Here is a 57671-nt window from a genome sequence, read left to right on the forward strand (position 1 = left end):
AGCTCGGGGAGCTTGTCGGCCAGGGCGTTGATGACCTGCCCCGACGCGGCACGGGTGGACACGTCCTTGCCCGCCTCGAACACCGGGAGCGCATCGGCGAGATCGGCGGGGAGCTCGCGGGCGTTGATGCGGTCCCACAGCGCCTTGCGCTCGGGGTGCGCGCCGGCCCACGCGTCGAACTTCTCCTGCCACGCCGCCCGCGCTTGCGCGCCACGGTCGGCGAGTGAACGAGTGTGTTCGAGGACGTCGTCGGGCACCACGAAGGTGTCCTCCGGGTCCCACCCGAGCACCTCCTTCGTCGCCTTCAACTCGTCCTCACCGAGCTTGGAGCCGTGGATCTTGCCGGTGTTCTGCTTGCCCGGCGAGGGCCACCCGATGATCGTCTTCAGCACGATGATCGACGGCTTCGACGTCTCGGCCTTCGCCGCCTCGAGGGCCGCGTGAAGCTCGGCGACGTCTTCGACGTACTCGCCCGTCTTCTTCCAATCCACCGTCTGCACATGCCACCCGTACGCGGCGTAGCGGGCGGCGACGTCCTCGGTGAACGCGACGTCGGTGTCGTCCTCGATCGAGATCTGATTCGCGTCGTAGATGACCACGAGATTGCCGAGCTCCTGATGCCCGGCCAACGAAGACGCCTCGCTGGTGATGCCCTCCTGGATGTCCCCATCCGACGCGATCACATAGATGGTGTGATCGAACGGCGACTCACCCGGCGCAGCCTCCGGGTCGAACAGACCCCGCTCATACCGGGCCGCGTACGCGAACCCGACCGACGACGCCAGACCCTGACCCAGCGGCCCGGTCGTGATCTCCACACCATCGGTGTGACCGAACTCCGGGTGACCCGGGGTCTTCGACCCCCACGTCCGCAGCTCCTTCAGATCCTGCAGCTCCAACCCGAACCCACCCAGATACAGCTGGATGTACTGCGTCAACGACGAATGCCCCGCCGAAAGGATGAAACGATCACGACCCGGCCAGTGCACGTCCGCGGGGTCGTGGTTCATCACCCGCTGATACAGCAGGTACGCCGCCGGAGCGAGACTCATCGCCGTTCCCGGGTGACCATTGCCGACCTTCTCGACAGCATCCGCCGCCAACACGCGCACGGTGTCCACCGCGCGCCGATCGATCTCTTCCCAACGCAGTTCCGACACGGCGTCTCCTTTGATCGCTGCGAGGTCGCATCCGCTCACCTCGACACAAATGTTATAAACAGATGTTGCTTGTCACGTGAAAGCGTGTCAAGATCACACTTAACATCACACGGAGGAAGACCTCCGGCCCCATTCGAATGGGGAGAGCGCCGAGGCTCGGGAGCGTACCCGCGTCTTCGGTGACGACGAGTACGGGAGCAAAGATGCGCGCGATTGTCTTCACAGACGAAGGGGCCCTCGCCCTCGAGAACCGAGACCGGCCCGAGCCCGGTTACAAAGAGATCCTCATCCAGACGGCGGCCGTGGGGATCTGCGGGACGGACACTCATGTGTTCGACGGGGAGTTCGAGGGGACGATCTTCCCCCTCGTGCCCGGACACGAAGCGACCGGCACCATCGTCGCGCTCGGCGACGGCGTCAACTCCGGCGTCTTCGACTTCGCCGTCGGCGACCACGTGGCGGTGAACCCCAGCACCACGTGCGGCGAGTGCGAGTACTGTCTGAACGGCCATCAGAACCTCTGCCGGTTCTGGAACGGACTCGGCGTGGTGGCTTCGGACGGTGCATCCCAGGAGTACTTCACTGCGCCGGCGAGCAACGTCTACAAGCTCAAGCCCGAAACCGACCTCTATGAAGCCGCGCTCATCGAGCCCCTGGCGTGCGCCATCCGCGGCTGGGACGTGCTGCCCCGGCGACTCGGCGACCACGTGCTCGTCTACGGCGCCGGCACGATGGGATTGCTCATGGCGCAGCTGGCGACGAAGGCGGGCGCCGCCACCGTCACGATCATCGATCTGAATTCGGAGAGGCTCAAGACGGCGCAGGAGTGCGGCATCGCCCTCCGCTACACCTCGGCAGACGACGCCGACCGCGAGAAGTGGGACGTCGTGATCGACTGCACGGGAAACATCCGCGCGATCGAAGACGCGCTCACGCGCGTCAAGCCCGCAGGCTTCTTTCAGGACTTCGGTGTCGCACCGGCCGACAAGACCGCGCAGTTCTCTCCTTTCCGCGTCTATCGGGATGAGATCTCGATCGTCGGGACGATGGCGGTGCTGAACTCCTTCGGCCGCGCGGTCGAACTGTTCGAGGCCGGGGCGATCAACGCGACCGCGATGATCAGTCATTCCTTCACCCTCGACGACTACTCCCAGGCGCTGGAGATGTTCCGCAAGGGCGAAGGGCGCAAGCTCCAGATCCGTCCCAACGACACCGAGTCGCGGGTGCTCCTGTGAGCGACACGACCGCACGCGCGAAGGCAGGCCGCAGCGGCTCGTCGCGGAAAGCGATGTGGATCTGGATCGCTGTCGGGGTCCTCGTGGTCGTCGGCATGGCGCTCGGAACGCGGGTCGTCGCGGCGGATGATCCGCTGGCGCAGGGTGCCGTGGAATTCGACGCGGAGACCTTCGGCGCGGAGACCTTCCCGACCGTCCAGTCCGATATCGTCGCGCAGGCCGTGGAGGCACAGGAACTCGCCGAAGCTATCGCCGCCGACCCGGAGGCCGCCGCGGCGGAATACGCCGTCGAGAGTTCGGGGGGACCCGTCTTCAGCGTGACCTTCACCGGAGTCGTCGGAGAAGGGCAGTCCGGAATCTATGAGGTCGACGTCGAAGGAGTGCCGGACGATCTTCTGATCCGCCTACAGACCGGTCCGGCGATCAACGGCACCGAGCTGCGCGATGCGACCGGGGAGATCACGTTCGGGCAGTTCACCAACCAGATCGACTATCAGAATGCCGGGTCCGCGCTCAATGAGGAGATGAAGGCCGCCGTGCTGGCCGATATCGACTCGGAGGCGCTGACCGGCGAGACGATCACGGTCACCGGAGCGTTCACGCTCATCAACCCCGAGTCGTGGTTGGTGACCCCGGTGGAGGTGTCGGTGTCATGAGCCGTGAGGCCGACTACGACCACGTCGTGCTGGAAGCACGCGACATCGTCAAGACGTACGGCGGAACCCGCGCCCTCAAGGGGGTCAATTTCGAGATCCGGCGGGGGACCGTCACGACCCTCTTCGGAGAGAACGGCGCCGGCAAGTCCACCCTCATGAAGATCCTCTCCGGCGTGGAGCAGCCGACGTCGGGACAGATCGTCCTGGACGGGAAGCCGGTGACGTTCGCCTCCACCAACGAGGCCCGCGACCGGGGCATCTCGATCATCCATCAGGAGCTCAGCCTCGCGCCGAATCTCTCCGTGCGGGACAACATCTTCATGGGGAGGGAGATCCGCGGTCCTCTGGGCGTCGACTACGCCGAGGAGACGCGTCAGACGCAGGCGCTGCTCGATGAGATGCAGCTGCCGATCGCACCGGACACGCTCGTGCACGATCTGCGGGTCGGTCAACAGCAGATCGTCGAGATCGCCCGCGCCCTGTCGGTGAACTCCCGCATCCTGATCATGGACGAGCCGACGTCGGCTCTCGCCGCGGCAGAGGTGGAGGTGCTCTTCGGCATCATCCGCGATCTCCTCGCCCGCGGAGTCGCGATCGTGTACATCTCGCACCATCTCGAAGAAGCGCTCGAGGTCACCGACCACGCGGTGGTGCTCCGAGACGGCACGATGACGGCGCGCGACGAGCGAGCCAACATCGACCTCGAGTGGATCGTGCGGAACATGGTCGGCGAGAACTTCGATCTCGGGTCGCCACCGACCGGATACGAGTTCGGCAAGGCGATCCTGCAGGTCAGAGACCTCACCGTCGTCGACCCGGAGAACCCCGAGCGCGCGATCGTGAATCGGTTGAGTCTCGACGTGCGCAAGGGTGAGATCGTCTGCATCTACGGGCTGATGGGCGCCGGACGCACCGAGCTGCTCGAGGCGATCGCCGGAAAGGAAGAGGTCGCGGAGGGTGACGTTCTGCTGGACGGCGCGTCGCTGGCGCCACTGTCGATCGCCGAGCGCATCGACGCCGGCGTCGGGCTGGTCCCGGAGGACCGGCAGCGCGACGGCCTCGTCCAGACCTTCGATGTGGGGACGAATCTCACGCTGGCGAGTCTGACGCGGAGCCTCTCGCGCGGCATGCTCTCCCGTCGGCGCGAGAAGGAGCGGGCGCGGGATCTCATCCAGACCGTGACGGTCAAGACCTCCGGCCCGGATCAGCTGATCGGAGCGCTGTCCGGAGGCAACCAGCAGAAGGTCGTGATCGGCAAGATCATCGCCACCGAGCCTCGCGTCATGCTCCTCGACGAGCCCAGCCGAGGAATCGACGTCGGTGCGAAAGGCGAGGTCTTCCGACTCCTCGCCGATCGCGCACGAGACGGCCTCGCCGTCATCTACTCCACTTCAGAGGTGGGCGAGTGCCTCAGCATCGCCCACCGGATCATCGTGATGCGCCGCGGCCGGATCTCGGCAGAGTTCGGTCCCGACGCCACCAAGGACATGATCATGGCCGCCTCCGGCGAGTCCGTGGCCGCATAGAGAGTCCAGAACGGATCGGACAATGACGACGACAACCACCACCACCATCCTCGCCAAGCGCAAGGAATTCTCGCTGGCGAAGCTGCTCCTGGAGGGGCGGGCGTTCCTCGCTCTCATCCTCATCATCGTGGTGTTCTCCCTCCTCTCTCCCAACTACCTCACGGTGGAGAACCTGCTGATCATGGCGTCGCACGTCGCCATCTACGCACTGCTGGGCATGGGGATGCTCATGGTGATCCTCAACGGGGGCATCGACCTCTCGGTCGGGTCGACCCTCGGCTTCTCGGCCGTGATCGGAGGCTTCCTCCTGCAAGGGGTGCCGATCAACATCTTCGGCGTGATCCTCTTTCCGAGCGTTCCGGTGGTCGTCCTCCTGTCCGTCGGTGTCGGCGCGCTGGTCGGGCTCGTCAACGGCATCCTCGTCGCGCGATTCAAGGTGGCTCCGTTCGTGGCGACGCTCGGGATGCTCTACGTCGTGCGCGGACTCGCCCTCCTCATGACCAACGGACTGACGATCAACGACCTGGACGGCGATCCGGCTCTCGGGAACACCGGTTTCGCGTGGCTCGGATTCAACCGCATTCTGGGGATCCCGATCGGCGTCATCATCATGGGCATCGTCGCGATCGTGCTGGGCTACGTTCTCGGCCGCACGCGATTCGGCCGGTGGCTCTACGCCTCCGGGGGAAACGAGCGGGCAGCCGAGCTGTCCGGTGTCCCGGTCCGTCGTGTGAAGGTCTCGGTCTACGTGATCTCCGGCATGTGCGCCGCGGTCGCGGGCCTCATCCTGGCGTCGACGCTGACGAGCGCGAGCCCGACCGCGGGAAACACCTACGAGCTCACGGCGATCGCTGCCGTGGTGATCGGCGGCGCCGCCCTCTCCGGCGGCCGCGGCAACATCCGGGGAACGCTGCTCGGAGCCTTCGTGATCGGCTTCCTCGCCGACGGGCTCGTGATCGTGGGGGTCTCCGCCTACTGGCAGATGGTCTTCATGGGAGCGGTCATCGTCGTGGCGGTCCTGCTGAACACCCTGCAGTACGGTCGCCGGCGCCGCCCGGCCGCACCCTCGAACCCGGCGTCGCCCCCGTCCCCGACGGGTCCGTCGGCGCCGTCCTCGTCGGGAGAGGCCCAGCCGGCCACCGCCGGACGCTCCTCCTGACCGCACCATCCCGGCATCGAGCACGCTGTCGGGTCACCAAGAAAGGACGATCCATGTTTCGCAAGAAGGTCATCGCCGCCCTCGCTGCGGGTGCACTCGCGCTGGGCGTGAGCGCATGCTCTTCCGGAGAACCGGCCGATTCATCGGGCGCGGCGGAGGAGGGTGAGGCCGGTGGTCTCATCACGATCATCGTGAACGATCCCGCCAACCCCTACTGGAAGACCGAGGGCGACGTTGCGCAGGCGACCGCGGAAGAGCTCGGATACGAAGCGACGGTCGGAGCCCACAACGGCGACACCAACACGGAGAACTCGCTGATCGACACGGCGATCTCGAACCAGTCCGCCGCAATCATCCTCGACCCGGCGAACGCCGACGGCTCCGTCGCCGCCGTGCAGAAGGCCACGGATGCCGGCATCCCGGTGTTCCTGGTCAACGCGGAGATCAACGAGTCGGGAATCGCGCTGGCCCAGCTCGTCTCCAACAACTCGCAGGGTGCCGCCATCGGAGCTCAGGAGTGGGTTGCGCAGATGGAGGAGGCGGGCAACTACGTGGAGCTGTTCGGCGCACCGTCGGACAACAACGCGCAGACGCGATCGAATGGGTTCTCGACCGTCATCACGCAATACCCCGATCTCGTCGAGGTCGGTGAAGAGGTCGCCAACTGGGACCGCACCGAGGGACGGAACAAGATGCAGGCCCTCATGCAGGCCAACTCCGACATCAACGGCGTGATCTCCGGAAACGACGAGATGGCTCTGGGCGCGATCGCTGCGCTTCAGGAGGCGGGCCAGCTCGACGGCGTGGTCGTCGGCGGCTTCGACGGTTCTCCCGACGCCGTCGCCGCGGTCGAGGCCGGAGAGATGGCCTACACCGTCCTGCAGCCGGTGGCTGTCTTCTCCGAGGAGGCAGTGCGGCTCGCGGACGAGTACATCCGCACCGGTGAGGCCCCCGAGACCGAGAAGCAGTCCTTCGACTGCATCCTCATCACCGCCGACAACGTCGCGAACATGACGGGGCCCTTCACCTACTCCGGCTGAGCCGGATCCGGACCGGTCGCGCGCTCCCGCGCGGCCCGTGGGGGCGGTGCCCGCCGGCATCCGCCCCCACACCACGAACGAAAGACATCATGAGCTACGTCCTCAACACTTCCGAAGGCTTCGCCGACGAATCCGCCGCGGGCTTCGTCTCCGTGCATCGATCACTGGTGCGACGGGTTCCGGGCGGCGTCGCACGCCGCACCCGGACGCCTGCCGGAAACGTCGCCGTCGTCATCGGCGGCGGCTCCGGTCACTACCCCGCCTTCGCGGGCCTCGTCGGCGAGGGTCTTGCTCACGCAGCTGCCATGGGGAATGTCTTCGCCTCGCCGAGCACCCAGCAGATCTGCTCCGTCGCCCGGTCGGTCGCCACGGATGCCGGTGTGCTGCTGTCATACGGCAACTACGCCGGAGACGTGCTGAACTTCGACCTCGCGCAGCAGCGACTGATCGACGAGGGAATCCCCTGCCGCACCGTGAGGGTGACCGATGACGTCTGCAGCGCGCCTTCCAGCGAGGCGCACAAGAGGCGCGGGATCGCCGGCGACCTGGCGGTGTTCCGGGCAGCCGGCTGGGCGTCGGCGCAGGGGTTCGATCTCGACACGGTCGCCGGCATCGCCGCGCGTGCCAATGCGCGCACTCGTTCTCTCGGCGTCGCCTTCTCGGGCTGTACCTTGCCGGGAGCCGACGCTCCGCTCTTCACGGTGCCAGAGGGCCAGATGGCCGTGGGTATGGGCATCCACGGGGAACCGGGACTCGAGGTGCGACCGCTCGGAACGGCAGATGAGATCGCGCGACTCCTCGTCGAGGGTCTGCTCGCCGATGCGCCGGACGATCACGGCACGCGCGTCGCCGTCATCGTCAACGGCCTCGGCTCCGTGAAGGCGGAGGAGCTGTTCGTCGTGTACGGCGCGGTGGAGCGGCTCCTGGACGAGGCGGGGCTCATCGTCATCGAGCCGGAGGTGGGCGAGTACGCCACGAGCTTCGAGATGGCGGGGGTCTCCCTCACCCTGACGTGGCTCGACGAGGAACTCGAAGCGGCATGGCGCTCGCCCGCCTACACGCCCGCGTACCGCAAGGGTGCCGTCGAGACGTCCGGCACCGAGGCCGTCCTCGAGAATGACGCGGCGATCGAGCAGTCGATCGCCGCGGGAACCGCTGAATCCGCTGAGGCGGGTGTACGGGTGGTCGCCGCGATCGCCGCCATCAAGGCGGTCATCGACCGTGAGGCGGACGAGCTGGGGCGTCTGGACGCCGTTGCCGGCGACGGTGACCATGGCATCGGAATGCAGCGCGGAGTGCGCGCGGCCGATGAAGCAGCGCGGGCGGCGTCGGAGAGCAGTGCCGGCGCGGGGGCGGTGCTGATCGCCGCGGGTGACGCGTGGGCCGACAAGGCCGGCGGCACATCCGGTGCCCTCTGGGGGGCGGCTCTCCGAGCGCTGGGGGCCACCATCGGCGATGTGTCCGCCCCGGCCGCCACCACCGTGGCAGCAGGTATCGAGGCTGCCCGCAAGGCGGTACAGGACTACGGGGGAGCCGAAGAGGGAGACAAGACCCTCGTCGATGCGCTGGTGCCGTTCGCGCACGAGCTGGCGGAGCAGACGGCGGAAGGTGCTGATCTGTTGACCGCATGGCGCCGCGCCGCGGGGGCCGCGACGGACGCCGCTCACCGCACGGCCGACCTGATTCCGCGCGTGGGGCGCGCGCGCCCGCACACGGAGAAGAGCCTCGGCACGCCCGACCCCGGCGCGATTTCGCTCGCCCTGGCCGTCACCGCCGTCGCCGACACGCTCGGCGATCACTGAGACCCGTCGAAAGGAATCCCATGCCTGAGAAGTGGCGCATCGTCGTCGGCTGTGACGACGCCGGATACGAGTACAAGGAGCAGCTGAAGGCCGACCTCGAGGCGGACCCGCGCGTCGCGTCCGTCGTCGACGTCGGTGTCGATGCCGACGGACACACGGCGTACCCGAAGGTCGCGGTCGCCGCCGCCGAGCGCATCCGTGACGGCGCAGCCGATCGCGCGCTCCTCGTGTGCGGCACCGGCCTCGGTGTGGCCATCGCTGCGAACAAGGTCGACGGCGTCCGTGCCGTCACCGCGCATGACGGCTTCAGCGTCGAGCGGGCCGTGCTCAGCAACAACGCCCAGGTGCTGGCCTTCGGCCAGCGCGTCATCGGCCTCGAGCTTGCTCGACGACTCGCACGCGAGTGGCTCGGCTACGTCTTCGACGAGACATCGCCGTCTGCTGCGAAGGTGGCCGCGATCAACGCCTACGAGCAGACGGGTACCTGTGGATGAGCCCGGCGCCGCAGCCTCCGCGCGACCCGTTCCGCGTGTTCTGGGGGTGAGCCTCAAGTCGTATCTGGGGGTGGAGCAATCGCGGCGGTGGGCGGCCGAGATCGCGCGGATCGCGCGCACGCATGCCGCCGTGCGATGCGGTGCCGTGGAGGTGTTCGTGCTCCCCTCACTCCCGGCGTTCCCGGGCGTGAGAGATGCACTGGTCAGGACGAAGGTGCGCGTCGGTGCACAGGACTTGCACACCGACGACCGTGGGGCGCACACCGGTGCCGTGAGCGGTGCAGATCTGCACGAGATCGGGTGCCGTCTCGTCGAGATCGGGCATGCCGAGCGTCGCACCGTCTTCGGCGAGGGCCCGGATGTCGCGCGCGCGAAGATGCGGGCCGCCGTGCGGAATCAGCTCACGCCGGTTCTGTGCATCGGCGAGCCCGAACGATCCGATCCCGCCGCGGCGGCTTCGCGCTGTCTCGAGCAGGTCCGGTCCATCCTGGCGGGTGTCGGCGAGATGACGGAGCTGCTCGTGGCCTACGAGCCCGAATGGGCGATCGGCCGACCGACACCCGCGCCGCCGGCCTACGTCCGTGAGGTCGCCGCGTTCCTGCGCGCCGGCATCACTCGAACCGGCGGAGGGACGCGACTGATCTACGGCGGAAGCGCCCAGCGAGGAACCCTCACCGAACTCTCCGGAGCGGTCGACGGGCTCTTCCTCGGTCGTTTCGCACACGACCCGGCGTCGTTCGCGGGCATCCTCGATGAGGCCGCCGCGCTATCGTGAGCTTGCAGGAGGAACGATGACCACCCCCGAGGGAGCTGCGGAGCCGAGCTCGCGGCAGGACCGCCAGGCTGCGCGTCAGAAGGCGATCACCGAGGCGGTCATGGCGGCGGGCGTCATACGTATCGAGCAGCTCGCGGAGCAGTTCGGCATCAGCGTCATGACCGTCCACCGAGATCTCGACGAGCTGGCGAGTCTGGGACTACTTCGGAAGAGCCGCGGAGTGGCGACGGCGATGGCCACGCCACTGGTCGAGTCGAGCGCCGTCTATCGCTCCAATCGCCAATCCGAGGAGAAGGAGGCGATCGCTCTCGCGGCGATGGACTTCATCGACCCCGGACAGGCGATCATGCTCGATGACAGCACGACCGTCATGCACATGGTCCCCCACCTGGTCGCGAAGAGGCCGCTGACGGTCATCACGAACACGCTCACCATCATGGAAGAGCTCCGAGGTGCCAACGACATAACGATGCTGGGGCTCGGCGGGCAGTACTACAACTGGTGCAGCGCCTTCATGGGGCGGATGACGACGTCGGCGATCGAGGCGATGCGCGCAGACGTCTTCCTCATGTCCACCGCCGCGGTCTCGGATGACATCGCCTTCCACCAGTCACTTGAGACTGTCGATGTGAAGGGGGCGATGTTCGAGGTCGCCAGTCGCCGCATCCTTCTCGTCGACCACACGAAGTTCGAGAAGCGCGCCCTCCACGCACTCTTCCCTCTGCGTCGGTTCGATGCGGTCATCGTCGACGCCGCAATGCCGAAGTCGGAGGTCGATCGGCTCCGCGACTCCGGGGTGAACATCGTGGTCGCGCGTCGCCAGCGCTGACGTCGTCGTCGGCGTCGTCGGAGATTCGCGCCGATGTCGGAGGATCCGGGCTGCATCCTCCGACATCGGGCCGATTCTCCGACATCCGGGGGCGGATGCCGGCGCGGCGCGGCGAGTCGGGTCAGGCCTGGGGGGTGAAGCGGCGCGGGGAGAAGGCGGATGCGACGACGGTGCGCAGCTGTTCCAGCGACGCGTCCGCGCCGAACCAGCCCTGGGCGCGGGCCTGAACCAGGACGTTGCCGATGGCCGTTGCTTCGACGGGACCCGCGAGCACCGGCATCCCCGCACGGTCGGCGGTGCGCTGGCAGAGGAGACGGTTGAGCGAACCGCCGCCGACGATGTGGATGGTCTCGACGTCGCGTCCGGCGAGGCGGGCGGCGTCGCGCACCGCACCGGCGAAGGCGTCGGCGAGGCTCTCGACGATCGCGCGGGCGAACGCCGCGCGCGTGGCGGGAACCGGACGGTCATGCTCGCGATACCAGTCCGCGATGCGCGCGGGCAGATCGCCCGGCGCCATGAACCGCGGGTCGTTCGCGTCGAAGAGGGCGACGGATGACGCCGGCACCTCGCCGGCGTCGGCCAGCAGCGTCGGCAGGTCGATGGGCTCACCAGACTGGCGCTCCCACTGGCGCACGGACTCGCTCAGCAGCCACAGCCCCATGACGTTGTGGAGGAACCGGACGCGGCCGTCGACCCCGCCCTCGTTCGTGAAGTTCGCCTCACGCGCGGAATCGGAGGTGACGGCGCTTTCGAGTTCCAGGCCGACGAGCCCCCATGTGCCGCACGAGATGTACGCCGCGGTCGACGGATCGGTCATCGGAACGGCCACGACCGCCGACGCGGTGTCGTGCGACCCGACGGCGACGACGTCGAGCTCGGCACCGATCTCGGACGCCATCGCGGGGCGCAGGCGCCCGAGGGATGCGCCCGGGTCGACGAGGGCGCCGAAGAGGGCCCGGTCGAATCCCAGGGTGTCCATCAGGTCGGTGTCCCACGCTCCGTCGGCGACGCTGAGGAGGCCGGTGGTCGACGCGTTCGTGCGCTCGGCGGCGCGCACGCCGGTGAGCTGGAAGGCGAGCGCATCCGGCACCAGCAGGAGCGCATCCGCACCGCTCAGCGCGTCGCCCTCGGCGGCGAGCTGGTAGAGCGTGTTGAACGGCAGGAACTGCAGGCCGTTGCGCCGGTAGAGATCCGCGAACGGCACCTTCCCGTGCACCGACTCGACACCGCTCTCGGTGCGCTCGTCGCGGTAGTGGAACGGCTCGCCCAGCATCCGGTCGCCGCGGAACAGGGCGTAATCGACCGCCCACGAGTCGATGCCGACGCTTGCGATGCCGGGTTCGGTGCGCATCGCGTCGGCCAGCCCCCGCAGGGCGTGGCTATGCAGCGCCGTGAGATCCCAGTGCAGCCCGGATGCGAGACGGACGCCGCCGTTCGGGAAGCGCGCGACCTGCTCGAGCGCGAGGGTGCCTGCGGAGGCGTCCACGCGCCCGATCATGACGCGTCCGCTGGTGGCTCCGAGGTCGACCGCGGCGACCGCGCCGCCGGTCACGCGGCGGCTCCGTGGCGGCGGGCGGGATGCGTTTCGTCTCGGCGCTGCGCTGCTCGCTCAACGACCGGCAAGGCCTGGACCTGGTCTCGGTCGTTGAGCGAGCGGAGCGAGACGAAACGCGCCGGGGTCGACGCGGACGGTCATCGCAGGAACGCGGCGGCGACGCCGGAGTCGACCGGGATGTGCAGGCCCGTCGTGCGGGAGAGCTCGGGCCCGGTGAGCACGTAGACCGCGTCGGCGACGTTCTCGGGCACGACCTCGCGCTTGAGGATCGTGCGGTTGGCGTAGAACTGGCCGAGGTCCTCTTCGGCGACGCCGTAGGTGGCGGCACGGTTCGCGCCCCACCCGGAGGCGAAGATGCCCGATCCGCGGACGACGCCGTCGGGGTTGATCCCGTTCACGCGCACGCCGTGCTCGCCGAGCTCGACCGCGAGAAGTCGCACCTGGTGCGCCTGGTCGGCCTTGGTCGCGGAGTAGGCGATGTTGTTCGGGCCGGCGAACACGGAGTTCTTCGACGAGATGTAGATGATGTCGCCGCCGAGCTTCTGGGCGATGAGGATGCGCGCCGCGGCCTTCGACACCAGGAAGGAGCCCTTGGCCATGACATCGTGCTGCAGGTCCCAGTCCTTCTCGGTGGTCTCCAGCAGCGGCTTCGACAGCGACAGTCCGGCGTTGTTGACCACGAGGTCGACGCCGCCGAAGGCGAGCACCGCCTCGTCGAACGCGGCCTGGATCGCGTCGGCCTCGGCGACGTTGGCGGCCACGCCGATCGCGACGTCGGTGCTGCCGAGCTCCGCGGCGGCGGCCTGCGCCTTCTCGAGGTCGAGATCCGCGACGATCACGCACGCGCCCTCGGCAGCCAGACGGGTCGCGATGGCCTTGCCGATGCCGGATGCGGCGCCGGTGACGAACGCGACGCGGCCCTGGTGGCTCTTGGGCTTCGGCATGCGCTGCAGCTTGGCCTCTTCGAGGGCCCAGTACTCGATGCGGAACTTCTCCGCATCCGAGATCGGGGAGTAGGTCGACAGGGCCTCGGCGCCACGCATCACGTTGATGGCGTTGATGTAGAACTCGCCCGCGACGCGCGCGGTCTGCTTGTTCGCGCCGAACGAGAACATCCCGACGCCCGGGACGAGCACGATGAGCGGGTCGGCGCCGCGGATCGCGGGGGACTCGGCGTCGGCGTGGGCCTCGTAGTAGGCGGTGTAGTCGGCGCGGTACGCCTCGTGCAGCTCGCCCAGGCGCGCGATGGCATCGTCGACGGATGCGTCGGCAGGCAGGTCGAGGATCATCGGCTTGACCTTGGTGCGCAGGAAGTGGTCGGGGCAGCTCGTGCCGAGCTCGGCGAGGGCGGGTGCCTTCTCGGACGCGAGGAACTCCAGCACGACGTCGGCGTCGGTGAAATGCCCGACCATCGGCTTGTCGTGCGAGGCGATGCCGCGGATGGTCGGAGCCAGCGCGGCGGCCTTCGCGCGTCGCTCGGCCTCGGGCAGGGCGCCGAAGCCGGCGCGCTCGGCGCCGAAGGGCGCATCCGCACCGTGCTCGGCGATGTAGGCCGCGGCGGTGTCGATGATCCACAGCGAGTTCTTCTCGGACTCCTCGGAGGTGTCGCCCCACGCGGTGATGCCGTGGCCGCCGAGGATGCAGCCGACCGCCTGCGGGTTCTTCGCCTTGATCTCCGCGATGTCCAGCCCCAGCTGGAAGCCGGGGCGACGCCACGGTACCCACACGACCTTGTCGCCGAAGATGGTCGCCGTCAGCTGCTCGCCGTCGGCGGCGGTGGCGATCGCGATGCCCGAATCCGGGTGCAGGTGGTCGACGTGGGCGGCGTCGACCAGGCCGTGCATCGCCGTGTCGATCGAGGGAGCAGCGCCGCCCTTGCCGAACAGGCAGTGGTCGAAGGCCGCGACCATCTCATCCTCGCGCTCGAGGCCGGGGTAGACGTTCACGAGCGAGCGCATGCGGTCCAGGCGCAGCACCGCGAGACCCTTCTCCTGCAGCGTGCCGAGGTCGCCGCCGGACCCCTTCACCCACAGCAGCTCGACCGGCTCACCGGTGACCGGGTCGATCTCGGTGCCCTTTGCCGAGGTGTTCCCCCCGGCGTAGTTCGTGTTCTTCGGGTCGGCGCCCAAGCGGTTGGAACGGGCGATCAGGTCGGCCGCGGCGGGATTCGTCATGACGTTTCCTTCGTAGGGATCGTTCGGCTGCGGTTCCGCAGTCGTGAAGTGCGGGTTACGGGGTCGTCGCATCCGCAGAAAGCGACTGCGGAGCGCTGGTCGTGGGAGTCGTGCGGGTGGGGCGGGGATCGGGATCGGGATCGTGCGAGGCAAGGGCCAGGATGCGCGCGGCGAAGCGCTCGATCGACGGTTGCGCGGCTCCCTCTTCCGGGCGGTTGAGGTGCCCGTGCTGGGTGCCCGGCTCGGTGGAGCAGGCGACGTCGACGCGGGCGGCTCGCAGGGTCTGGGCGAACGCCTCGCCCGAGACGCGCAGTTCGTCGACCTCGTCGTTGATCATGATCGTGGGCGGGAAGCCGGCGAGCTCCGCTGCCGACGCCAGGCCGGGCGCGGCGTAGACATCGGCGGTCGACACCGGTGCGCCGAGGTAGTTCTCGTACATCGCGCTCACGACGTCGGGTCCGAATCTGTCGGCGTCGGGCTCGGCGTCGAGAGCTGCGCGCAACGCGTCGTCGGGCGCGGGTTGCACGGGGTGCAGCGTCGGATAGGCGAGCACAAGGAGCGGGGGTGTCTCGCCGCCGGCGTGCAGGGTCTTGAGGGTGGCCCCGGTGGCGAGATTCGCGCCCGCGCTCGCGCCGCCGAGCGCCCACGGGCCGGTCGTCAGATCGGATGCGGCCGCCCACGCGTACGCGAAGGCGACCTCCTCGCGCGCGACCGGGTACCGGAACGGCGGCGCCAGCCGATAGTCCACCGACACGACCGCGATGCCGAGCTCGGCGAACGCGCGCGCGACCCCGTCGGCCTCGGGCATGTCGAGGTCGCCGTGGGCGAACCCACCGCCGTGCGCCCACACCAGGCCGGCGGCTGCCGGTGCGGCGGGGACGTAGGTGCGCACGCGCAGCGGGCCGTGGGGCCCGTCGAGCACGCGGTCGGCGACGGTGGTCATCGGATCAGGCGCCCCAGCCGGCCTGCGTGCCGCCGACGCGCTCGGCGACGATCTTCTGCTGATACCCCGAGGCGGCATAGGCGGCCATCGGGTCGGCCGGCAGTCCCCGCGACTCGCGCCACTGCGCGAGCGCCGGGCGCACATCCGTGTAGAACGCGTCCATGAATACAGCGTTGGCGGCGAGCACATCGTTGGCAGCCTGGGCGGCGTCGAGGGCCTCCCGGTCGACGAGGAGTGCCCGCGCGGTCATCTCCTGCACGTTGAGAACCGAACGGATCTGGCCGGGGATCTTGTCCTCGATGTTGTGGCACTGGTCGAGCATGAAGGCCACGTCGGGGTTGTTCAGCCCCCCGCCGCGGATGACCTCGAACAGGATGCGGAACAGCTGGAACGGGTCGGCCGCGCCCACGATCAGGTCGTCGTCGGCATAGAAGCGGGAGTTGAAGTCGAACGAGCCGAGCTTGCCGAGGCGCAGCAGCTGCATGACGATGAACTCGATGTTGGTGCCGGGCGCGTGATGGCCGGTGTCGAGGCACACCATCGCCTTGTCGCCGAGCGTGGCGACCTGGGCGTAGGAGGTCCCCCAGTCCGGAACGTCCGTGTGGTAGAACGACGGCTCGAAGAACTTGTACTCCAGCACCAGGCGCTGGTCGTCGCCGAGGCGCGCGTAGATCTTCTGCAGCGAGTCGTTCAGGCGGTCCTGCCGGGCGCGCATGTCCATCTGGCCGGGGTAGTTCGAGCCCTCGGCGAGCCAGATCTTGAGGTCACGCGACCCGGTCGCATCCATGATGTCGATGCACTCGAGGTGGTGGTCGATGGCCTTCTGGCGGATGCGGTCGTCGTGGTGGGTGAGGGCGCCGAACTTGTAGTCCTCGTCCTGGAACGTGTTGGAGTTGACCGTGCCGAGTGTGACACCCAGGTCTTCGGCGTAGGAGCGCAGCTCGGCGTAGTCGTCGACGGTGTCCCACGGGATGTGGAGGGCCACCGACGGCGCCAGCGCGGTGTGCTTGTTGACCTGCGCGGCGTCGGCGATCTTCTCGCGCGGGTCGCGCGGGGTCCCTTCGGTGGTCCACACGCGGAAGCGCGTGCCGGAGTTGCCGAATGCCCAGCTGGGCAGCTCGATGCCCTGGCCTTCGAGCTGGGTGAGGATGTCGTCGGACAGCGTCGTCATGATGCGGTGCCTTCTTCGGTCGGAGCCGTGCCGGTGGCAGCGAGCTGGTCGTGCAGGTTGAAGATCTCGGTGAGGGGCGTGGCGGCCTGGTCGGGGCGACCGGCGAGGTCGACGAAGAACCGGGACATCTCGGCCTCCCATCGCGCGGCGACTTCGCTGCCGGCGAGGTAGGCCTGCGCCGCGTCGTCGTCGTCGGTCTCGTAGTAGCCCACGAGGCGGCCGCCCTCGGCGAGGAAGAGGGAGTAGTTGCGGCGCCCGGCGGCGGCGATCTCGGCGAGCATCTCGGGCCAGACCGGGGTGTGGCGGGCGATGTACTCGTCGAGGAGCTCGGGCTTGATCTGCAGTTCGAAGCAGACCCGCGTCGGGGTGTGGCTCGTCATCGAGTAGCGCTCCTCAGGCGTCGGTGAATCGATTCAACGATAAGCCAGTGCCGCGTGATGCGCAAGTCCGCCGGAGGGTAGGCGTTGCGGGGCGGAGGCATGTCCCACTTTTGGTCGGTATGGCGGCTCTTAGGGGCAGAAAGTGGGACATGGCGGAGGGCAGGTGGGCAAGTGGATGCCGAGAGGCGGGCGATGGATGCCTCTCCCGCGGCATGTCCCACTTGTTGACGCCATGGCGGCTGTTGAGGACAGAAAGTGGGACATGCTGCGGAGGCGGATGCTGCGGGGCGGCATCATGTCCCACTTTCGGTTGGTATGGCCACTCTTGAGGACAGAAAGTGGGACATGCTGCGGAGGGTGGGAGCTGGGCGGGGCGGCGGTGGTGGAAGCGCTGCGGCTCAGCGGGTGGCCTCTTCGAGGAGCTCCAGGATGTGGCGGTAGCCGACGCCGGTGGCGCGGGTCATGCCGAGCTCGCACGTGCGGTTGCAGGAGGCGTGGGCGTCGCCGGCCAGGGCGGCGACCTCGGCCGCCTCGGCGGCGGTGGCCGATGCGGTCAGTTCGGGATGCAGCATGCCGCGGTCGCCGGCGAACGCACAGCATCCCCACGCGTCCGGGGTGACGACCTCGTCGGCCACGCGCTCGGCGATCCGACCGAGTGCGTCGTTCAGTCCCATCTGGGTGGAAGAGCAGGTCGGATGCAGCACCAGGCGTGACGCGACGTGCGACGCCGCAGGCAGGCGCGGCAGCACCTCGCGGTCGACGAAGGCGACCGCATCCTCCACCGTGGCGTCGAGGCCGGCGCCCGTGAGCAGGTGCGCGAAGCCCTCGGTGCAGCTGGACGCGTCGCTGACGATCGGCAGTCCGGCCGCAACGGCGGTGCGCACGGCGTCGACGACCCGCCTCTGCATCACGTCGCGCCCGCGCGGGAATCCCTTCGACGTCCATGGCGTGCTGCAGCACAGCGCCTCGATGCCGTCGGGAACGGTCGCGGCGATCCCCGCGCGGGTGAGCAATGCGGTGAACGCGGCGCTCGCACCCGCACCGCCGCCCTCGGCGCCGAACATGCTGCCCACGCACGCCGGCAGGTACACCGCGACCGGCTCGGCGCCGGCCGCTCCGACGTGGCGCCCGAGTATCCGCCGCGCGCGGCCGCCCGCGGGAAGCTCGGCCGAGTAGCGCGGCACCGTGTCGGATCCGGCGACGGCGCGCGCGGCATCCGTCACCGCCGTCACCGCACCGGCGGGTGCGGCGTCGGCCAGCGTCAGCGCGCCGGAGCCCACGCGCGTGACCGCTCCCCAGCTGCGCGCGGCGGCGGTCCATCCGGTCTCGAGAATCCGGCTGCGGTTCTCGGTGCGAAGGCGCTTGACGAGGGAGCCGGTGTCGATGAGCACGGGGCACGCCCTCGCGCACATGCCGTCGGCGGCACACGTCTGCAGGCCCTCGTAGGCGTAGTCGCGTTCCAGCTCGCGGCGCAGGTCGTGATCGCCGGATGCCCTCGCCCGCTCCATCGCGCGGCGCGTGACGATGCGCTGGCGCGGCGTGAGCGTGAGGTCCTTCGACGGGCACACCGGCTCGCAGTAGCCGCACTCGACGCACCGGTCGGCCTCGGCCTCGATCGACGGCGTGAGCTTGATATGGCGCACGTGGGCGTCGGGGTCGTCGTCGATGATCACGCCGGGGTTGAGGATGCCGGCCGGATCGCACAGGCGCTTGAGCTCGCGCATGACGTCGTAGAGCTCGTCGCCGTACTGCCGTCGCACGTACGGGGCCATCGCGCGTCCGGTGCCGTGTTCGGCCTTGAGGTTGCCGCCGGCGGCCAGCACCAGGTCGACCATGTCGTCGGTGAACCCGGTGAGGCGGTCGAGCTGCTCGTCGGTCTCGAACCGGTCGGTGAGCATGAAGTGGATGTTGCCGTCCTTCGCGTGTCCGAAGATCACGCTGTCGCGATAGGCGTAGCGGGAGAACAGCTCCTGCAGTGAAGCGCACGTCTCGGCGAGGGTGGGGACGGGGACGACGACGTCTTCGAGGAGTGCCGTCGTGCCGCTTGCGCGAGCGCCGGCGACCGACGCGTAGAGGCCCTTGCGGAGCTTCCAGGCGCGGGCCCGGATGGCCGCGTCGGTCGAAAGAGGCGCCGGTGCGCGCAGCGGCTCGGCGCCGAGCGCGCGGTCGCCGACTGCGACGAGGCGGGCGAGGGCGTCGGCCTCGAACGCCTGGTACTCCACGAGCAGGGCGGCGTGGCGGTGCACGTCGAACCCGACGATCTGCGGTGGCGCGTCGGCGAGAGCCTGACCGACGCGCAGCGAGGTCGCATCCATCAACTCGACGGTGGCGGCGCCGGTGTCCACGAGAGCCGGGAGGGCGCGGGTCGCGGCGTCGAGGTCGTCGAAGACGGCGAGGGCGGTGGCGGTGTGAGGCCGGATCGGCACCGTGCGGAAGGTGGCCTCCGCGACGAACGCGAGGGTGCCCTCGCTGCCGATCACGAGGTGCGCGAGCAGGTCGGCGGGGCGATCGTGGTCGAGGAAGGCGTTGACGCCGTAGCCGATGGTGTTCTTCATCGCGAACTGGCGGCGGATGAGCTCCACCGTCGCGGGGTTCTCGGCGACTCGTCGCCTCAGCCGCAGCAGCCCGTCGACGAGGCCGGGTTCGGCGCGCTGCAGCGCCTCGTCGGCGTCGGGTGCGCCCGAATCGACCCGTGTGCCCGAGGGGAGCACGAACACCATCGACTCGAGGGTGCGGTAGGTGTTCTCGGTCGTGCCGCAGGCCATGCCGCTGGAGTTGTTGTTGACGACCCCGCCGATCGTGCAGGCGGCCTCGCTGGCGGGATCGGGACCGAGCCGGTATCCGTGGCGCGCGAGGCGGGCGTTGACCTGACGCACGGTGGCGCCCGGCTGCACGCGCACGCGCCGGCCGTCGTCGAGCACGTCGATGCGGCGGAATCCGCGGCGCACGTCGACGAGCAGTCCGTCACCGGCGCTCTGTCCCGACAGGCTCGTGCCGCCCGATCGGAAGGTGACGGGGCGGCGCAGCGTCGACGCGGTTCGCAGCAGCCGAGCGACCTCGGTCGCGTCCGCCGCGGTCACCACCGCCTCCGGGGTGAGCAGATAGTGGGATGCGTCGCTCGCCTGGGCGACGCGGTCGATGGCTCGCGTGCTGAGGCGTGCGGGATCGTCGAGTTCCGCGGCGAGGCGGGAGAGGCCGGTGTCGGCGGAGGTTGCGGCCGTCATCGACTGCCGGCCTCGGACTCGCCCAGCCGGCGCACCTCGTCGAAGAGGTCGACGCCGCCGACCTGGCCTCCCTTCAGCAGGAGTTCCACGCCGTCGACGGCGGGTTCGTCGGCGTGGGCGCGCAGCAGCACGATGTTGCCGACCGGGTTCGCCGCGATCGACAGCGACCGCACGCCCAGCAGCGTCGTGATGCGACTGGAGGTGTCGCCACCGCACACGATCACCCGAGACGCGGCGCCCGCGTCGAGCACAGCCGCCACGATGTGGGCGCCGGCACGGGCGAGCGCGTGCAGCGGGTCGGCGTCGTCGAGGCGGAGGTGGTCGGACCGGAAGGCGACGCTGCGTCCGGCGCCGAGCGCGGTGATCGTGCGCGCGATCGCGGCGTCGCGGTCGGCGGCATCCAGCGGCAGGGTCTCGACGAGCCAGCCGGCGTCGGCGGCGGCATCCATCTGGCGACGGGTCTGGGTCGACCAGCTGCCCGAGACGGCGAGCACCGGCCCGCGTGCCGGGGTGGCGGCCGGCGGCGGCGACTCCCGACCCGGGCGTGCCGTGGCGACGGCGAGACTCAGCCCGCCTGACCCGACGGCGAACACCGGCGTCTCGAGCGCCGCGATGGCGCGGCCGACGAGGGCGAGGTGGGCGGCGTCGGCGGCGTCGAGCACCGTCGCCGCGGCGGGGGAGTCCACGAGGGCGGCCATCACCGCCGCCGACGAGGTGTAGCGGGTGAACGGGATCCCGTCGATCGGGAGGGTCGTCTGTCGCGACAGGTGGCGGGCGAGATCGGATTCGGTCATGGGCGTGGACGGGTGCGTCGACATCGTCGGCTGCCGGTCGAGGCGATGCACGACGCCGTCTTCGGCCGCGAAGTGGTGCCCGAAGACGGTGTAGCGTCCGAAGTCCGGCTGGGCGAACAGCAGCGGGACGGGGCCTTCGCCGACGACATCGCGGGCGATCTCGATCACGCGTCCGATGCTTCCGACGTCGGGGGAGGAGTCGGCGGTCGAGCAGGCCTTGTACTGCACGAGAGGCGGATGCAGCGCCGCAAGGGCCGTCAGCGCCGGGCGCACTTCGGCGTCGAGCGCCTCGCGCGGCAGAGACCGGGCGATTCCGGCGATGCCCACCACGTCGACGGTCGCGGCCGCCTCACGCAGCGCGTCGTCGTCGGGAAGGCCGACGAACAGCCGTCCGCTCCAGCCGGCGCGCGCGAACTGGAGGAGGGCGTCGACGCTGCCGGTGAAGTCGTCGCCGTAGAACCCGGCGCGCGGCGCGGCGCCGGCAGCCTCAGACACGAGCGGCCCCGAACGCCTCCGTCGCGCGGCGCAAGGCGGCGGAGCGCTCGAGGGCCGTCTCGACGCTCTCGCCCGCTGCCGCCGACGCCCACGCCTCGCGCATGCTCGCCACGCCGGCGCGCGCGCCGTCGGGGTGCCCGTGGATGCCGCCGCCGGCGAGCACGAGCAGATCGGTGGTCCCCGTCTCGGCATAGGTGGCGTGCGCGAGGCCGCCCCACTGCCCCGAGGAGAGCACGGGCACGGTGGATTCGAGGCCGAGGAGGGGCTCCCGGACGGCGGCGATCGCATCGAGCACCTGCGCGTCGGTCTCGTAGAACTTGTTGGAGATGCCGTTGGTGTGCAGGTGGTCCGCGCCCGAGAGGCGTGCGATCTTCTGCCACGCGCGGAAGCCGATGCCCAGCTGTTCGGATCGGCTGATCGACCCGAACATGGCGCGGTGCCCGTGGATGGGCAGCTGCGAGCGGCGGCGGATGTATTCGAGGCCGGGCAGACCGACGAGGTTCACGCACACCATGATGCAGGTGCCGCCGGCGGCGAGCACGAGATCGTGGTTGGCTTCGAGCCGGTCGATGTCGTCGGTGATGTTGAACGCGTACATCGGCTTGACGCCGGTGCGATCGGCGTGGCGTTCGAGCACCGGCATCACCGCCGCGACCCGCTCCCGCAGCGGGGCCTGGGGGCCGTTGCCCTGCAGCTCGTCATCCTTGATGAAGTCGACGCCGGCCGCGGCGAGATCGCCCACGAGGTCGGCGAGGTCGGCCGGGGAGAGCCCGATGCTGGGCTTGACGATCGTGCCGATCATGGCGCCGTCGGGGCGGGACATCAGCAGCAACATCAACAGCGATGAGAACCTCGTCGGTGCCGAGAACATCGGCTTCATGCCGTTCCCGGCCGTCGAGGGAGGCGCCGGCGACATCGACCAGTACCCCGCGAACGCCGGTGCGGCGATGGCGATCAACCCCAAGACCTACGGACCCGACACCGAGGCGTGGTTCTCGTGCATCGCGGAGAACTACGGCGCGCAGGCGCTCGGCGAAGCGGGCATCCTGTCCGGCTTCCAAGTCAACGAAGAGGTCACCGGCGTGCCGGAGACGACCGCAGACATCCAGGAGCGGATGGCGAGCATCGACGAGACCGTGCTGTGGTTCGAAGCGCTGCTCGACAGCGAATCGAACTCGCTCGCCTCGACGAACGTGTCACTGTTGACAAACGGCGACATGAGCGCCGAGGAGTACATGTCGCAGCTCCAGGCGAGCGTCGACTCCAGCCGTTGATTCCAGAACGTCCGGCCCCGCCGCGGGTGGGGCCGGACGTTCTCCGTTGTGGAGAGGACACGCGATGTCGCGCGTATTCGGGGACAAGAAAGCGATCTTGATCCTCCTCCTTCCCACGCTGGCGGTATACGTCCTGCTGAAGGTCGTGCCGGTGGCGTGGTCGCTCGGTCTGTCGCTCTTCCAGGGCAACACGCTGCGGGGCTTCGAGTTCGTCGGCTTCGAGAACTTCGTCACCTTCTTCAACGACCCGCCCGCGCTGCAGTCGGTGTGGGTCACCGTCAGCTTCGCGGTCGTGATGACGGCCCTGCAGGTCGCTGTCGGATACCTCCTCGCCCTGCTCTACGTCTTCGTGCTCCGCAAGGGGTCGGCATTCGTCCGTACCGCGGTCTTCTTCCCGATGGTGCTGCCCACCGTCGCGGTTGCTCTCCTGTTCCGCAGCTTCTTCGCTGTCGGGCAGAATCAGGGGCCGGTCAACGACCTGATCAACTTCTTCGGCGGAGAGAGCGTCGAGTTCCTCGCCTCGACCGCCGGCACGATGTTCATCGCCTTCCTCATGACCCTGTGGAGCTCGATGGGGTTCTACGCGGTCCTGCTGTACACGGGGCTGCTCGACATTCCCGACGAGGTGATCGAATCGGCGCGCATCGACGGTGCGAACGGGTTTCGCCTGGTGCGACACATCATCATCCCGTTGTCGCTGCCGATCCTGCTCTCGTCGATCATCTTCAGCCTGAACTCCACGCTCAAGGTCTTCGACAGCCTGCTGGCCCTCAACAACGGCGGCCCCGGAACCACCACCTCGCCGCTGACGCTGTACATGTACCGCACCGCCTTCGAATACGCGGAGTACGGATACGGCAGCACGATCGCCGTGATCCTCACCCTGCTCTGCCTGATGTTCACGCTCGCCGTCTTCCGGTCCTCGAGCAAGCGTGTGGAGGACTGACATGACTCAGACCCAGGTCATCACCCAGGCGCGGCCCTTCTCGCGCAAGACGCCCCGCCAGCCCGTCCAGCGATCGGCCCGTCGCGCGCTGCGGCGCCTGCCGATCTGGCTCCTCGTGGCCTTCGTGCTCGTCGTGGTCCTCTACCCGCAGTTCTGGATGATCATGGGGTCGTTCAAGACGCAGACGGAGTTCTTCGCCAACCCGACGTGGGCGCTGCCGGAGCAGTTCAATCTCGACAACTACGTCTACGCGTTCACGCGTGGTGACGTGGCGCTGAACTACCGCAACAGCCTGCTCGTGACGCTGCCGTCCGTCGCGCTGATCGTCTTCCTCGGGGTTGCAGCCGGCTACGCGCTCGAGATCATGATCTGGAAGGGGCGGCGGACGACGCTCCTGCTGGTGATGGCCGGAATCATGGTCCCCGGCCAGATGATCCTCGTGCCGCTGTTCACCGTGTACTTCCGCATCGGGATCACCGACACGCTGTGGCCGATGATCCTCACCTACACGGCCATGGGCATCCCCCTGACCACGTTCCTCATGGCGGCGTACTTCCGGTCGCTCCCGCGGGAGATCTTCGAGGCCGCGACGATGGACGGATGCAGCCCGCTGCGCTCGTTCTTCGTGATCGCGATGCCGCTGATGAAGAACGCCATGCTCACCATCGCGCTCGTGCAGTTCTTCAGCGTCTTCAACGACCTGCTGATCGCCCTGACCTTCACGACGCGACCCGAACTGGCGACGATCCAGGTCGGCCTGCTGAGCCTGTCGGACGAGTTCGGATCGACCGCCTACGGCCCGCTCTTCGCCGCGATCAGCATCAACATCATCGTGCTGCTGATCGTGTTCATCTTCCTCAACAAGAAGATCATGGCGGGCCTCGCCGCGGGATCGGTGAAGGGCTGAGCTCACTCGTCCAAGAGGGCGCGGGCGGTGTTCTCATCGGTGATGAGAGTCGTCACCCAGCCGCCCGCGAGCGCGCCCCGGATCGGCTGCAGCTTGCGAGGGCCTCCGGCGACGCCGATGCGTCGAGGGATGCGCAGGAAGTCGGCGGTGGCGATGGAGATCGTGCGGTCGTCGACCTCGCCCGTGACGGCCGAGCCGTCCTCGCGGAAGACGCGGTGACAGATGTCTCCGACGGCGCCGTCGGCCAGGAGCGCATCGAGGTCGGGGCGGGAGAAGGCGTTCCCGCTCTCCTCGAGGAGGTCCGACGGCAAGACGTTGCCGATCCCGACCACGGCGGCGGTGAGATGGCGCCACCGCTCGGTGACCCCGGCCAGCCCGGGATCGCCGAGCAGGCTGTCTCGCGTCGACCGGTCCGCCACGATCCCCGGCGCCTGTACGTAATAGGGCAGTCCCCCGAGCATGCGCGCGAAGTCGCCGGCGAGGCGCTGCGACTTCGTCTGCACCTCGGGTGAACCGATCCCGCCGAGGAGCTGGACGATCTCGGATGCGGCGGGCGTGCCCGTCGGGCGCATGCGATCCGCGGTTGCGAGGAGCGTCTGGCTCCACGAGGAGATGCCGACGCGTTCCGCCCCTGAGAAGGCCCCCTCGAGGTAGGCTGCGGCCGCACTGCCGATGGCGCCGAGCACGTCGGCGTCCTCGCCGTCTCCGTTGAGGTCGACGACGACGGCTTCGCTCAAGCCGAAACGGCTCTCGACGCGCTCCTCGAGCTCGGTGTGCAGGCCGGGAGCGATCGTGACGATCGTGCGCACGATGCCGAGGTTCTCCGCGCGCTTGAGCAGTCGCGATACCTTGGCCTGCGACAGGCCGAGGTTCTCGGCGATCTCGGCTTGGCGGATTCCGCGCTCGTGGTACATGACGGCGACCTTCGTCAGCTGGCGCAGCTGCGCGTCCATCGGCTGACCGTAGCGAGTGGGCATCCTGTACCTCCGTCGAGGTGCAATTCTATTCGCGCCTGAATGCACTGTCCATCGTGGCGAGACGGCCGATAGACTTGTGACGTTTCAACTCGACGAGGAGGCGCCGGATGATCGTGGGAGTGACCGGAAGCAACGGCAAGCTCGGGCGTGCGACCGTCGCGCGACTGCGTGACGAAGGACACGAGGTGATCGGCTTCGATCTCGGGGGTGCGCCGGGGCCGGGGTTCACGCGCGTCGACTTCACCGACTACGGGCAGACGCTGGACGCCTTCCTCGGGGTCACGGCACGACACGACGGTCTCGACGCGATCGTGCACCTGGCTGCCCTGCCGGTCAACGGACTCGTTCCGGACGCGGCGACCTTCGACAACAACATGGCCGTCACCTTCCACGTGCTCTTCGCCGCGCACCGGGCCGGTATCCGCGCGATCGTCACCGCGTCCAGCATCACCGCGATGGGGTTCCCGTTCGATGTCGCGCCGGAGGCGCTGCCGGTGGACGAGGCGGTGAGTCGCGCGAACAACACCTACGGACTCGGGAAGGTCGCGGAAGAGGCGATCGCCGCACAACTGGTCGGGTGGGCCCAGGGAACGTCGATCACGGCACTGCGATTCACCAATGTCGTCGCCGAGGACGAGTACGAGACCTTCGCGCGCGCGGCAGATCCGCTCTATCGTCGCGACCTGCTGGGGTCCTGGGTGGATGCGCGCGACGGCGCGGCGGCGGTCTCCCTCGCTCTCGCCGACGCGCCGCCGGGATTCGAGGTCTACAATGTGGCGGCCGAGACCTCCGGGTGCGCCACGCCTTCGCGGGAGCTGGCCGCGTCATGGTTCCCGGGAACGCCGATCGCCGAGGACCTCGGCGAGTTCGAGTCGCTCATGTCCACGCGCAAGATCCGTGACCGCCTGGGGTTCGCCGCGCAGTTCGACTGGCGCTGATCGACTACTGTCGTGGCACGTCCGCCTGGCGGAGGGGAGCGAATGTCCAGACCCGGAATCCGCGAGGTCGCGTCGGTGGCCGAGGTGGCCATCGGCACCGTCTCGAACTTTCTCAACCACCCCGAGCGCGTATCCGAGGCGAAGTCCCGGCGGATACGGGAGGCGATCGACACGCTGGGCTTCGTGCCCAGCAGCGCCGGACGGCAGCTGCGAATGGGGGTCAGCACCCTCCTCGGCTATCTGGTGCCCGACGTGAGCAACCCCCACTTCGCCGAGATCGCCGAGTCGATCGAGCGTCGGGCGGATGAGCGCGGACTGTCGGTGCTCATCGCGAACTCGCACCGCAGCCGCGAGCGGGAGGATGCCTATCTTCGGCTCTTCGAGCAGCATCAGGTGCGCGGCATCATCGCCGCGTCGCACGAGTCCCTCGACGCGCGGCTCGCGGCCGTCCGCGAGCGCGGCACCGCGTCGGTCATCGTCGGGCAGCGGGCGATGGATGCGCCGCAGCCTTCCGTCTCCGTCGACGACGTCGCCGGTGGTCGTCTCGCGGTCGAGCACCTCGTCGATCGCGGACGCGGTCGCATCGCCTTCGTCGGCGGCCCGCTCAGCGTGGTACAGGTCGAGGAGCGCCTCGCGGGAGGATCGGCGGCGGCTCGGGCGCACGGTGTGGCGTGGGAGGTCATCGAGGTGGCCGAGCGCACGCTCGCCGTCGGGCGCACGGTCGGCGAGGCGCTCGTCGCCCGTGCCCCACAGGCGCGCCCGGACGCGGTCTTCGGTGCGAACGATCTCCTCGCCCTCGGTGTCCTCCAAGCCCTCGTCGCGGCGGGGATCACGGTTCCCGACGAGATCGCCGTCGTCGGTTTCGACGACACGGAGTTCGCGGCGGCATCCGTCATCCCCCTGACGAGCGTCAGCACGCGTCACGCGGGCTTCGGTGAGGCCGTCGTCGATGTGCTCTTCGACACGATCTCGGGACGACAGCCCGCCGAGCCGCACCGGGTCTTCGCGCCGGAGCTCATCGTCCGTGCCAGTACGGGCGGCGGGGGAGTGGCATGAGCCGGGGTGTCAGCATCAAAGAGGTGGCGCAGGCGGCGGGTGTCTCCGTGGGTACCGTCTCGAACGTCCTGAACCGGCCGGAGAAGGTCGCCGATGCCACCGTCCAACGCGTACAGGCCGCGATCCGCAGCCTCGGATTCGTGAGGAACGACGCTGCCCGCCAGCTGCGCGCGGGAAGCAGCCGCAGCATCGGCCTGATCGTGCTCGATGCGGCCAACCCGTTCTTCGCCGACGTCGCGCGCGGAGCCGAGGCGCGCGCCGCCGATGCCGGACTGGTGGTGCTGCTGGGAAACAGCGACGAGGCGACGGCGCGCGAAGCTGCCTACCTCGACCTGTTCCTCCAACAGCGCGTCAGCGGAGTGCTCGTCACCCCGGCCGATGACGATCTGGAGGGGCTGGTGCGACTCCGCGACGCCGGCATCCCGGTCGTGCTCGTGGATCACGAGGCTGCGGACTCCCACCTTCCCTCCGTGTCGGTCGACGACGTCGAGGGCGGATACCTCGCGGTCGCGCACCTGCTCTCGCTCGGCCGTCGACGGATCGCCTTCGTCGGAGGCTCCCCGGGCATCCGGCAGGTGCGGGATCGCCTGGCGGGCGCGCGACGGGCGGTCGCCGACGTTCCCGATGCCCGCCTGGAGGTCATCGAAGAACCGGCCTTGACCGTGCTCCATGGCCGCGCCGCCGGGCAGCGGCTCATCGCACGAGATCGCGGCGATCGCCCCGACGCGGTGTTCGCCGCCAACGATCTGCTCGCCGTCGGCCTCCTGCAGGCCTTCGCCCTGATCGCAGACATCCCGGTGCCGGACGACATCGCGCTGATCGGATACGACGACATCGACTTCGCGTCGGCGACCGTCGTGCCGCTCAGTTCGATCAGGCAGCCGGCGACGAGGATCGGCCAGTCGGCTGTGGACCTGCTGATGCAGGAGATCCGCGAGCCCGACGGCACCCACGAGCGCTCCATCCGCTTCCGTCCCGAACTCGTCGTGCGCGACTCCACCCGCCGATGACGACCGCCGACCGCCTGCACGCCTTCGCCCATGGGCCGCTGCTCGGCGCCGCCTACTACAACGAGTACCTGCCGGACCCCTCTCGACTGCGCGAGGACATGCGCCTGATGGTCGAGGCCGGCATCGGGTTGATCCGCGTCGGCGAGTCGGTGTGGTCCACGTGGGAACCGCGCGACGGCGAATTCGACCTCGACTGGCTCGCACCCGTGCTCGACGAGGCTCATGGCAGCGGCATCCGCGTGATCCTGGGGACGCCCACCTACGCGGTGCCGCCCTGGCTGAGCCGGCGGCATCCCGAACTCGCGGTCGTCCGGACGGACGGCAGGCGCGGGTGGACGTCAGGAGGTCGACTACTCCTCGCCGGTCTTCCGGTTCTACGCGGAGCGGGTCATCCGTGCGGTACTCGGGCGCTACGGGGAGCATCCGGCGGTCATCGGGGTGCAGCTGGACAACGAGGCAGGACTGCACCTCATCCACAACGACCATCTCCTCGCGCGCTTCCGGCGGCAGCTCGAGGATCGCTACGGCGATGTCGAGACGCTCAATCGCCGGTGGGGGCTCACCTACTGGTCGCATCGGATCGGCCGGTGGGACGAGCTGTGGGATCCGTCAGGGAACACGACCCCCGCCTACGACCTCGCTTGGCGTCGCTTCCAGGCCGAGGTGACGGCGGAGTACATCGCATGGCAGGCGGACCTGGCCCGCGAACTGGTCGGCGAAGAGGTCTTCCTGACCACCTGCATCGCCTACGGTCGTCCGGCGATGGACGACGTCGCGGTCGGGCGCCACCTCGACATCGCCAGCGGCAACGCCTACTACCTCGCGCAGGACGCCCTCGACGCGCGGGCCGACGGTGATGGCGGCGGGTGGGCCGCGAACGCGGTCGCCGACGTCGTGCTCATGGCCGACCGGATGCGCGCGACGAAGGATGCGCCGTATCTCGTGACCGAGACCGGGGCCGCCTCGATCGGACCCGCCTGGATGACGCGGCCGCCCTACGACGGGCAGCTCGCGCAGGCGGCGTGGCTGCTGGTGGCCCGCGGCGCGCGGCTGGTGTCGTACTGGCACTGGCACACGCTGCACTCCGGTCACGAGGTGCACTGGGGTGGCATCCTCGGTCACGATCTCGAGCCGGGACGGATCTACGGCGAGGTCGCCGCGATCGGAGCGTCGTTCGCGAAGGCATCCGATGCGCTGGCGGAGGCGGTTCCGGATGCCGATGTCGGTCTCGTGTACGCGCACGACAGCGAATGGATGATGGCCTTCGAGCCGCCCCTGCCCGCGGCGGAGGGAGGCGACCGCGGATCGTACGCGCGGATCGTGAGCGCCTTCGGCCGTGGCGCGCTCGACGCCGGTCGCCAGGTGGGCTTCCTCAACGAGCGATGCCTGCCCGACGCACGCGAGCTCCTCGCGCGCTATCCGACGGTCATCGTGCCGGGGCTCGTCGCGGCGGCGGATTGCACTCTGCGCACCTTGGCCGACTACGCCGAACTCGGCGGGAACCTCATCATCGGGCCCCGCACCGGCTTCGGGGATGACGAGGGGAGGGTGCGCTTCGAGCGTGCGCCCGCCGTTCTCGGCGCGCTCGCCGGTGTGCACTACCAGGAGTTCTCCGCGCTCGCCGAGCCGGTGTCAGTCGAGATGGACGGCGTCGAAGGGGAGGCGCTCGGATGGATGGATGCCCTCATCTCCGATCATGCCGAGGTGATCGCGCGCTATCGGCATCCGCACTTCGGCCGCTGGCCGGCCGTCACCCGGAGTCGCGTCGGCAACGGTTCCGTCACCGTCGTCGGCACGATCCTCGACCGCGACACCATGCGTCGCGTGATCGCCGCTGCGGCCGGTCGATCGCCGATCGATTCTCTTCTCGACCAGACGCCGCGCGAAGTCACCGCGCACTCTCTCACCACTCCGCACGGCCGGGTGTGGGTCGTTCACAACTGGTCTCCCGAGGTCGTCGCGGTGACCCCGGTGCGCGCCGTGTCGTCGGTGATCGATGAGGCGAGCCTCCCCGCGGGGGTGACGGTGTCTCTCCACCCGTGGGATGTGAGGGTCTGGCGAGATGAGGGATCGGGCGCGGATCTGAGTAACCGGTCAACCGGTGGTACTGTCGGAGGCGTTGACGCACGACGAGAGGCCGACGATGACCTGCATTCCCGCCGCTGATCGGATCACGCCGCCCGCCGCGCCGACCTGGCGACTGGGCGAGGCGCCGTGGCAGGCGCTGCCGCCGGCCGCGGGTCCGCACGCACGGGTGATCATCGACAACGACTTCTCCGGCGACCCGGACGATCTGTACCAGCTCGTGCATCATCTCCTCTCGCCCGGTGTCGACATCCGCGCCGTCGTCGCGTCACGCCTGCGCGACGGCGACCCGTTCGACCCCTCCGGTCGGGCGGCCGAGAACGCCGAGACGATCGTGCGCGACGTGTTCGGACGCATGGGGCTCCTCTCGACCGACGTGATCCACCGCGGATCGAACGAGGCGCTCGCCGACACCGCCACCCCTCGACCGTCGGCGGCTGTCGACGCGATCATCGCGGAGGCGATGCGCGACGTCGCCTCGCCCCTGTATTACGTCGCCGGCGGCGGCCTCACCGACCTCGCATCGGCGCTGCTGACCGAGCCGGCGATCGCGCAGCGCATGACCCTCATCTGGATCGGCGGAGAGGAGCACGAGGGACTCGCCGTGCCGCCGCCGAACGCGATGGAGACCGAGTACAACCTCCTCATCGACGTCGTCGCCGGTCAGGTCGTGTTCGGTCACTCCGCGATTCCGATCTGGCAGGTTCCGCGCGACGTCTACCGGCAGTGCCTCGTCTCCGACGCGGAGCTGCGGCGACGAGTGGCCACGGCGGGCCCGCTCGGGCGATATCTCTATGACGAGATCGCGGCGATCGTCGAGATGGCGGGATCGTTCCTCGGTGGGGCATCCGAGACCTACGCCCTCGGCGACTCGCCCCTCGTGCTGCTCACCGCGCTGCAGTCCCTGTTCGAACCCGATCCGTCATCGAGCCGGTACGTCAACAGGCCGACTCCGGCTCTCGATGACAGCGGCTCATATGTGCCGATCGCCGGCGCGCGGCCGATGCGGGTGTACACGCACGTCGACACGCGCCTGATGTTCGAGGACATGTTCCTCAAGCTCGCCGAGTTCGCCGAATGGCGCGGAGCCGCGCAGGACGCCGCATGAGCGGTCGGGTGCGCACGATCGTCACCGCCGATCCCGAGCTCGATGACCTCAATTCCCTCCTGCGCCTGCTGCTGTACACGAACGAGGTCGACCTGCAGGGACTCGTCTACGCGAGCAGCCGCTTCCACTGGCGCGGCGACGGTGCGGGCACGACCTTCTTCCTCCCCGACCGCGAGTACGACTCTCCGCAGACCTCGTGGCGGTGGGCGCCCGGCGAGCGATTCATCCATGACGCCGTCGAGGCCTACGCCGAGGCGTACCCGAATCTCGCCGTCCACGACGACCGATACCCGTCGCCCGACGTGCTCCGGGGACTCATCCGGTTCGGCAACGTCGACTTCGAGGGCGACATGTCGTCGGACACCCCCGGGTCCGACCTGATCGCCGATGCGCTGCTCGACGACGACCCGCGCCCGGTGCACATCCAGCTCTGGGCGGGGCCGGCCACGCTCGCCCGCGCACTCCGCTCGATCGAGGAGCGGTACGCCGAGACCCCCGCGTGGCCGCAAGTGCGCGCATCCGTCTCCCGCCGCGCGATCGTCACGAAGTTCGCATCGCAGGATGCCACCTACGACGACTACATCCTCCCCGTCTGGCCCGACATCCGCGTGACCGAGGCCGCTGCGATGGCGTGGGGATACCTGATCCGCGAGACCATCCGCGACGAGGACCGCCCCCTGCTGGCGGCGGAATGGATGCGCGAGAACGTCACGAGCGCCGGCACGCTCGGCGCGCTCTACCGGGTGTGGGGCGACGGACGCCAGATGGTGCCCGGCGACCCGACCGACTACTTCCACCTCTCGGGGCGCTCGGCCGAGGAACTCCGCGCCGACGGCTACCGGGTGTGGATGCCGCCGCAGCCCGCCGGGGAGTGGATCTCCGAGGGCGACACGACCACGATGCTGAACCTGCTCGTGCCGGGACTGCGGGCGGGGGAGCACCCCTCCTACGGCGGGTGGGGCGGGCGGGCGGAGCGCACCGACATCGGACCCGACACGTGGGCAACGGTCGACGCGCGCATCTTCGGAGGTGGCGATGAGGCCGACGAGCACTCGGTCACGCGATGGTTCGCCGACGCGCAGGCGGACTTCGCCGCACGCCTGCGCTGGTCGATCACGCCGGATGTCGCCGCCGCCAACCACCACCCGCGCCTCGAGCTCGACGGCGACGCCGACCGGAGTGTCGCGCCGGGGGAGAGCGTCGCGCTCGTCGCCCGAGCGCTCGACCCCGACGGAGACCGCGTCGACGTGCGCTGGTGGATCTTCGACGACGCCGGCACGTGCCGGGGCGCCGAGCTCGAGGCCGTGGATTCACCCGAGGGCGAGGCACGCGCGCACATGCTCATTCCGGCCGATGCCGAGCCCGGCACCACGGTGCACGTGATCGCCGAGGCCCGCGACCGGCATCCGACCCACCCCCTCGCGAGCTGGCAGCGCGTCATCCTCACCGTCCGCTGACTGCGCACCTCGGGAGGAGATCCCGTGCGGAGAGGACGCGCGAGCGGCGTGTTCATCCTCCCGAGGCGGGATCTCCTCTCGAAGCGTCGGGTGAGTGCGTGCTGAGCCGTCCGGTGCCCAGCCGGCGGGCGCCGAGCCGTGCGTGGGTCAGGCGGTGGCGGCGCGGATCGCGGCGTCCACCTCGGCGAGCACCGGCGGCGGGGTGAACATCAGGGCCGTCGACAGGGCCCGGCGCGAGCCCCACACCGTGCCCGTGCGCACCGCATCCACCCGCTCCGGCGCATGCTCGGCCAGGGTGTGGAGCAGGGCGCGGTAGGCGCGCGGGTCGTCGATCACGTCGGCGAGCATCGCGTCGAGTCCGGGCAGGGGCGGATGCTGCCGCGGCTTCGCGGCGGCCGTGCGCCACGTGTGCGCACCCGAGTCCACCTCGTGCACGTCGCCGTCGCCCAGGTCGACCTCGGCGACGGTGTTCGCGGGGACCACGGCCGTCACCACGACCTCATCGCCCTCGCGCCGCCACGCCACCGCGGCCTCGCCGTAGGGCGTGAGGTGTCGGGTCGACGCGTGCTCGAGCGCCGGAAGCGGTCGCGGTGCGATACGCAGCCGGGCGTACCCCGGTGCGGCCGGAGCGAGCCCGGCCACCGAGCGGTGCAGCCAGTCGGCCACCGCACCCAGCGCGTAGTGGTTGAACGAGGTCATCTCCCCGGGGTTGATCGACCCGTCGGGCAGCATGGAATCCCAGCGCTCCCACACCGTGGTGGCGCCCATGGTCACGGGGTAGAGCCACGACGGGCACTCCGTCTGCAGCAGCAGGCGCTCGGCCACCTCGAGATGGCCCGCCTCCGTGAGCGCGTCGGCCACGAGCGGCGTGCCGACGAAGCCGGTGCCGATGCGGTATCCGCCCTCGCGCACCAAGTCCGCCAGTCGCGCCGCGAGCGCCGCGCGCACGGGCGGGTCGGTGACCAGGTCGAAGCCGAGCGCGAGCGCGTAGGCGGTGGGAGCGTCGTTCATCATGCGCCCGGCGGGCGTGACGAACTCGGCGGCGAAGGCGGCGCGGCTGCGCTCAGCCAGATCGCCGTAGCGGCGGGCGTCCTCGTCGTGTCCGAGCAGCTCGGCCGCATCGGCGGTCAGCCGCAGCGACCGTGCGAGGTAGGCCGACGCGACGACATCCCCCGACACCTTGGCCGCTCCGGGTTTGTCCGGCGGAGCCGAGGGGTCGAGCCAGTCGCCGAGCTGCATGCGGCCGGTCCAGAGGCCGGAGCCGTCGGTGTCGTCGAGCACGGCCTCGACCCACGCGCGCATCGACGCGTACTGCGCTTGCACCACCCCGACATCGCCGAAGCGCTCGTGCATCACCGCGGGGACGACGGTCGCGGCATCGCCCCACGCCGCGGTCGGACCGCCGGAGCCGAACCCGGGGAGTGCGGCGGGAACGACCAGCGGCACGGAGCCGTCCGGAGTGTGCGCCTGTTCGTGGGCGAGGTCGCGCAGCCACGACGTGAGGAACCCGTCGCAGTCGTAGAGATAGCTCGCCGTCGGCGCGAACACCTGGATGTCGCCGGTCCACCCGAGGCGTTCGTCGCGCTGCGGGCAATCCGTCGGGATCGACAGGAAGTTGCCGCGCATGCCCCACACGACGTTCTCGTGCAGGCGGTCGAGCTCGGCGTGCGACGAGTCGAACCAACCGGTGCGGCGCATGTCGGTGTGCAGCACGACCGCCTCGACATCGTCGGGAGAGAGGTCGCCGCCGGTGATCTCCGCGTAGCGGAAGCCGTAGAAGCTGAACCGCGACTCCAGCACCACGTCGTCACCCGACAGGTCGAAGGTCGCCGTCGCGGCGGCGTTGCGCAGCGGCCGGATGCCGAGCTCGCCGTTCTCGAGCACCTCGGCGTGACGCACGACGAGCCGGGTGCCGCGCTCGCCGCCCGCGCGGATGCGCAGCCGGCCGACGAGATTCTGGCCGAAATCGAGGATGCGTCCACCCGACGGCGACGCGATGACATCCGCCACCGGCAGGGTCTGCACGCGGCGCACCGGCGGCGCGATGCGCGCTTCGGGGAGGGGCACGCTCTCGTACCCGGCGTTCGCGGCGGCACCCACGCGCACCGGCGTCCAGTCGGTTGCGGTCCGCCGGAGATCCTGGTGCTCGCCGGCGTAGATGCCGCTGTCGACGATGGGCCCGTCGCCCGACGCCTCCCACGATGCGTCGGTCGCGGCGACCGTGCGCACCGTGCCGTCGTCGGCGGTGACCCGCAGCTGCGCGAGGAACGAGGGCTGCGAGCCGTAGAGCCGGTCGGTGAAGGTGAAGAAGCCGTACTTCTCGGTGTACCAGGCGCCGGCCACCGTGGCGCCGAGCTCGTTCTCGCCGGGCTGCACGAGTGCGGTGACGTCGACCGTCTCATGCACGAGCCGGTCGCGGTACGCGGTCCATCCCGGCGCGAGGACATCGTCGGAAACGGGTGTGCCGTTCACGTGCGGCTCCGCGACACCGAGCGCCGTCCACAGCAGCTCTGCGCGCGCCACGTCCTCGCCGAGGACGAAGCGCGTGCGCGTCTGGAAGGGCTGTGCCGCGCGGGAGGGGGATGCGAGCCCGACCGGCTCGGCGATCCACTCGCCCTCGGCGAGGAACCCCGCCGTGACGGCGATCGCCCGGCTCCAGGCCGTCGACGCTCCCGCCGTCGAGCGCACGCGCACCGAGACGTCACGGCGCTCACCGGCTGCCAGCGGCGCGAACGGCCAGGCGACGAGAACGCTGTCGGCCGTGTCGAGGGTCACGGTGTCGATGCCGTCGCTCACGTCGGCCGAGCGCTGTCGCCAGCCGTCTGGAGCGTCGGAGACCTGCCACGTCAGGCGTGGGGTGGCGGTCGCGACGACGTCAGAGTCGTCGCGCAGCTCGGCACGGAGGTGAACGGTCGCGTCTGTCATTCGTCGTGTCCTTCCGCGGTCCAGGATGTCAGTGCGACCTCTCCGGACACGGCGTAGACGCCGATGACTCGACCGGTGAAGGACTCGGTGACCTCACTGGAGAGGAACCGGCCGTCGATGCGCGCGAGATCGATGCGGGTCCCGTCGACGGTCGCAGCCAGGTGGAACTCATCGCTCGTGGTCACCATGGCGGCACCGGCCTGTGGCGGTCGGGACCCGAGGTGGAGGTCGATGACGTCCGCCGCCGCGGCCGCCGACCACTCCTGCAGCAGCCCGCCGATGTGGGCGCGCGCGGTGACCGATTCCCCGTCGGCCTCGATCTCGATGAAGAATCGCTCGTCGTATCGCACGGCGAGACCACCGGTGCCGTCGGAGACGTCGAGGCGAACCGTCACCTCGTTCGTGAGGTGCTCCTGACGGCGCCCGACGAACACCGGCTGGGAATCGGCGAGGGTCGAGCCGTCGGCGGTCAACACGAGACGGTTCCCGTCCCGATGCGACACGTCTTCGGGGAGCCGGCGCACGGCCATCCATTCCGCGTCCAGCGGAGCGGAGAAGTCGATGTCGACGCGCGTGCCGGGGCGCGGGTTCAGCTCGACGGGAGCGATGCTCGGCCACCCGTCCTGCCACGTGACCGGGGTCACGAAGGTCTCACGGCCCAGCGCCGAGAAGGCTCGGGTTCCGCTGCGCGGGCGCACGCCGAGCAGCACGCACAGCCACTGTCCGTCGGGGCCGACGACGAGATCGCCGTGGCCGGTGTTCTGGATGGGCCGCGGCGTCGACCGTGCCGAGACGAGGGGATTGCGCGGAGCGCCCTCGAAGGGTCCTTCCGGGCTGTCGCCGCGAGCGATGCTGATGCCATGCCCGCGCTCCGTGCCGCCCTCGGCGATCATCAGGTACCAGGAGCCGTCGATCTCGTAGAGGTGAGGAGCCTCGGGGAACATCAGCCCGGTGCCCGACCACAGCGACCGCGGCGCCTCGAGGGCGGTGTGGGTGTCGAGGTCGACGCGCACCTGCTGGATCCCCAGGTGAGTCGGTGCATTCGGGTTCAGGTCGCCCGAGAGGAGCAGGCCGGAGAAGGTGATGTAGCAGGTGCCGTCGGCGTCCCACGCGATGTCGGGGTCGATGCCGAACACGCTCTCCGAGCCGTCGGCCATCACGATCAGATCGCCGTCCGACCACGGCCCCGCCGCGTCTTCGGCGGTGAAGTGCAGCATCCCACGGCCCATCGCGTCGGTGATCACGAGGTGGAACCGGCCGTCGTGGTGGCGGATCGTGGGGGCCCACGCGCCGCCGCCGGTCGGGACCGACTCGACGCCGAGCTGACCCGCACGGGTGGCGACGTGGCCGATCAGCTCCCACGTCACGAAGTCCCTCGAGCGGTGGATGGGGATGCCCGGCAGGTATTCGAACGTGCTGGTCGCGATGTAGTACCACCCGTCGACCGCGACGACACTCGGATCGGGGTGGAACCCGTTGATCAGGGGGTTGTGAAGCGTTGTCATGCGTTGATGTTCCAATCCAGCTCGAGGTTCAACGCCGCAACGGACGCGCCGATCCGCAGGGTGTACGTGCCGGGCTCGACCTGCCAGCCGGCGCCGTTCCAGTGAGCGAAGCGACGGGTGGGCAGTGCGATCCGGGCGGTCACCGTCTCGCCGGCCGCAGCGCGCACGACGCCGTACCCGACCAGCCAGCGCACCGGGCGCTCGACCGACGAGTCGGCGCGCTCGGCGTAGACCTGCACGACCTGCTTGCCGGCGCGGGCGCCGGTGTTCGCGATGGTGACCTCGAGCGCGTCGCCGTCGCGCTGCGCCGCGCCCCACGACCACGTCGTGTAGCCCAGGCCGTGTCCGAACGGGAACGCCGGAGCGGCCGCATCCTTCAGCCACGCCCGGTAGCCGATGTGGATGCCCTCCTCGTAGCGCAGGGTGCCGCCGGTCGGAGTGACCGCCGTGACGGGGACGTCCGCCAGGGCGGCGGGCCAGCTGGTGGGGAGCCGTCCGCCGGGCTCGGCGGTGCCGGTGAGCACGTCGGCCACCGCGGTTCCGAACTCCTGGCCGCCGAAGTAGCCCTGCACGATCGCGGCGACATCGGAGGCCCACGGCAGCTCGACCGGCGAACCGGCGTTGACGACGACGACGGTCGGCGTGCCCGTGGCGGCGACCGCGCGCACCAGGTCGTCCTGACGGCCGGGGAGGGCCAGGTCGGTGCGGTCGTAGCCTTCGGATTCCACCTTCGAGTTCGTGCCGACGACGACCACGGCGATCTCCGCGTCGGTCGCGGAGGCGACGGCGCGGGCGATGAGCGCGTCAGGGTCGGTGCGCTCCGGAGCGATCCCGAGCGTCGCCGACAGCGCGCCGCTGAGCGCGCTCTCGCTCTCGTTCACGCGCAATTCCAGCCGGATGCGGCGCGCGACGCCCGCCTGCACGGCGACCGTCGCCGTCAGGGACGGCGGGTTGAGGAACGCCGCGCCGAGGTCGGTGCCTTCGATCGCGGGCTCCTCGTCGAGGACCGTCTCGCCGTCGACCTGCAGCACGCCGGGGTTGGCGCCGGCGAAGCCGAGCTCGACGTCGCCGGTCTCAGCCGCGACGAAATCCGTCTCGAGCACGACGCGACGGCTCGCAGCGATCGGCGCATCGCCGCCGAACCACACCAGAGCGGTCGAGCGACGGTCCTCGGAGAACAGCTCCGCGCCGTCGGCATCGAAGAAGCTCACCCGCACGCCGGGGTCGCCGGTGACGGGGTTGCTGATCTGCTCGAGCGGGAACTCCGCCACACCCTCCTGCACGACGGCGCCGATCTCGTACGAGACCTCGGTGGTCGCGAAGGCGGTGCGGATGCCGTCGAGCGGCGTGACGATCTGCTCGGGCAGAACGGTCGCGCTGCCCCCGCCCTGCGTGCGGGCTTCGAGAGCGTTGTGACCGATGACGGCGATGCGGGACAGTGACGGGGGCAGCGGGAGGACCCCGTCGTTCGCCAGCAGCACGGTTCCCTCGACGGCGGCCTCGCGCGCGAACGCGCGGGCGTTTACCGGATTCGGCGTGACAGCGGCATCCGCCCCGAGCGCCCCGACGCGCTCGGCAAGCAGCAGCAGCCGCAGCACCTTGCGGTCGAGGTCGGATTCGGACACGCCGCCCTCGCGCACGGCGTCGACGAGCCCGGCCCACGCCGGCGCGGGACCGGGCATCGCGAGATCCTGCGAGGCGGCGACCGCGTCGAGTGACCGCACGGCCGTCCAGTCGCTGATCACAACGCCATCGAAGCCCCACTCGGAGCTCAGCGGCGTCTCGAGCAGGTCGTTCTCGGTCATGGTCACGCCGCGCACCGAGTTGTACGCGCTCATGATCGTCCACGCGCCGGCGTCGGCGACCGCGCGCTCGAACGGCGCGAGGTACAGCTCGCGCAGCGGGCGGTCATCGAGCTGCACGTCGACGGTGAAGCGGTCGGTCTCCGAGTCGTTCGCGACGTAGTGCTTCGGGCAGGCGGCGACGCCGTTGTCCTGCAGGCCGCGCACGTAGGCGGCGGCGAGTCCCGACGTGAGCTCGGGGTCTTCGCTGAAGCACTCGAAGTGGCGTCCGCCGAGAGGCGAGCGGTGCAGGTTGATCGTCGGGCCGAGCACGACGTCGACGTCTTTCCGGCGCGCCTCGGATGCCGCGGCGGCGCCGTACCGGTACGCGAGCGCGTCGTCCCACGAGGCCGCGAGAGCCGACCCCGAAGGCAGGTTGAGCGAGGGCTCGCGCTCATCCCAGCGGGGACCGCGCACGCCGGCGGGGCCGTCGGAGAGCGTCATCGCGCGCAGGCCGATCCTCGGCAGCGGAACCGTCGTCCAGAAGTCCGCGCCCTGCACGAGCGCCGCCTTCTCCTCGAGGGTGAGCTGCTGCAGCAGCGGCACGAGATGATCGACCTCGGTGGTGGCGGGGGCAGTCATGCGGCTTCTCCTTCGGCCTGGGCGCGCAGAGCGGCGCGTTCGTGGCGACGCTGCTCCTGCTTGTCGGGATCGGGCAGCGGGGCGGCCATGAACAGGCGCTGGGTGTAGGGGTGCTGCGGGTGCGAGGTCACCTGGTCGCCATCGCCGTTCTCGACGATCTCGCCGTGATACATCACCGCGACGCGGTGGCTGATGTGGCGAACGACGGCGAGGTCGTGGGTGATGAACAGGTAGGCGACGCCGGTGCGCTCCTGGATCTCGATGAAGAGGTCGAGCACGCGGGCCTGGGTGGACAGGTCGAGCGCGGAGACCGGTTCGTCGCACACGATGAGCTTCGGGTCGAGCGCGAGGGCGCGCGCGATGGCGATGCGCTGGCGCTGGCCACCGGAGAACTCCCGGGGCAGCCGTGAGCGCGCCCCGTCCGGAAGGCCGACGCGGTCGAGGAGGTCTCGCACGCGCGTCTTGGCCTCCCTGGCGGAGGTGCCCCGGGCGGTGAGCGGTTCCGACAGGATCTGCTCGATCGTCATCGCGGGGTTCAGCGAGGAGTACGGGTCCTGGAAGACGACCTGGATCTCGCTGGAGAGCTCGCGTCGCTCGCCGCGGGAGAGGTGGCCGATGTCGCGGCCGGCATAACGGACGGACCCCTCGGTGACCGGAGCGAGCCCGAGCAGCGCGCGACCGAGGGTGGTCTTGCCCGACCCGGATTCGCCGACCAGGCCCACCGTCTCGCCGGGCCGGATGTCGAGCGAGACGCCCTTCAGGGCGCGGAACGGCTTGGCGCGGAACCCCTTGCCGGGATACTCCACGACGAGGTCCTTCACATCCAGCAGCGGCGCGGTCATGCCCGGCCTCCTTCCTGAGGACCGGCGTAGGCCGGCCGGGCGGGGCCCTCGTCGAGGATCGCGTCGAGGAGCGACTGCGTGTAGGGGTGGGACGGGGAGCCGAGGATCGTGCGCACCGGGCCGGACTCGACGAACAGGCCCTGCTGCATCACGGTCACGCGGTCGCAGAGATCGGCGACCACGCCGAAGTTGTGGGTGACCAGCAGCATGGCCATTCCACGCTCCTTCTGCAGGTCGCGCAGAAGGTCGAGGACCTCGGCCTGCACGGTCACATCCAGAGCCGTGGTCGGCTCGTCGGCGATGATCAGGTCGGGATCGGTCGACACGGCGCCCGCGATCAGCACACGCTGCGCCATGCCGCCCGACACCTCGAACGGGTAGGCGTCGAAGGTGCGCTGCGGGTTCGGGATGCCGACTCGGTCGAGCAGGCTGAGTGCGCGCTCGGTGGCGTCCTTCTTGGACATCCCGAGGCCGACCCGGAGCGGCTCGACCAGCTGGCTGCCGATCGTGAACGACGGGTCCAGGTTCGACATCGGCTCCTGGGGGATGTAGCCGATGCGCGTGCCGCGCAGCGCCGTGTACTGCTTCTCCGAGGCTGCGGTCAGGTCGCTGCCGTCGAAGTCGATGCGCCCGCCCGACACGTGACCGCCGCGGGGGAGCAGTCCGAGCACGCTGAACGCGGTCTGGGTCTTGCCCGATCCCGACTCGCCGATCAGACCGTGCACTTCGCCGGCCCGGATCTTCAGGCTCACGCCGTGCACGACCTCGACGACGGATCCGTCCGATTGGTCGTACGCGACGTGGAGGTCGTCGACCGCAAGCAGCGTGCGACCGGGGGTGTCGTCATCGTGCACGATGGTCTCGCCGCCGACCGGGATGGGGCCGGAGTCCTCCAGTGCGAGGTCACCACCCGAGGTGGAGATCGACGTCGTCACCGCCGCGATGGAGGTCGTCGCGCCTGTCACGGCGCGGCGACGCCGACGTCGGACGGGGATGGTCCGCTCGAGCTCATCGCGCATCGCGTTCGCCAGGAGGGTCAGTGCGATACACGTGAGGGCGATCGCGAGCGCGGGCCAGAGCATCAGCAGTGGTGCGCGGTAGATGCTCTGGAACGCGTCGTTGAGCATCTGCCCCCACGTCGGCACCGAGAGGTCGCCGAGTCCGAGGAATTCCAGGCCCGCCTGGATCGCGATGGTGATGCCGGCCACGATCGCCGACTGGATGATGATCGGCGCGCGCACGACCGAGAAGACGTGCCGGCCGATGATGCGCATGTCGCTGAGGCCTGCGACGCGGGCGGCGTCGACATAGAGCTCGCTCCGCACGGCATTCACCGATGCGTAGACCAGGCGGAAGTAGGCCGGCGAGATGAGCACGCCGAAGACGAGCATCGCGATCCACACCGACGGGCCGACGACCGCCTGAACGGCCAGCAGCACGATGATCCCGGGAAGCGCCATGAACAGCGAGGTGACCCACGAGGCGACGGTGTCGAACCATCCGTGGAAGTACCCCGCGATGAGGCCCGAGACCACGCCGATGATCAGGGAGGTGATCAGGGCGACGAGCGAGGCGGCGACGGAGACCTGCGTGGCCGCGAGCAGCCGGGAGAAGACGTCGCGACCGGCGCTGTCGTTGCCGAGGAGGTGCTCGGGCGAGGGTGGCGCGAGGATCAGCGACAGGGATGCTTGGTTGGGGTCGTAGGGGGCGAGGAGGGGGCCGAAGACGGCCACCAGCGCGACGAGCGCGAGGAAGACGAGCGATGCCACGGCGAGCGGTCGGCGCAGCAGTCGCCGCATGATGTGGGCGTTCCCGGTGCCGCGGGTCGGTACGGTCTGCGGGGTGTCGATGGCGGTCATGACAGTCGCACCTTCGGGTTGAGAGCGGCCTGCGCGAGGTCGATGAGGAGATTGACGACGACGACGATCACCGCCGTGGCGACGACGACCCCCATCACCACGGGGATGTCGCCGGAGCTGGTGGCCGAGACGGTCAGCTGGCCGATGCCGGGCAGGGCGAAGACCTGTTCGACGATCACGGCGCCGCCGAGGAGGCCGACGAACTGCACCGCCAGCACCGCGAGGGCGGGGCCGCCGGCGTTGCGCAGCACGTGCTTGTAGACGACGCGGTTCGTGCTGAGGCCTCGGGCGCGGAGTGTGCGCACGTAGTCACGAGACGTGGCGTCGATCACGGATCCGCGGACCTGCTGCGCCACCGCCGCGATCGCGCTCAACGAGAGCGCCGCGATGGGCAGGGTGACCGAGGAGAGCCACCCGGTGAAGGACTCCCCGATGGGGACGTATCCGGTGGCGCGGAACCATCCGAGGTCGATGGCGAACCACAGCACGAGGTAGAGGGCGATGAGGAAGCCCGGCACGGCGAAGCCGACGACGGCGATGAACTGCACCACCCCGTCGACCCAGCCGCCGCGGCGGGCGGCGAGGACGCCCAGCACGACTGAGACGACGGCCGCGACGATCGTCGTGCCCACCACGAGCGTGAGGGTCACCGCGAGACGGCTCGACAGGCTTGCCGTGACCGGCTGGCTCGTGAACCACGACACCCCGAAGTCGCCGGTGAGCGCCGAGGTGAGCCAGTTGCCGTACTGCACGATCAGCGGCTGGTCGAGACCGAGCTGCTGAGCCCGGAGGGCGACGACCTCCTCGGAGGCGTTCTGGCCCATGATCCGGCGGGCGATGTCGCCGCCGCCCGCGTAGAGCAGGCTGAAGGCGACCGCCGAGACCGCGACGATGAGCACCAGGCCGGCGAGCAGGCGCCGGACGATGAAGGTGAGCATGCTGAGCGTCCTTGACAGTGTGATTCCCGGGGCCCGCCCGCATGGGCGGACCCCGGAGGTGATCAGTTGGCGGGGTAGATGTCGTAGATGGCCGGGTAGGTGTTGGTCGGCAGCATCTCGACGACGGTGTCCGCGTCGGACGGGAAGTTGCCCTGCACGCGGTACAGCGGCGCGAACCACGCCTGCTCGACCAGGTAGCGGTTCAGCTCCGCCGCGACCTCGTCCTGCGTGGCCTGGTCACCGAATTGGAACTCCTCGATCCACGCGTCCACCTGGTCGTCCTGGTAGCCGAACGGGTTGAAGATGGCGGTGGGCGAGACCATGAATTGGATGAGCTGCCAGTCGGGGTTCTGCTCCAGCGGGATGTAGCCCGCGGGGAACTTCGGCGCCAGGAAGTCGGCGATGAAGTTGCTTCCCGGATCGGTGTACTCCACGGTGATGCCGATGTCGGCCAGGGCCTGCTCGTGCAGCGTGTAGGTGGTCGCGCCCAGCTGGGCGGAGTTCGGCAGCGACAGCGTGAAGCCGTCGGCATAGCCGGCCTCTGCCATCAGCTCGCGCGCCTTCTCAGGGTCGTATCCGTAGTAGTCGTCCAGCTCCGGGTCGTAGGCCGCCGAGCTCTCGGGGAACATCTGGCCGGTGACGGTGCCGTAGCCGCTCTCCAGCGCCTGCAGGAGACCCTCGCGGTCGAATGCGTAGTTGATGGCCTGACGCACACGCACATCGCCGAGGGCTTCGTTCATCTCGCCCGCGCGGTCCATCAGCAGAATGCTGGCGACGTCGAGCTCGTTGGAGTTGATGGTCCAGCCGGCTCCCTCGATCTCGGCGAGGTTCTCGCTGCTGAACACCTTGACGGCGTTGGCCTCGCCGGCGCGAATCGCGTTCAGCTGGGCCGTGGCGTCGCCGAGCACGTTGATCACCAGCTCGTCGTAATGCTGCACATCCGGGTTCCAGTAGTCCGGGTTCGCGGTGTAGCGATAGCTCGTCCCCGGCACCGAGGCGGCGGCGTCGTAGATGTAGGGGCCGGAGCCGATCGGGTTGGTGGCCAGGTCTCCGGCGGCGATGGCCTCGCTCGAGGCGACGAGGCCGGCATCGCGCGTGAGGTAGTTCAGCATCGACGGGTCGGGTGCGACGAGGTTGATCGCCACGGTGCCGGCGTCGACCGCCTCGAACGTGTCGACGTTCGCGAAGTACGACGCGTCGGGCGAGGTGCCGTCCTTGAAGCGCTGCAGGTTCTCGACGACCACGTCGGCGGTCATCTCGCTGCCGTCACTGAAGGTGACGTCGTCGCGCAGGGTGAGGGTGAGGACGGTGTTGTCTTCGTTGTACTCCCACGCGGTCGCGAGCCAGGGCTCGATCGTTCCCTCGGGGGTCGCGACCAGAAGCGTGTCGTACATCGCCTGGTAGTACGGCGAGCGGTTGCCCCACTCGGCACCGGACGGATCGAGGGTCAACGGCTCGATCGCCGCGCCCAGCGTGAGTGTTCCACCGCTCGCGTCACCGCCGTTCCCGGAGTCCGAGCCTCCGCCCGAGCATCCGGTCAGTGCGAGTGCCGCGATGGCGAATGTGGCTGCTGTGGCCTTCCATCGGAACATCCTTGGTCCCCTTCGGGTCGTGGCGATTCCCCTGTGGATCGCCGGGTTGTCTGCGACCGTAACAGTAATTCCGAGCGCACACTAGGTTTTTGGCCTAAAAAACTAGCGGTCGCTAGGAATTCGTTATAGAACGGTACCGAAGGGACCTCGACACGGCGCCGAGGAGGGCGCTGAGGCCGGGGATACGGTGGTCAGATGACGAACGCGAAGACGGCGGCGCCGCCGCGCAAACGCCGCGGCGAGTACGCGAAATCGGAGGCGACGCGTGCCGCGATCCTCGACGCGGCTCTCGCCGTCTTCGCAGAGTCGGGGTACCGAGCGGGGTCCCTGCGCGAGATCGCACAGCGCGTCGGCATGAGCGAAGCGGGCCTGCTTCACCACTTCAAGAACAAGAGCGAACTGTTGATGGCTGTGCTGGACCGTCGCGACGAACACGCTTTCGACATCACGAGATTCAACGAGGTCGACGGGATCGAGCGGCTTCGAGGTCTCGTGCGCCTCGCCGCCTACAACGCCTCCGTACCGGGGGTCGTCGAGCTCTACTGCACGCTGTCGGCCGAGGCCACCTCGGCCGATCATCCCGCCCACGCGTACTTCCTCAACCGCTACGAGTGGACGCGGCGCGAGGTGACCCGCTCGTTCGATCAGATCGCGGAGGAGGGCCGGCTGTCCTCGGCGACGACGCCGACCGCTGCGGCGATCGCGACGATCTCGCTCATGGACGGCCTGCAGGTGCAGTGGCTGCTGGATCGCACCGTGGTCGACATGGCAGACGAACTCGCCCGCTACTTCCGCACCATCGTGAGCGGATTCGATCTCGAGTCGCTCGAATCGTTCCTCGACGGAAAGGTCCCCGCCGAATGATCCGCACGTCCTTCCCCGGTTCCTGGACGGTCGGACCGAAGCTCGGCGCCTTCGAGCGGCCCGATGCCTCGACCGCCCCGCGACCGGTCCGGCTTCCCCATGACGCCCTGCGGGACCTCGCCCGTGACCCGCGCACGGAGCAGGGGGTCCACGCCGGCTACATCCCGGGCGGCGTCTTCGAGTACGCCGTCGAGTTCGACGCCCCCGCCGAGTGGCGCGAGAAGACGGTGCTCGTCGAATTCGAGGCCGTCTACCGCGACGCCGTCGTCTGCGTGAACGGCGACTTCGCCGCCCACCACGCCGGCGGATACTCCGCCTTCACCGTCTCCCTGGACGGACACCTCCGATTCGGGGAGACCAACCGTCTCACCGTCGAGGCGCGCGTGCACAAGGACAGCCGCTGGTACACCGGCGCCGGCATCTACCGACCCGTGCACCTCGTCGTCGCCGACCCGGTTCACATCGTCCTCGACGGGGTCCGCGCCGAGGCGGCAGACGTGGATGCGGAGCGGGCGATGCTCGCGCTGTCGACCGATGTCGTCAACACCACGCGGCGCACGCGCACCACGCGGGTCGCGTGGGAGGTGCACGATCCGCGCGGGGTCTCGGTCGCCGCCGTCTCGGTGCCGCTCACGCTGGCGCCCGGCGAGACCGGCACGGCTCGCGCCCGTGTGGCCGTGCTCCATCCGCAGCTGTGGGGTCCGGAGTCGCCGCACCTCTACACCGTGGACACGACGCTCGACGACGAGACCGACGGTGCGCGCCTGGACCGGGCCAGCGTCGTCACCGGCATCCGCACCCTTCAGCTGGATCCGCTCCGGGGTCTGCGCATCAACGGCGCGCGCGTCGACCTTCGGGGAGCCTGCGTGCACCACGACAACGGCGTCCTCGGCGCGGCAGGTGACGCCGCGGCGGAGGACCGCCGCATCCGGCGATTGAAGGACGCCGGGTTCAACGCGATCCGCAGTGCGCACAACCCCGCCTCGCGAGCGGTGCTCGAAGCCTGCGATCGCCACGGCATGCTCGTGATGGACGAGCTCACCGACGTCTGGACCCGCTCGAAGACCGCCTTCGACTCGTCTCTCGCCTTTCCGTCGACCTGGCGCGAGGAGGTGGCGGCTCTGGTCGCGAAGGACCGCGCCCACCCGAGCGTGATCATGTACTCGATCGGCAACGAGATCCTCGAACTCGGCCGTCCCCTCGGCGCGGCGTGGGGCCGTCGCATCGCGGAGGAGTTCCGTTCGCTCGATCCGTCGCGGTACGTCACGAACGGGATCAACGGCATCATCGCCAACCTCGACGCGGTCGCCGAGTCGATGGCTGCCGCCGAGGAGGACGCGGCCGATCCGAACACGATGATGGCCAACATGGGCGCACAGATGGCCGCGGCGAACGCCTCGGAGGCGATCTCCCGCTCGATCGAGGAGTCTGCCTCCGTGCTCGATGTGGTCGGCTTCAATTACGCCGACTCCCGCTACCGGCAGGATGCCCACGATCACCCGCACCGGGTGATCGTGGGGTCGGAGACCTTTCCCGATCGCATCGCCGAGCTGTGGCGCCTGGTCACCGAGCTTCCGCACGTCATCGGGGACTTCACCTGGACCGGGTGGGACTACATCGGCGAGGCGGGGATCGGGCGCGTCGACTACACCGACGTCGACGGCTACGTGCCGACCGGCACCGCCGGCCCCTACCCCTATCTGCTGGCCGACTGCGGAGACATCGACATCACCGGGCACCGGCTTCCGGCGTCGTTCTACCGCGAGATCGCCTTCGGGCTGCGTCGCGATCCCTACATCGCCGTCCACCGCCCGCAGCACCACGGTCGCCCGACGGCCAAGACGCCGTGGTCATGGGATGACGTGGTCGCGAGCTGGTCGTGGGACGCGCCGCAGGGCGCACCGGTGACGGTCGACGTCTACGCCGACGCCGACGAAGTGGAGCTGCTCCTCGACGGGCGGTCGCTCGGGCTCGAGCCGGTCGGCCGGGTGCGAGACCTCGTGGCGAGGTTCGAGGTCGGCTATGCGCCCGGGGAGCTCACCGCGGTAGCCCGCCGTGAGGGGACCGTCATCGGCACGCACGCCCTGGCATCCGCAAGCGGTGACGTCAAGCTGCATGTCGATATGGAGGAGGAGATCCTCGCGGGTCCGCTGTCCTTCGTCGACATCTCGCTCGCCGACGGAGCGGGGATCGTTCCGTGCGATCGGGATGTGCGCGTGACGGTCGAGGTGACCGGCGCCGCGGAGATCGCGGGACTCGGAACCGGTCGCGCGCGTACGGAGGAGGGCTTCGCCGGGCCGTCCTGCACGACCTTCGACGGGCGCGCCCTCGCGGTCGTCCGCCGCGTGGGCGAGGGTCCGGTCTCGGTGTCGGTCGCCGCGGACGGCTTCACCCCGGTCGATATCTCCCTGCCCTGACGTGTACACGGAAGGTGCGCAGACTGGCGGTGGTCACGCGCCTGAAGAGGAGGTCCCGCCTGGAGAGGATCTGCGGACGGCGTTCCGTCCTCGGCAGCCGTGATCTCCTCTGCGCGGGCGCGTCAGGATGCCGCGGTTCGGCGCCACGAGAGCGCCGGCACCGTGACGGCGGCGTCGCCGACGCGCACCACGCGGTCGGCGGCATCCAGATTCGCGACGACGACCTCTCCGGCCTCGACATCGCGGATCGCCCACACGAGGCCATCTGCGGTTCCGCCCGTCGCGACGACGCGGCCCTGAAGCGCGGCCAGCATCTCGATCGCCTCGGTCACCGGCCGTGAGGAGCCGTCGGCGCGGAACACCCCGCGCGGCCCCCATTCCTCGAAGTAGGCGAGTGTCGCGACGCCGGGCGCGGTGAAGGCCGCTGCGCTCGCGAGCGTCCAGGCCGCGAGCTCGGGCGCATCCATCCGGGGGTCGGCGGCATCCAGCAGCGCCGGCCCGTAGCCGTCGCGCAGGTCGCCGTGGGCGGACATCGGCGGTGGAGTGGTCGCCACGTCGTTGACATGCGGTCGCAGCGAGATCGGCCCGATGTGCACGGCGCCGCCGCCGGCGATCTCGACGGCCTGCTCGGCGACCAGGCGCTGCATGGCGACCGCTTCGGTCAGCTGCGCCGTGCTGAGGCTGTGGAACAGCGGTGTGCTGCTGAAGACGATGCCGTCCAGCCCTTCGGGGAGCCGATGCTGCTCGCGGTTGAGCTCGGTGAAGTGCGATCGCACCCCGCCGGCGAGGAACGCGGTGATCCCGGCGTCGCGCAGCGCAGCCCTCACGAGCGCGACGGCGGCCGTGTCCGACACGAGCCGCGCGTCGCCCGTCGGCCAGAACGCCGTGACACGGGCGAGGTCGAGGCCGGCGAGCTCACCCGCCGCGGCCTCGATGAGGAGCGGCTCGGCATCGGCGAGGATGAAGCGCACGTCGAGCGGCCGGTCCGACGCCGCCGCACGATCGAGCGCCGCCCGCCATGTCGGCGAGGCGAGGTCGAGTTCGACGAGGCTTGCGGCCCACGGGATCGCCGGCAGCTGCGGAGCCGGATCCGGTGCCGTCGACGCCGACACGGCCAGGAGCGGCATCCTGACCGGATCGCCCAGCATCACGACGTCGCGGTCGGGGCGTGCGGATTCACCGGGGCCCGAGGTGACGGAGACGGTGACGGCCTGCGAGATGGTCTCCCCCTCGGCGAGTCGGTACGGAAAGGGCAGCGAGAGCGGCCGGCTGTAGGTCTTGAACGACGCATCGGTCCAGTTGCGCTGGTCCTCCATCTCGAACACGTCGCCGTGGAACCGCAACGCCACGTCGCCGCCGCGACCCTCCCACGACAGTCCCGCGATGTCGAAGGCCGGCTGGTGCGGGCTGATCCTCACCGGGAAGGCACTCGCCTCGGACGAGCCGTCGGTGTGGTCTATCCGCATCGCGGCACCGGCGAGCGTGGCCGGGTGCAGCACGACGAGGCCCGTGCGGTTGGTCTCGAAGTCGGCGGCCGCGCGCAGGTCGAGGGCCACGGTCACCGTGTCGCCGGCGGCATCCACCCGCACCTGGCCGGTCAGGTCGGCGCCGAGTTCGCGGGTGTGAACCCGGATCGTGAGCCCGCCCTCGCGCTCGATCACCTCGTCGACGGTGAGCGCCGCCGTGTCCCAGTCGCGATCGCGGACCACGGCGCGCACCGAGCGCAGCACGACGGCGCCGTCGACGGCGAGGTCGGCGATCTCGTCGCCGCGCAGCTCGGCGCTCCAGCGCCCGCTCGTCCACGCGCGGGAGGTCTCGGCCCACAGCGCGCTCAGCGACGAGGCCATCAGAGCGAGGTCATGCCGCCGTCGACCTGGAAGGTCGCGCCGGTGGCGAACGCGCCGTCGTCGCTGGCGAGGTAGACCATGATCCCCGCGACATCGTCCGGGGTGCCGGCCCGTCCGATGGGGATGCGCGAGACGATCGCCGCGCGGGACTCCGGGTCGTCGCTGATGGCAGCGACGAGCGGTGTCTCGGTGTAGGCGGGCTGCACCGTGTTCACGCGGATGCCGCGATCGGCATACGCCGCCGCAACGGTGCGGCCGAGGCCGTGCATCCCGGCCTTCGACGCGCTGTACGCGGCGAAGTCCTTGCCCTCGCCGTTGATCGCGGTGGGGCTTCCGGTGAGGATGATCGACCCGCCGCCGTGGGCGAGCATCGTGCGCACCGCGTGCTTGACCGTGAGGAAGGTGCCGGTGAGGTTGATGTCGACCGTGCGACGCCAGACCTCGAGGTCGAGGTCGGCGATGGGCGCGTCCTGCCCGAACAGCTGCACGCCGGCGTTGGCGACGACCACATCCGGTGCCCAGCCGTCGGCTTCCACCGCGGCGAACGCGGATGAGACGGCGGCCTCGTCGGAGATGTCCATCGTGACGGCGCGGGCGCGGTCGCCGATCTCCGCGGCCGCGGCTGCGGCGCCGTCGCCGTTGCGGTCGGCGACGATGACCCGCGCGCCCTCGCGGGCGAATCGCTGCGCGACGGCCAGCCCGATGCCGAGCGCGCCTCCGGTGATCAGCGCGGTCTTTCCCTCGAGTCGAGTCATGGTGCTCCTCAGTATGTCGGCGGTCAGCGCTGGATGCGGTCGAGGTGCAGCATGCGCGCCAGGTTCTTGTCGAGCTCGTCGTCGCGGAAGATCTTCTTCCAGTCGTCCTTGATGATCGACTCGCGGCCGTAGTCCATCGCGATCAGGCACGCGTCGCTGAACGGGTTGTCGCCGCGCAGGCCGTTGGCCAGAGCGACCTGGGTGTGCCCGTAGAGGATGCTCCGCGCGGCTGCTTCCGGCACGCCCATGGTGTGGATCGCCTCGTCGAGCGCCTCGTTCAGCAGCGACCCGATCATGCAGGCGACGGTCTCGACGAGAGTCGGCTCGAGCTGGGCGAGCTGCTTGACGGTGACGAAGTGCACGTCGATGACGGGAGCGTAGATCGCGCGGACGGTCGCCTCGACGATCTCCCTGTGTGCGGGGTCGTCGCTCTCGACGGCGGCGATCGCGTCCTGCGGGGCGGCGATGCCGCCGAAGGTGTCGGCCCACTCCTCCTTGGTCGTGCGCTCCAGGAACACGGACGGGTGGCAGGGGTGCGCGACGGCCTGGACGACGTCGTCGCGCGTGGTGAGCAGCCCCGCGTATGCGGCGGCGGGGTCGAGCGTCAGCACGATCGCCCCGGCCTTCATCTGCGGCACGAGGTCGGCGGTGACGGGCCCGAGGGCGAGGTCGGGCACGGCGAGCACGACGATGTCGGCGTCGGCGACGGCGGTCGCGGCATCCGACAGCTCGCGGCCCGCGTCGAGGGTGCGCTGCTGCCCGGCGGGCGAGGTCTCGACGTACCAGACGGTGTGGTCGGTGCGGACGAGGTTGTTGGACACGCGCATGCCCATCTTGCCGCCCGCGCCGATGACGGCGATCTTGTACGTGGTCGTGGTCTCGGCGGTGGTGCTCATGACGTGCTCCTCAGGTAGTCGACGGTGTTGCGGGTCCATTCCCGCTCGGTTCGGACGGTGGTCTCGGCGTCGCCCTGCCAGGACAGCCAGTGCTCGACGATCTCGTTGACGCCTCGCGCGCGCGGGCCGACGGTCTCCAGCAGGTGCGCATAGTCGTGCAAGCCCTCACCCATGCGGGCTCCGCCGTAGGTGAATCCGACCCAGCCGGCCTGGCGTGCGAAGGCGAAGTCCTTCACGTGCACGTTCTTCACCCACGGCGCCGTCGCCTCGACGCAGGCGCGGGGGGACTCCAGCCGCGCGACGACGTTCGCCGGATCGAGGCAGATCCGGAGGCGGTCGCTGTCGACGCGCTCGATGAGCCCGATGAGGTCGGCGGTCGGGAGCTGCTCGTACGTCTCGAGCGCGAGGGTCACGCCGGCGGCTTCGTAGTCCGGGATCGCTGCCCGCAGCGCGCTCTCCGCCTCGGCGAGCGTCGGGCGCGTCGTGGGTCCGTTCACCATGCTCCGCACCAGCCGGGCATCGAAGACATCGGCGAGCTCGAGGAAGCGCGAGAGGCGATCGGGTTCGATGCCCTTGGTGCCCAGCTCGATCGCGACGCCGAGGTCGCGCGCGGCGGCTGCCGCGTCGGCGAGGTCGCGCGCGGTCATCGACTCCAGCGGGGCGTAGTCGCAGATCTGGAACAGCTCGACGCCCATCTCGCGAGTCGCTTCGAGAGCGTCGACGAGCGACAGCGGAGCGGGCACCCGATCGGAGTGCTGCCAGAAGAAGGCGTACGTGCCCAGGCCGATCACGACGCGCTCCGGGCATCGGCGAGGGCGGCGGCTTCGTCGATCACGGCGAGCAGGTTGTCCGGATCGTGGGCGAAGCGGCCGAGGAAGAGGCCGTCCGCTGCGCCGTCGAGGCGGGCGAGGAGGCCGGGCCCGGCGGATCCGCCGTAGATGACGACGCTCCCGGCGCGGCCCGCGTCGGCGTCGATCGCGCCGCGCAGGGCGCGCGTGACGGTCGCGATGTGGTCGTCGGGTGCGGGCTCGGTGGCGCCGATCGCCCAGACCGGCTCGTAGGCGACGACGACCGGTCCGGCCGGAACGCCCTCGAGGTCCGCGGCGAGCTGGTCGAGATTGGCGGAGGCCGCGTCGGCGCCGCTCATGCGGGCATCCTCGCCGATGCAGAGCACGGGGGTGATGCCGTGCTCGAGCGACGCGGCGGCCTTGCTCGCCGTGACCTCGTCGGTCTCGCCGAAGAGCCGCCGGCGCTCGGCGTGGCCGATCTCCGCGACCTGAACCCCGACCTCGGCGAGTTCGGCGGCGGTGATCTCACCCGTGAACGCGCCCGGCGGGTGGGCGGAGACATCCTGCGCCCCGACGAGCACCGGGGACTCCGCGAACGCTTCGATCGCGGCCGGGATCTGCAGGTAGGTGGGGATGACGAAGAATCGCACCCGACCGTCGGCGATCGCCGGGTGGGCCTGCAGTCGCGGTGCGACCTCGGCGAACCAGGCGCGCGCGCGGGCGTTGCCGAAGTAGGTCTTCAGGCTCACACCGACGGTGACGGGTGCGGTCATCAGCAGGATCCGGTCTGCTCGTACGCGCCGATGACGGCGACCTTCTCGGCGGAGGCCGAGCTCGGATCGAAGCGGTAGGTGAGCCACTCGCGCACGAGACGGCGGGCGAGCTCGATGCCGACCACGCGCTGCCCCATCGTGAGCACCTGAGCATCGTTGGAGAGCACGCCGCGCTCGACGGAGAACGAGTCGTGGGCGGTGACGGCGCGGATGCCGGCGACCTTGTTGGCGGCGATCGCGACGCCGAGGCCCGTGCCGCAGATCAGCAGGGCCCGGTCCGCCTCGCCGCGCGCGACGCGCTCCGCGGCTTCGATCGCGACCTTGGGGTAGGGGGTGTGGCCATCGGCATCGACGCCGACATCCACCACCGACGCGACGCCGGGGTTCTGGTCGAGGTCCTTCTTGAGGATCTCCTTGTAGTCGTAGCCGGCGTCGTCGCAGCCGATGATCAGGCGCAGCGGTGTGGTGTCGGACATGTCAGTTCTCCTCGAGGGTCGGATCGGCGAGCATCGCGCCCACCGCGCTGGCGATCAGGGCGAGCGAGTGCGCACCCGGGTCGGGGGTTCCCACGCTGTGCTCGCCGTGCGTGCGCGCACGGCCCATGCGGGGGAGGAGGTCGGCCGTCGCAGCGGCGGCCTCGGTCGACGCCTTCGCGGCAGCCGTCCACGCGGCGGCGAGGTCGCGCGAGGCGACCTGTGCGGTGAGCGTCTCGGCGAAGGGAACGAGGGCATCGACGAGGGTCTTGTCGCCGACCTCGGCCTTGCCGTAGGCCATCACGCCGCGAGCGGCCGCATCTACCCCGCGCGCGACGGCGGTCGGCTCGGGTGCGCCGGCGTCGCCGAGCTCGGTGGCGATCGACGACAGGATCACGCCCCACAGCGCGCCCGAGGTGCCGCCGGCCCGATCGGACCACGCATCGGCGGCGCGCTCGAGCGTCGTGCGGGCCCCGGCGCCGGCGGTGACGGCGTTCGTGGCGGCGGCGAGGGCGGCGTGCGAGCCGCGCTGCATGCCGATGCCGTGGTCGCCGTCGCCGGCGACGGAGTCCATCCGGCCGAGTTCGTCGACGTGGGTGTCGATCGTGTCGACGAGGGTCCGAAGCGCCGTGTGGACGAGCCGGGCGGCCCGTCGCGAGGCGTCGTCGGCGTCGGGGATGGCGTCGATGTCGCCGTCGGCGACCTCAGCCGCGTCGGCCTGGGCGACGGGACCCACCGAGCCGCGCCGGTAGGCGGGGGTGTCGACCGGCGTCTCCCAGAGGCCGGCGAGCTCGTCATCGAGCCAGAAGAGGGTGAGCGAGGTGCCGGCCATGTCGAACGACGTGCAGTACTCGCCCACGTGCGGGTCGACGACCTCGACCCCGGCGTCTTCGAGCAGCCGGGCGATGCGCCGGTACACGACGAACATCTCCTCGTACTTCAGCGATCCGAGCCCGTTGAGGATCGGGACCACGCGCGCTCCCGGCACCGTCACGCCGTCGGGGATCTCGCCGAGCAGGCGAGAGACGAGGAGGTCGGCGAGCTCGTCGGCGGTGGGGATCGCCGCCTCGTCCACCCCGGGTTCGCCGTGGATGCCGAGGCCGATCGCCATGCGTCCCTCGGGCACGGTGAACAGAGGTGCGCCGGCACCGGGGAGGGTGCACCCGCTGAAGGCGACGCCGAACGAGCGGGTGCGGGCGTTGGCGTGGGCGGCGATGCGTGCGACCTCGCCGAGATCGGCGCCGGCCTCCGCCGCAGCGGCCGCGCTGCGGAAGACGGTGAGGTCCCCGGCGATCCCGCGACGCTTGTGCGCCTCGGCCGCGGGGGCGCTGGCGACGTCGTCGGTGACCGTGACGGTCTCGCATCGGATGCCCTCGGCGCGCAGGCGCTCCTGCGCCGCGTCGAAGTTGAGCACGTCGCCGGCGTAATTGCCGTAGCTGAGGAAGACGCCGCCGCCGGCATCCGCTGCCTTCGCCACCGCGTACACCTGCTGCGTCGACGGCGAGGCGAAGAGGTTGCCCATCGCCGCGCCGTGCGCGAGACCCGGACCGACCAGCCCGCCGAATGCGGGGTAGTGCCCCGAGCCGCCGCCGACGACGACGGCCACCTGGCCCGAGGGAACGACGGTGCTGCGCACGACCCCGCCGGTCACGCGTCGCACCGAGCGGCCATTGGCGGCGACGAAGCCGTCGATCATCTCGTCGGCGAATTCGGCCGGATCGTTCCACAGTCGCGTCATTGCGGCTCCTCACAGCGATGATCGATGCGCGGGTGCGCAACCCCCATCTTCCACAACCGGTTGACCAATTGCAAACAACCGGTGGACCAATCTTCGCCCACGATGATCGGACCGGATAGGTTGATCACCATGCCCGCCTACTCCGACGACCGCTCGGCCGCGATCGCATCGGCGCTCGCCGCCGTGCCCGCCGGCTCGCCGGTGTCGGAGGTCGCGCGGCGCCTGCTCGACCTGTTCACGAGCGGATCCATCGCGGCCGGCACGCGGCTCCCGCCGGAGCGCCACCTCGCGGCGACTCTCGAGGTCGGCCGCTCCGCCGTGCGCGAGGCGCTCGCAGCGCTCGAGATCCTCGGCATCGTCGCCGTGCGTCCCGGTTCGGGCACCTACCTGCGTGGAACGGCCAGCGAGCTGCTGCCGCAGACGCTGCGGTGGGGGCTGCTGATCGGCGAGCGGAACACCGCCGAGCTGCTCGAGCTGCGCTCGGGCCTGGAGATCTTCGTCGCTCGCCTGGCGGCCGGGCGGGTCGACGAGAGCTCCCTGGCCGGCATGCGCGCAACGGTCGATCGGATGCGCGCGTCGGTCGACGATCTTCGGGCCTTCGCCGCGGCGGACCGCGATTTCCACCTCGCCCTCGCCGCCGCGGCCGGGAACGGCGTGCTGGTCGATCAGCTCGACGTCGTGCGCTCCCTCCTGCGGGTCTACGCCGACCGGGCGGTCCACGACGCCGACGCGGCTCGCGTGGCGGTCCAGGAGCACGCCACGATCCTCGCGGCTCTCGAGCGCGCCGACGCCGACGCCGCTGCGTCGGCCATGGCGCTGCACATGGCGACGGCCTCCGCGCGCCTCGCAGACGCCTGAATCGTCGCCGCCCGGCGGACGCCTGCCGCTCCGGGTGTTCACGCGGCATTCAGGTGTCGTATCCCTCGCCGGCCATGTCCCGCCGGAAAGATGCCGGGCATGCGCGAGCACACCGCCCTGAGGTTCCTCGACGGGCTGAGGTTCGGGCCGATGCACCGCCGCGTGTGGTGGCTGTCGGCGATGGGCATCATGCTCGACGGCTTCGATTTCTTCATCATCGGCGTCGCCTCGCCGCTCATCGTCGCGCAGTGGAGCATCACGCCCTTCGAGACGGGTCTGCTCACGAGCGCCGCCGTCCTCGGGGCGATCGTGGGAGCAGCCGTCATGGGGCCGCTGTCGGATCGGATCGGCCGCAAGATCGCCTTCCGAATCGATCTGGCCATGTTCGTCGTGTTCTCGCTGGCGTCGGCCTTCGCCCCCGACATCTGGTGGCTCATCGCCTTCCGCTTCCTTCTCGGCGTCGGAATCGGCGCCGACTACCCGATCGCCGCCAGCTACGTGTCCGAGATCTCTCCCCGCCGGCTGCGGCCGCGGCTGCTCATCGGCGCCTTCAGCTTCCAGGCGGTCGGTCAGCTCCTGGGGGCCCTCGTGGGATTGGCCGTGCTGCTGCTCGACCCGCACCCGGAGGCGTGGCGGTGGATGCTCGCCGCCGGCGTCGTTCCGGCCACCGCGGTCGTGATCCTGCGGCGCGTGGTGCCGGAGAGCCCCATGTGGCTGGCGTCGCAGGCGAAGTATCTCGAAGCGGCCGCCGCGCTGTCCCGGTTCGCGGGGCGGACGGTCGCGGTCAGCGAGATCCACGACAGGTCCCCGTCGGAGGGCCACGCGGTGCTCGTCGCCGCGACCCGCACCGTGCCGTCCGCTCGCCGTGGCGCCCTCTTCTCCGCTCGGCACCGAGCCGCCACCGTGCTGACGAGTGCGCCCTGGTTCCTCATGGACATCGCGACCTACGGCGTCGGCGTGTTCACGCCGACGATCCTCGCCGCACTCGCGCTCGGATCCGCCGCGAAC

At 70.0% G+C, this 57671-nt stretch carries 45 protein-coding genes and 2 pseudogenes (1 of these 47 running past the window's edge); 23 read left to right on the forward strand and 24 right to left on the reverse strand.

Going from position 1 to position 57671, the window contains the following annotated elements; genetic code table 11:
• A pseudogene (locus B3S45_RS12880) lies at positions 1–1160 on the reverse strand (transketolase); the annotation flags it as partial.
• Between the two features lie 203 nt (positions 1161–1363).
• Here B3S45_RS12880 and B3S45_RS12885 point away from each other — a divergent pair.
• From B3S45_RS12885 to B3S45_RS12925, 9 genes are all read left to right on the forward strand, one after another.
• Positions 1364–2395, forward strand: coding sequence for a zinc-dependent alcohol dehydrogenase family protein (locus B3S45_RS12885; RefSeq protein ID WP_194383890.1), 1032 nt, complete (start codon positions 1364–1366; stop codon positions 2393–2395).
• Positions 2392–3051 (forward strand): DUF2291 family protein, encoded by a 660-nt coding sequence (locus tag B3S45_RS12890; RefSeq protein ID WP_228480840.1) that lies wholly within the window; start codon positions 2392–2394, stop codon positions 3049–3051. The genes B3S45_RS12885 and B3S45_RS12890 overlap by 4 nt, the downstream gene beginning before the upstream one ends.
• Complete coding sequence (locus B3S45_RS12895) at positions 3048–4577, forward strand: sugar ABC transporter ATP-binding protein (protein WP_194383889.1); 1530 nt, start codon at positions 3048–3050, stop codon at positions 4575–4577. Before B3S45_RS12890 ends, B3S45_RS12895 begins: the two co-directional genes overlap by 4 nt.
• A gap of 22 nt (positions 4578–4599) precedes the next feature.
• A complete protein-coding gene (locus B3S45_RS12900) occupies positions 4600–5736 on the forward strand; it encodes an ABC transporter permease (RefSeq protein ID WP_194383888.1) in 1137 nt (378 codons plus the stop codon).
• 53 nt (positions 5737–5789) lie between these two features.
• The gene (locus B3S45_RS12905) at positions 5790–6776 is read left to right on the forward strand and encodes a D-ribose ABC transporter substrate-binding protein (RefSeq protein ID WP_194383887.1); all 987 of its coding nucleotides are present in this window, start codon (positions 5790–5792) and stop codon (positions 6774–6776) included.
• 89 nt (positions 6777–6865) lie between these two features.
• Positions 6866–8578, forward strand: a complete 1713-nt coding sequence (locus B3S45_RS12910; protein WP_194383886.1) for a dihydroxyacetone kinase family protein — start codon at positions 6866–6868, stop codon at positions 8576–8578.
• A gap of 20 nt (positions 8579–8598) precedes the next feature.
• Positions 8599–9072 carry a ribose-5-phosphate isomerase gene (locus B3S45_RS12915; RefSeq protein ID WP_194383885.1) on the forward strand — a complete coding sequence of 158 codons (474 nt, stop codon included), beginning with the start codon at positions 8599–8601 and terminating at the stop codon, positions 9070–9072.
• Positions 9065–9847, forward strand: coding sequence for a triose-phosphate isomerase family protein (locus B3S45_RS12920; protein ID WP_194383884.1), 783 nt, complete (start codon positions 9065–9067; stop codon positions 9845–9847). The genes B3S45_RS12915 and B3S45_RS12920 overlap by 8 nt, the downstream gene beginning before the upstream one ends.
• 16 nt (positions 9848–9863) lie before the next feature.
• Entirely contained in the window at positions 9864–10676 is an 813-nt protein-coding gene (locus B3S45_RS12925; protein ID WP_194383883.1) for a DeoR/GlpR family DNA-binding transcription regulator, read from the forward strand.
• Positions 10677–10797: 121 nt separating this feature from the next.
• Here the strand turns inward: B3S45_RS12925 and B3S45_RS12930 are convergent, their stop codons facing one another.
• The 8 genes from B3S45_RS12930 to B3S45_RS12965 all read right to left on the reverse strand — a co-directional run bounded on the left by B3S45_RS12930 (position 10798) and on the right by B3S45_RS12965 (position 22235).
• Positions 10798–12228: a rhamnulokinase gene (locus B3S45_RS12930; protein ID WP_286721087.1), complete on the reverse strand. Its 1431-nt coding sequence runs from the start codon at positions 12226–12228 to the stop codon at positions 10798–10800.
• Between the two features lie 140 nt (positions 12229–12368).
• On the reverse strand, positions 12369–14405 hold the full coding sequence (locus B3S45_RS12935) for a bifunctional aldolase/short-chain dehydrogenase (protein WP_286721089.1): 2037 nt from the start codon (positions 14403–14405) through the stop codon (positions 12369–12371).
• A gap of 55 nt (positions 14406–14460) precedes the next feature.
• Positions 14461–15348: an alpha/beta hydrolase fold domain-containing protein gene (locus B3S45_RS12940; RefSeq protein ID WP_071045021.1), complete on the reverse strand. Its 888-nt coding sequence runs from the start codon at positions 15346–15348 to the stop codon at positions 14461–14463.
• 4 nt (positions 15349–15352) lie between these two features.
• On the reverse strand, positions 15353–16519 hold the full coding sequence (gene rhaI / locus B3S45_RS12945) for an L-rhamnose isomerase (protein ID WP_286721091.1): 1167 nt from the start codon (positions 16517–16519) through the stop codon (positions 15353–15355).
• Entirely contained in the window at positions 16516–16899 is a 384-nt protein-coding gene (locus B3S45_RS12950) for an L-rhamnose mutarotase (RefSeq protein WP_071045019.1), read from the reverse strand. The genes rhaI and B3S45_RS12950 overlap by 4 nt, the downstream gene beginning before the upstream one ends.
• Before the next feature lie 398 nt (positions 16900–17297).
• Positions 17298–20123, reverse strand: a complete 2826-nt coding sequence (locus B3S45_RS12955; RefSeq protein ID WP_286721093.1) for an FAD-binding and (Fe-S)-binding domain-containing protein — start codon at positions 20121–20123, stop codon at positions 17298–17300.
• Entirely contained in the window at positions 20120–21412 is a 1293-nt protein-coding gene (locus B3S45_RS12960) for a four-carbon acid sugar kinase family protein (protein WP_286721095.1), read from the reverse strand. Before B3S45_RS12960 ends, B3S45_RS12955 begins: the two co-directional genes overlap by 4 nt.
• Positions 21405–22235: a RuBisCO large subunit C-terminal-like domain-containing protein gene (locus tag B3S45_RS12965; protein WP_237673308.1), complete on the reverse strand. Its 831-nt coding sequence runs from the start codon at positions 22233–22235 to the stop codon at positions 21405–21407. Before B3S45_RS12965 ends, B3S45_RS12960 begins: the two co-directional genes overlap by 8 nt.
• On the opposite strand from B3S45_RS12965, the gene B3S45_RS12970 reads away from it, so the two are divergent.
• The 3 genes from B3S45_RS12970 to B3S45_RS12980 all read left to right on the forward strand — a co-directional run bounded on the left by B3S45_RS12970 (position 22213) and on the right by B3S45_RS12980 (position 24539).
• Positions 22213–22686 carry a hypothetical protein gene (locus B3S45_RS12970; protein WP_286721098.1) on the forward strand — a complete coding sequence of 158 codons (474 nt, stop codon included), beginning with the start codon at positions 22213–22215 and terminating at the stop codon, positions 22684–22686. The genes B3S45_RS12965 and B3S45_RS12970 overlap by 23 nt on opposite strands.
• 64 nt (positions 22687–22750) lie before the next feature.
• Positions 22751–23632 carry a carbohydrate ABC transporter permease gene (locus B3S45_RS12975; protein ID WP_286721100.1) on the forward strand — a complete coding sequence of 294 codons (882 nt, stop codon included), beginning with the start codon at positions 22751–22753 and terminating at the stop codon, positions 23630–23632.
• A 1-nt stretch (position 23633) separates the two neighbouring features.
• Positions 23634–24539 (forward strand): carbohydrate ABC transporter permease, encoded by a 906-nt coding sequence (locus B3S45_RS12980; RefSeq protein ID WP_286721102.1) that lies wholly within the window; start codon positions 23634–23636, stop codon positions 24537–24539.
• Positions 24540–24541: 2 nt separating this feature from the next.
• Here the strand turns inward: B3S45_RS12980 and B3S45_RS12985 are convergent, their stop codons facing one another.
• Positions 24542–25516, reverse strand: a complete 975-nt coding sequence (locus tag B3S45_RS12985; RefSeq protein ID WP_286721103.1) for a sugar-binding transcriptional regulator — start codon at positions 25514–25516, stop codon at positions 24542–24544.
• 107 nt (positions 25517–25623) lie between these two features.
• Here B3S45_RS12985 and B3S45_RS12990 point away from each other — a divergent pair, with 107 nt between their 5' ends.
• The 7 genes and pseudogenes from B3S45_RS12990 (at position 25624) to B3S45_RS13020 (ending at position 33170) form a co-directional block, all read left to right on the forward strand.
• Positions 25624–26454: an NAD-dependent epimerase/dehydratase family protein gene (locus B3S45_RS12990; RefSeq protein ID WP_286721105.1), complete on the forward strand. Its 831-nt coding sequence runs from the start codon at positions 25624–25626 to the stop codon at positions 26452–26454.
• Positions 26455–26496: 42 nt separating this feature from the next.
• Positions 26497–27510, forward strand: coding sequence for a LacI family DNA-binding transcriptional regulator (locus tag B3S45_RS12995; protein WP_286721106.1), 1014 nt, complete (start codon positions 26497–26499; stop codon positions 27508–27510).
• Complete coding sequence (locus tag B3S45_RS13000; RefSeq protein WP_286721108.1) at positions 27507–28520, forward strand: LacI family DNA-binding transcriptional regulator; 1014 nt, start codon at positions 27507–27509, stop codon at positions 28518–28520. Before B3S45_RS12995 ends, B3S45_RS13000 begins: the two co-directional genes overlap by 4 nt.
• A 107-nt stretch (positions 28521–28627) precedes the next feature.
• Positions 28628–29639: pseudogene (locus B3S45_RS13005) on the forward strand (beta-galactosidase); the annotation flags it as partial.
• A 138-nt stretch (positions 29640–29777) separates the two neighbouring features.
• Positions 29778–30686 (forward strand): beta-galactosidase trimerization domain-containing protein, encoded by a 909-nt coding sequence (locus B3S45_RS13010; protein WP_286721167.1) that lies wholly within the window; start codon positions 29778–29780, stop codon positions 30684–30686.
• Complete coding sequence (locus tag B3S45_RS13015) at positions 30664–31713, forward strand: nucleoside hydrolase (RefSeq protein WP_286721109.1); 1050 nt, start codon at positions 30664–30666, stop codon at positions 31711–31713. Before B3S45_RS13010 ends, B3S45_RS13015 begins: the two co-directional genes overlap by 23 nt.
• On the forward strand, positions 31710–33170 hold the full coding sequence (locus B3S45_RS13020) for a DUF1593 domain-containing protein (RefSeq protein ID WP_286721110.1): 1461 nt from the start codon (positions 31710–31712) through the stop codon (positions 33168–33170). Before B3S45_RS13015 ends, B3S45_RS13020 begins: the two co-directional genes overlap by 4 nt.
• Before the next feature lie 147 nt (positions 33171–33317).
• Here the strand turns inward: B3S45_RS13020 and B3S45_RS13025 are convergent, their stop codons facing one another.
• The 7 genes from B3S45_RS13025 to B3S45_RS13055 form a co-directional block, all read right to left on the reverse strand.
• Positions 33318–36095, reverse strand: a complete 2778-nt coding sequence (locus B3S45_RS13025) for an alpha-L-rhamnosidase (protein WP_286721111.1) — start codon at positions 36093–36095, stop codon at positions 33318–33320.
• Positions 36092–37600 (reverse strand): glycoside hydrolase family 43 protein, encoded by a 1509-nt coding sequence (locus B3S45_RS13030; RefSeq protein WP_286721113.1) that lies wholly within the window; start codon positions 37598–37600, stop codon positions 36092–36094. Before B3S45_RS13030 ends, B3S45_RS13025 begins: the two co-directional genes overlap by 4 nt.
• A complete protein-coding gene (locus tag B3S45_RS13035; RefSeq protein WP_286721115.1) occupies positions 37597–40023 on the reverse strand; it encodes a beta-glucosidase family protein in 2427 nt (808 codons plus the stop codon). The genes B3S45_RS13030 and B3S45_RS13035 overlap by 4 nt, the downstream gene beginning before the upstream one ends.
• A complete protein-coding gene (locus B3S45_RS13040; RefSeq protein WP_071045002.1) occupies positions 40020–40865 on the reverse strand; it encodes an ATP-binding cassette domain-containing protein in 846 nt (281 codons plus the stop codon). Before B3S45_RS13040 ends, B3S45_RS13035 begins: the two co-directional genes overlap by 4 nt.
• The gene (locus tag B3S45_RS13045) at positions 40862–42724 is read right to left on the reverse strand and encodes a dipeptide/oligopeptide/nickel ABC transporter permease/ATP-binding protein (RefSeq protein WP_071045001.1); all 1863 of its coding nucleotides are present in this window, start codon (positions 42722–42724) and stop codon (positions 40862–40864) included. The genes B3S45_RS13040 and B3S45_RS13045 overlap by 4 nt, the downstream gene beginning before the upstream one ends.
• Positions 42721–43662 carry an ABC transporter permease gene (locus B3S45_RS13050; RefSeq protein WP_071045000.1) on the reverse strand — a complete coding sequence of 314 codons (942 nt, stop codon included), beginning with the start codon at positions 43660–43662 and terminating at the stop codon, positions 42721–42723. Before B3S45_RS13050 ends, B3S45_RS13045 begins: the two co-directional genes overlap by 4 nt.
• Before the next feature lie 62 nt (positions 43663–43724).
• Positions 43725–45254 carry an ABC transporter substrate-binding protein gene (locus B3S45_RS13055; protein WP_071044999.1) on the reverse strand — a complete coding sequence of 510 codons (1530 nt, stop codon included), beginning with the start codon at positions 45252–45254 and terminating at the stop codon, positions 43725–43727.
• A 195-nt stretch (positions 45255–45449) separates the two neighbouring features.
• Between B3S45_RS13055 and B3S45_RS13060 the strand changes: the two genes are divergently transcribed.
• Positions 45450–46118 (forward strand): TetR/AcrR family transcriptional regulator, encoded by a 669-nt coding sequence (locus B3S45_RS13060; RefSeq protein WP_071044998.1) that lies wholly within the window; start codon positions 45450–45452, stop codon positions 46116–46118.
• Positions 46115–48535 carry a glycoside hydrolase family 2 TIM barrel-domain containing protein gene (locus B3S45_RS13065; RefSeq protein WP_194383858.1) on the forward strand — a complete coding sequence of 807 codons (2421 nt, stop codon included), beginning with the start codon at positions 46115–46117 and terminating at the stop codon, positions 48533–48535. Before B3S45_RS13060 ends, B3S45_RS13065 begins: the two co-directional genes overlap by 4 nt.
• Positions 48536–48657: 122 nt before the next feature.
• Here the strand turns inward: B3S45_RS13065 and B3S45_RS13070 are convergent, their stop codons facing one another.
• From B3S45_RS13070 to B3S45_RS13100, 7 genes are read right to left on the reverse strand one after another with little or no spacing between them, the layout of a single operon-like run.
• Positions 48658–50382, reverse strand: coding sequence for a hypothetical protein (locus tag B3S45_RS13070; protein WP_286721118.1), 1725 nt, complete (start codon positions 50380–50382; stop codon positions 48658–48660).
• Positions 50382–51137 carry an SDR family NAD(P)-dependent oxidoreductase gene (locus B3S45_RS13075; RefSeq protein ID WP_286721120.1) on the reverse strand — a complete coding sequence of 252 codons (756 nt, stop codon included), beginning with the start codon at positions 51135–51137 and terminating at the stop codon, positions 50382–50384. Before B3S45_RS13075 ends, B3S45_RS13070 begins: the two co-directional genes overlap by 1 nt.
• 23 nt (positions 51138–51160) lie before the next feature.
• Entirely contained in the window at positions 51161–52033 is an 873-nt protein-coding gene (locus B3S45_RS13080; protein WP_194383856.1) for a phosphogluconate dehydrogenase C-terminal domain-containing protein, read from the reverse strand.
• Positions 52030–52824 (reverse strand): sugar phosphate isomerase/epimerase family protein, encoded by a 795-nt coding sequence (locus B3S45_RS13085; RefSeq protein ID WP_286721123.1) that lies wholly within the window; start codon positions 52822–52824, stop codon positions 52030–52032. Before B3S45_RS13085 ends, B3S45_RS13080 begins: the two co-directional genes overlap by 4 nt.
• Positions 52821–53594: a triose-phosphate isomerase family protein gene (locus B3S45_RS13090; RefSeq protein ID WP_286721125.1), complete on the reverse strand. Its 774-nt coding sequence runs from the start codon at positions 53592–53594 to the stop codon at positions 52821–52823. The genes B3S45_RS13085 and B3S45_RS13090 overlap by 4 nt, the downstream gene beginning before the upstream one ends.
• Entirely contained in the window at positions 53594–54070 is a 477-nt protein-coding gene (locus tag B3S45_RS13095) for a ribose-5-phosphate isomerase (protein ID WP_194383853.1), read from the reverse strand. Before B3S45_RS13095 ends, B3S45_RS13090 begins: the two co-directional genes overlap by 1 nt.
• Before the next feature lies 1 nt (position 54071).
• Positions 54072–55805 carry a dihydroxyacetone kinase family protein gene (locus B3S45_RS13100; protein ID WP_286721128.1) on the reverse strand — a complete coding sequence of 578 codons (1734 nt, stop codon included), beginning with the start codon at positions 55803–55805 and terminating at the stop codon, positions 54072–54074.
• Positions 55806–55934: 129 nt separating this feature from the next.
• Between B3S45_RS13100 and B3S45_RS13105 the strand changes: the two genes are divergently transcribed.
• Both B3S45_RS13105 and B3S45_RS13110 read left to right on the forward strand, forming a co-directional pair.
• Positions 55935–56663 carry a FadR/GntR family transcriptional regulator gene (locus B3S45_RS13105; protein ID WP_286721129.1) on the forward strand — a complete coding sequence of 243 codons (729 nt, stop codon included), beginning with the start codon at positions 55935–55937 and terminating at the stop codon, positions 56661–56663.
• A gap of 99 nt (positions 56664–56762) precedes the next feature.
• Positions 56763–57671, forward strand: the 5' portion of a protein-coding gene (locus tag B3S45_RS13110; protein WP_176759430.1) for an MFS transporter. The gene runs 537 nt beyond the window's last position; the window shows 909 of its 1446 coding nt (coding positions 1–909); its start codon is at positions 56763–56765; its stop codon lies beyond the right edge, outside the window.

This window comes from Microbacterium sp. UBA1612, from assembly GCF_002321605.1.
Lineage (GTDB): Bacteria > Actinomycetota > Actinomycetes > Actinomycetales > Microbacteriaceae > Microbacterium > Microbacterium luteum.

Coding starts and splice junctions, on each gene's coding strand:
- B3S45_RS12885 (WP_194383890.1), top strand. CDS start 1,364: ATGCGCGCGATTGTCTTCACAGACGAAGGGGCCCTCGCCCTCGAGAAC.
- B3S45_RS12895 (WP_194383889.1), top strand. CDS start 3,048: ATGAGCCGTGAGGCCGACTACGACCACGTCGTGCTGGAAGCACGCGAC.
- B3S45_RS12900 (WP_194383888.1), top strand. CDS start 4,600: ATGACGACGACAACCACCACCACCATCCTCGCCAAGCGCAAGGAATTC.
- B3S45_RS12905 (WP_194383887.1), top strand. CDS start 5,790: ATGTTTCGCAAGAAGGTCATCGCCGCCCTCGCTGCGGGTGCACTCGCG.
- B3S45_RS12910 (WP_194383886.1), top strand. CDS start 6,866: ATGAGCTACGTCCTCAACACTTCCGAAGGCTTCGCCGACGAATCCGCC.
- B3S45_RS12915 (WP_194383885.1), top strand. CDS start 8,599: ATGCCTGAGAAGTGGCGCATCGTCGTCGGCTGTGACGACGCCGGATAC.
- B3S45_RS12925 (WP_194383883.1), top strand. CDS start 9,864: ATGACCACCCCCGAGGGAGCTGCGGAGCCGAGCTCGCGGCAGGACCGC.
- B3S45_RS12935 (WP_286721089.1), bottom strand. CDS start 14,405: ATGACGAATCCCGCCGCGGCCGACCTGATCGCCCGTTCCAACCGCTTG.
- B3S45_RS12940 (WP_071045021.1), bottom strand. CDS start 15,348: ATGACCACCGTCGCCGACCGCGTGCTCGACGGGCCCCACGGCCCGCTG.
- rhaI (WP_286721091.1), bottom strand. CDS start 16,519: ATGACGACGCTGTCCGACGACATCCTCACCCAGCTCGAAGGCCAGGGC.
- B3S45_RS12950 (WP_071045019.1), bottom strand. CDS start 16,899: ATGACGAGCCACACCCCGACGCGGGTCTGCTTCGAACTGCAGATCAAG.
- B3S45_RS12955 (WP_286721093.1), bottom strand. CDS start 20,123: ATGACGGCCGCAACCTCCGCCGACACCGGCCTCTCCCGCCTCGCCGCG.
- B3S45_RS12970 (WP_286721098.1), top strand. CDS start 22,213: ATGGCGCCGTCGGGGCGGGACATCAGCAGCAACATCAACAGCGATGAG.
- B3S45_RS12965 (WP_237673308.1), bottom strand. CDS start 22,235: ATGTCCCGCCCCGACGGCGCCATGATCGGCACGATCGTCAAGCCCAGC.
- B3S45_RS12975 (WP_286721100.1), top strand. CDS start 22,751: ATGTCGCGCGTATTCGGGGACAAGAAAGCGATCTTGATCCTCCTCCTT.
- B3S45_RS12980 (WP_286721102.1), top strand. CDS start 23,634: ATGACTCAGACCCAGGTCATCACCCAGGCGCGGCCCTTCTCGCGCAAG.
- B3S45_RS12985 (WP_286721103.1), bottom strand. CDS start 25,516: ATGCCCACTCGCTACGGTCAGCCGATGGACGCGCAGCTGCGCCAGCTG.
- B3S45_RS12990 (WP_286721105.1), top strand. CDS start 25,624: ATGATCGTGGGAGTGACCGGAAGCAACGGCAAGCTCGGGCGTGCGACC.
- B3S45_RS12995 (WP_286721106.1), top strand. CDS start 26,497: ATGTCCAGACCCGGAATCCGCGAGGTCGCGTCGGTGGCCGAGGTGGCC.
- B3S45_RS13000 (WP_286721108.1), top strand. CDS start 27,507: ATGAGCCGGGGTGTCAGCATCAAAGAGGTGGCGCAGGCGGCGGGTGTC.
- B3S45_RS13010 (WP_286721167.1), top strand. CDS start 29,778: ATGGCCTTCGAGCCGCCCCTGCCCGCGGCGGAGGGAGGCGACCGCGGA.
- B3S45_RS13015 (WP_286721109.1), top strand. CDS start 30,664: ATGACCTGCATTCCCGCCGCTGATCGGATCACGCCGCCCGCCGCGCCG.
- B3S45_RS13020 (WP_286721110.1), top strand. CDS start 31,710: ATGAGCGGTCGGGTGCGCACGATCGTCACCGCCGATCCCGAGCTCGAT.
- B3S45_RS13025 (WP_286721111.1), bottom strand. CDS start 36,095: ATGACAGACGCGACCGTTCACCTCCGTGCCGAGCTGCGCGACGACTCT.
- B3S45_RS13030 (WP_286721113.1), bottom strand. CDS start 37,600: ATGACAACGCTTCACAACCCCCTGATCAACGGGTTCCACCCCGATCCG.
- B3S45_RS13035 (WP_286721115.1), bottom strand. CDS start 40,023: ATGACTGCCCCCGCCACCACCGAGGTCGATCATCTCGTGCCGCTGCTG.
- B3S45_RS13040 (WP_071045002.1), bottom strand. CDS start 40,865: ATGACCGCGCCGCTGCTGGATGTGAAGGACCTCGTCGTGGAGTATCCC.
- B3S45_RS13045 (WP_071045001.1), bottom strand. CDS start 42,724: ATGACCGCCATCGACACCCCGCAGACCGTACCGACCCGCGGCACCGGG.
- B3S45_RS13050 (WP_071045000.1), bottom strand. CDS start 43,662: ATGCTCACCTTCATCGTCCGGCGCCTGCTCGCCGGCCTGGTGCTCATC.
- B3S45_RS13055 (WP_071044999.1), bottom strand. CDS start 45,254: ATGTTCCGATGGAAGGCCACAGCAGCCACATTCGCCATCGCGGCACTC.
- B3S45_RS13060 (WP_071044998.1), top strand. CDS start 45,450: ATGACGAACGCGAAGACGGCGGCGCCGCCGCGCAAACGCCGCGGCGAG.
- B3S45_RS13065 (WP_194383858.1), top strand. CDS start 46,115: ATGATCCGCACGTCCTTCCCCGGTTCCTGGACGGTCGGACCGAAGCTC.
- B3S45_RS13070 (WP_286721118.1), bottom strand. CDS start 50,382: ATGGCCTCGTCGCTGAGCGCGCTGTGGGCCGAGACCTCCCGCGCGTGG.
- B3S45_RS13075 (WP_286721120.1), bottom strand. CDS start 51,137: ATGACTCGACTCGAGGGAAAGACCGCGCTGATCACCGGAGGCGCGCTC.
- B3S45_RS13080 (WP_194383856.1), bottom strand. CDS start 52,033: ATGAGCACCACCGCCGAGACCACGACCACGTACAAGATCGCCGTCATC.
- B3S45_RS13090 (WP_286721125.1), bottom strand. CDS start 53,594: ATGACCGCACCCGTCACCGTCGGTGTGAGCCTGAAGACCTACTTCGGC.
- B3S45_RS13095 (WP_194383853.1), bottom strand. CDS start 54,070: ATGTCCGACACCACACCGCTGCGCCTGATCATCGGCTGCGACGACGCC.
- B3S45_RS13100 (WP_286721128.1), bottom strand. CDS start 55,805: ATGACGCGACTGTGGAACGATCCGGCCGAATTCGCCGACGAGATGATC.
- B3S45_RS13105 (WP_286721129.1), top strand. CDS start 55,935: ATGCCCGCCTACTCCGACGACCGCTCGGCCGCGATCGCATCGGCGCTC.